Origin of the sequence: Billgrantia gudaonensis (assembly GCF_900100195.1) — a bacterium.
In the GTDB taxonomy this organism is placed as follows: domain Bacteria; phylum Pseudomonadota; class Gammaproteobacteria; order Pseudomonadales; family Halomonadaceae; genus Halomonas; species Halomonas gudaonensis.
In genome coordinates this window covers 1-57498 of the sequence record NZ_FNES01000003.1, presented here as the reverse complement: position 1 = coordinate 57498, position 57498 = coordinate 1, and the positions used below count along the sequence as shown (strand labels likewise).

The 57498-nt window shown below is 57.0% G+C and carries 55 protein-coding genes and 1 pseudogene (1 of these 56 only partly in view); 48 read left to right on the top strand and 8 right to left on the bottom strand.

Annotated features, from left to right (window positions below; all coding sequences use genetic code 11):
* The 42 genes and pseudogenes from nadA to cysN form a co-directional block, all read left to right on the top strand.
* Positions 1-1002: the 3' portion of a quinolinate synthase NadA gene (gene nadA / locus BLP96_RS04235; protein ID WP_089683477.1), read on the top strand. It extends 27 nt beyond the left edge of the window; only the last 1002 of its 1029 coding nucleotides appear in the window; its start codon lies beyond the left edge, outside the window; the stop codon is at positions 1000-1002.
* A 126-nt stretch (positions 1003-1128) separates the two neighbouring features.
* Positions 1129-2397, top strand: coding sequence for a serine hydroxymethyltransferase (gene glyA / locus BLP96_RS04230; protein ID WP_089683475.1), 1269 nt, complete (start codon positions 1129-1131; stop codon positions 2395-2397).
* A 423-nt stretch (positions 2398-2820) separates the two neighbouring features.
* Positions 2821-3639 (top strand): Wzz/FepE/Etk N-terminal domain-containing protein, encoded by an 819-nt coding sequence (locus BLP96_RS04225; protein WP_245682157.1) that lies wholly within the window; start codon positions 2821-2823, stop codon positions 3637-3639.
* A gap of 79 nt (positions 3640-3718) precedes the next feature.
* The gene (locus BLP96_RS04220) at positions 3719-3964 is read left to right on the top strand and encodes a DUF6364 family protein (protein WP_089683471.1); all 246 of its coding nucleotides are present in this window, start codon (positions 3719-3721) and stop codon (positions 3962-3964) included.
* Between the two features lie 2 nt (positions 3965-3966).
* Positions 3967-4362, top strand: coding sequence for a type II toxin-antitoxin system VapC family toxin (locus tag BLP96_RS04215; RefSeq protein ID WP_245682171.1), 396 nt, complete (start codon positions 3967-3969; stop codon positions 4360-4362).
* A gap of 100 nt (positions 4363-4462) precedes the next feature.
* Positions 4463-5785 carry a UDP-glucose dehydrogenase family protein gene (locus tag BLP96_RS04210; protein WP_089683467.1) on the top strand — a complete coding sequence of 441 codons (1323 nt, stop codon included), beginning with the start codon at positions 4463-4465 and terminating at the stop codon, positions 5783-5785.
* A 110-nt stretch (positions 5786-5895) separates the two neighbouring features.
* Entirely contained in the window at positions 5896-6120 is a 225-nt protein-coding gene (locus BLP96_RS04205) for a DUF2281 domain-containing protein (protein ID WP_089683465.1), read from the top strand.
* Between the two features lie 124 nt (positions 6121-6244).
* The gene (locus BLP96_RS04200) at positions 6245-7651 is read left to right on the top strand and encodes an MBL fold metallo-hydrolase RNA specificity domain-containing protein (RefSeq protein WP_089683463.1); all 1407 of its coding nucleotides are present in this window, start codon (positions 6245-6247) and stop codon (positions 7649-7651) included.
* Positions 7648-9030: a hypothetical protein gene (locus tag BLP96_RS04195; RefSeq protein ID WP_089683460.1), complete on the top strand. Its 1383-nt coding sequence runs from the start codon at positions 7648-7650 to the stop codon at positions 9028-9030. Before BLP96_RS04200 ends, BLP96_RS04195 begins: the two co-directional genes overlap by 4 nt.
* Before the next feature lie 3 nt (positions 9031-9033).
* Entirely contained in the window at positions 9034-10347 is a 1314-nt protein-coding gene (gene wbpA / locus BLP96_RS04190) for a UDP-N-acetyl-D-glucosamine 6-dehydrogenase (protein ID WP_089683458.1), read from the top strand.
* Between the two features lie 169 nt (positions 10348-10516).
* Complete coding sequence (locus BLP96_RS04185) at positions 10517-11467, top strand: Gfo/Idh/MocA family oxidoreductase (protein WP_089683457.1); 951 nt, start codon at positions 10517-10519, stop codon at positions 11465-11467.
* A 127-nt stretch (positions 11468-11594) separates the two neighbouring features.
* Positions 11595-12173: a UDP-2-acetamido-3-amino-2,3-dideoxy-D-glucuronate N-acetyltransferase gene (gene wbpD, locus BLP96_RS04180; protein WP_089683455.1), complete on the top strand. Its 579-nt coding sequence runs from the start codon at positions 11595-11597 to the stop codon at positions 12171-12173.
* Entirely contained in the window at positions 12145-12567 is a 423-nt protein-coding gene (locus BLP96_RS04175; RefSeq protein ID WP_340147953.1) for a GxxExxY protein, read from the top strand. The genes wbpD and BLP96_RS04175 overlap by 29 nt, the downstream gene beginning before the upstream one ends.
* Positions 12568-12678: 111 nt before the next feature.
* Entirely contained in the window at positions 12679-13836 is a 1158-nt protein-coding gene (locus tag BLP96_RS04170; RefSeq protein WP_089683451.1) for a DegT/DnrJ/EryC1/StrS family aminotransferase, read from the top strand.
* On the top strand, positions 13833-15293 hold the full coding sequence (locus BLP96_RS04165; protein ID WP_089683449.1) for a lipopolysaccharide biosynthesis protein: 1461 nt from the start codon (positions 13833-13835) through the stop codon (positions 15291-15293). Before BLP96_RS04170 ends, BLP96_RS04165 begins: the two co-directional genes overlap by 4 nt.
* 15 nt (positions 15294-15308) lie before the next feature.
* Positions 15309-17258 (top strand): asparagine synthase (glutamine-hydrolyzing), encoded by a 1950-nt coding sequence (gene asnB, locus BLP96_RS04160; protein WP_176761453.1) that lies wholly within the window; start codon positions 15309-15311, stop codon positions 17256-17258.
* Positions 17259-17313: 55 nt separating this feature from the next.
* A complete protein-coding gene (locus tag BLP96_RS04155; protein ID WP_176761452.1) occupies positions 17314-18237 on the top strand; it encodes a sulfotransferase family protein in 924 nt (307 codons plus the stop codon).
* Positions 18209-19153, top strand: coding sequence for a GNAT family N-acetyltransferase (locus BLP96_RS04150; protein WP_089683443.1), 945 nt, complete (start codon positions 18209-18211; stop codon positions 19151-19153). Before BLP96_RS04155 ends, BLP96_RS04150 begins: the two co-directional genes overlap by 29 nt.
* 51 nt (positions 19154-19204) lie before the next feature.
* The gene (locus tag BLP96_RS04145; RefSeq protein ID WP_218118577.1) at positions 19205-20512 is read left to right on the top strand and encodes a polysaccharide deacetylase family protein; all 1308 of its coding nucleotides are present in this window, start codon (positions 19205-19207) and stop codon (positions 20510-20512) included.
* On the top strand, positions 20506-21642 hold the full coding sequence (locus BLP96_RS19800) for a hypothetical protein (RefSeq protein ID WP_143005069.1): 1137 nt from the start codon (positions 20506-20508) through the stop codon (positions 21640-21642). The genes BLP96_RS04145 and BLP96_RS19800 overlap by 7 nt, the downstream gene beginning before the upstream one ends.
* Before the next feature lie 210 nt (positions 21643-21852).
* Complete coding sequence (gene asnB / locus BLP96_RS04140) at positions 21853-23736, top strand: asparagine synthase (glutamine-hydrolyzing) (protein ID WP_089683439.1); 1884 nt, start codon at positions 21853-21855, stop codon at positions 23734-23736.
* Positions 23733-24854 (top strand): glycosyltransferase, encoded by a 1122-nt coding sequence (locus tag BLP96_RS04135; protein ID WP_176761451.1) that lies wholly within the window; start codon positions 23733-23735, stop codon positions 24852-24854. The genes asnB (BLP96_RS04140) and BLP96_RS04135 overlap by 4 nt, the downstream gene beginning before the upstream one ends.
* On the top strand, positions 24784-25962 hold the full coding sequence (locus BLP96_RS04130; protein ID WP_245682155.1) for a glycosyltransferase family 4 protein: 1179 nt from the start codon (positions 24784-24786) through the stop codon (positions 25960-25962). Before BLP96_RS04135 ends, BLP96_RS04130 begins: the two co-directional genes overlap by 71 nt.
* A gap of 15 nt (positions 25963-25977) precedes the next feature.
* Entirely contained in the window at positions 25978-26196 is a 219-nt protein-coding gene (locus tag BLP96_RS20225) for a UDP-N-acetylglucosamine 2-epimerase (protein ID WP_218118580.1), read from the top strand.
* Between the two features lie 263 nt (positions 26197-26459).
* Positions 26460-26675, top strand: a pseudogene (locus BLP96_RS20565) (UDP-N-acetylglucosamine 2-epimerase); the annotation flags it as partial.
* A gap of 227 nt (positions 26676-26902) precedes the next feature.
* A complete protein-coding gene (locus BLP96_RS19795) occupies positions 26903-27847 on the top strand; it encodes a hypothetical protein (RefSeq protein ID WP_143005068.1) in 945 nt (314 codons plus the stop codon).
* A gap of 5 nt (positions 27848-27852) precedes the next feature.
* The gene (locus BLP96_RS19790) at positions 27853-28683 is read left to right on the top strand and encodes a sulfotransferase family protein (RefSeq protein ID WP_143005067.1); all 831 of its coding nucleotides are present in this window, start codon (positions 27853-27855) and stop codon (positions 28681-28683) included.
* Positions 28684-28690: 7 nt separating this feature from the next.
* On the top strand, positions 28691-29941 hold the full coding sequence (locus BLP96_RS04120) for a glycosyltransferase family 4 protein (protein ID WP_176761450.1): 1251 nt from the start codon (positions 28691-28693) through the stop codon (positions 29939-29941).
* Positions 29925-30518, top strand: a complete 594-nt coding sequence (locus tag BLP96_RS04115; RefSeq protein ID WP_089683434.1) for a sugar transferase — start codon at positions 29925-29927, stop codon at positions 30516-30518. Before BLP96_RS04120 ends, BLP96_RS04115 begins: the two co-directional genes overlap by 17 nt.
* Positions 30515-31129 carry an acetyltransferase gene (locus BLP96_RS04110; RefSeq protein WP_089683432.1) on the top strand — a complete coding sequence of 205 codons (615 nt, stop codon included), beginning with the start codon at positions 30515-30517 and terminating at the stop codon, positions 31127-31129. Before BLP96_RS04115 ends, BLP96_RS04110 begins: the two co-directional genes overlap by 4 nt.
* 51 nt (positions 31130-31180) lie before the next feature.
* Positions 31181-32371 carry a DegT/DnrJ/EryC1/StrS family aminotransferase gene (locus BLP96_RS04105; protein ID WP_089683430.1) on the top strand — a complete coding sequence of 397 codons (1191 nt, stop codon included), beginning with the start codon at positions 31181-31183 and terminating at the stop codon, positions 32369-32371.
* Between the two features lie 76 nt (positions 32372-32447).
* On the top strand, positions 32448-33419 hold the full coding sequence (locus tag BLP96_RS04100) for an Rpn family recombination-promoting nuclease/putative transposase (protein ID WP_089684056.1): 972 nt from the start codon (positions 32448-32450) through the stop codon (positions 33417-33419).
* A gap of 142 nt (positions 33420-33561) precedes the next feature.
* A complete protein-coding gene (locus BLP96_RS04095; RefSeq protein ID WP_089684054.1) occupies positions 33562-33945 on the top strand; it encodes a DUF2384 domain-containing protein in 384 nt (127 codons plus the stop codon).
* Positions 33942-34130, top strand: coding sequence for an RES domain-containing protein (locus BLP96_RS04090; protein ID WP_340147952.1), 189 nt, complete (start codon positions 33942-33944; stop codon positions 34128-34130). The genes BLP96_RS04095 and BLP96_RS04090 overlap by 4 nt, the downstream gene beginning before the upstream one ends.
* Before the next feature lie 422 nt (positions 34131-34552).
* Entirely contained in the window at positions 34553-35977 is a 1425-nt protein-coding gene (locus BLP96_RS04080; protein WP_089683426.1) for an ImmA/IrrE family metallo-endopeptidase, read from the top strand.
* 59 nt (positions 35978-36036) lie between these two features.
* Positions 36037-37803 carry an SLC13 family permease gene (locus BLP96_RS04075; protein WP_089683424.1) on the top strand — a complete coding sequence of 589 codons (1767 nt, stop codon included), beginning with the start codon at positions 36037-36039 and terminating at the stop codon, positions 37801-37803.
* A gap of 158 nt (positions 37804-37961) precedes the next feature.
* The gene (gene cysQ / locus BLP96_RS04070; protein ID WP_089684052.1) at positions 37962-38765 is read left to right on the top strand and encodes a 3'(2'),5'-bisphosphate nucleotidase CysQ; all 804 of its coding nucleotides are present in this window, start codon (positions 37962-37964) and stop codon (positions 38763-38765) included.
* Between the two features lie 94 nt (positions 38766-38859).
* A complete protein-coding gene (locus tag BLP96_RS04065; protein WP_089683422.1) occupies positions 38860-39063 on the top strand; it encodes a DUF2281 domain-containing protein in 204 nt (67 codons plus the stop codon).
* Positions 39047-39373, top strand: coding sequence for a type II toxin-antitoxin system PemK/MazF family toxin (locus tag BLP96_RS04060; protein ID WP_089683420.1), 327 nt, complete (start codon positions 39047-39049; stop codon positions 39371-39373). The genes BLP96_RS04065 and BLP96_RS04060 overlap by 17 nt, the downstream gene beginning before the upstream one ends.
* 81 nt (positions 39374-39454) lie before the next feature.
* Entirely contained in the window at positions 39455-40372 is a 918-nt protein-coding gene (cysD, locus tag BLP96_RS04055) for a sulfate adenylyltransferase subunit CysD (RefSeq protein WP_089683418.1), read from the top strand.
* A 69-nt stretch (positions 40373-40441) separates the two neighbouring features.
* The gene (locus tag BLP96_RS04050; protein ID WP_089683417.1) at positions 40442-40786 is read left to right on the top strand and encodes a four helix bundle protein; all 345 of its coding nucleotides are present in this window, start codon (positions 40442-40444) and stop codon (positions 40784-40786) included.
* Between the two features lie 73 nt (positions 40787-40859).
* Entirely contained in the window at positions 40860-42776 is a 1917-nt protein-coding gene (gene cysN, locus BLP96_RS04045; protein WP_089683415.1) for a sulfate adenylyltransferase subunit CysN, read from the top strand.
* 92 nt (positions 42777-42868) lie between these two features.
* Here the strand turns inward: cysN and BLP96_RS04040 are convergent, their stop codons facing one another.
* On the bottom strand, positions 42869-43171 hold the full coding sequence (locus BLP96_RS04040) for a type II toxin-antitoxin system RelE/ParE family toxin (protein ID WP_089684050.1): 303 nt from the start codon (positions 43169-43171) through the stop codon (positions 42869-42871).
* Entirely contained in the window at positions 43159-43416 is a 258-nt protein-coding gene (locus tag BLP96_RS04035) for a type II toxin-antitoxin system Phd/YefM family antitoxin (RefSeq protein WP_089683413.1), read from the bottom strand. Before BLP96_RS04035 ends, BLP96_RS04040 begins: the two co-directional genes overlap by 13 nt.
* A 145-nt stretch (positions 43417-43561) precedes the next feature.
* On the opposite strand from BLP96_RS04035, the gene BLP96_RS04030 reads away from it, so the two are divergent.
* A complete protein-coding gene (locus BLP96_RS04030; protein ID WP_089683411.1) occupies positions 43562-44479 on the top strand; it encodes a LysR family transcriptional regulator in 918 nt (305 codons plus the stop codon).
* A gap of 70 nt (positions 44480-44549) precedes the next feature.
* Here the strand turns inward: BLP96_RS04030 and BLP96_RS04025 are convergent, their stop codons facing one another.
* The 4 genes from BLP96_RS04025 to BLP96_RS04010 are packed head-to-tail and all read right to left on the bottom strand — an operon-like array spanning position 44550 to position 49508.
* Complete coding sequence (locus BLP96_RS04025) at positions 44550-46097, bottom strand: aldehyde dehydrogenase family protein (protein ID WP_089683409.1); 1548 nt, start codon at positions 46095-46097, stop codon at positions 44550-44552.
* Positions 46094-47002 carry an NAD(P)-dependent oxidoreductase gene (locus BLP96_RS04020; RefSeq protein ID WP_089683408.1) on the bottom strand — a complete coding sequence of 303 codons (909 nt, stop codon included), beginning with the start codon at positions 47000-47002 and terminating at the stop codon, positions 46094-46096. The genes BLP96_RS04025 and BLP96_RS04020 overlap by 4 nt, the downstream gene beginning before the upstream one ends.
* Before the next feature lie 12 nt (positions 47003-47014).
* Complete coding sequence (locus BLP96_RS04015) at positions 47015-48196, bottom strand: M20 aminoacylase family protein (RefSeq protein ID WP_089683406.1); 1182 nt, start codon at positions 48194-48196, stop codon at positions 47015-47017.
* 16 nt (positions 48197-48212) lie between these two features.
* Positions 48213-49508, bottom strand: a complete 1296-nt coding sequence (locus BLP96_RS04010) for a DUF3100 domain-containing protein (protein ID WP_089683404.1) — start codon at positions 49506-49508, stop codon at positions 48213-48215.
* Between the two features lie 228 nt (positions 49509-49736).
* Between BLP96_RS04010 and BLP96_RS04005 the strand changes: the two genes are divergently transcribed.
* From BLP96_RS04005 to BLP96_RS03990, 4 genes are all read left to right on the top strand, one after another.
* Positions 49737-51620: an autotransporter outer membrane beta-barrel domain-containing protein gene (locus BLP96_RS04005; protein ID WP_089683401.1), complete on the top strand. Its 1884-nt coding sequence runs from the start codon at positions 49737-49739 to the stop codon at positions 51618-51620.
* 185 nt (positions 51621-51805) lie between these two features.
* A complete protein-coding gene (locus BLP96_RS04000; protein WP_089683399.1) occupies positions 51806-52069 on the top strand; it encodes a BrnT family toxin in 264 nt (87 codons plus the stop codon).
* Positions 52059-52328 (top strand): type II toxin-antitoxin system BrnA family antitoxin, encoded by a 270-nt coding sequence (brnA, locus tag BLP96_RS03995; protein ID WP_089683396.1) that lies wholly within the window; start codon positions 52059-52061, stop codon positions 52326-52328. Before BLP96_RS04000 ends, brnA begins: the two co-directional genes overlap by 11 nt.
* Positions 52329-52444: 116 nt before the next feature.
* Entirely contained in the window at positions 52445-54406 is a 1962-nt protein-coding gene (locus BLP96_RS03990; protein ID WP_245682154.1) for a polysaccharide biosynthesis protein, read from the top strand.
* Positions 54407-54496: 90 nt separating this feature from the next.
* On the opposite strand, the gene BLP96_RS03985 is transcribed toward BLP96_RS03990, so the two are convergent.
* Entirely contained in the window at positions 54497-55756 is a 1260-nt protein-coding gene (locus BLP96_RS03985; protein ID WP_143005066.1) for an O-antigen ligase family protein, read from the bottom strand.
* 27 nt (positions 55757-55783) lie between these two features.
* The gene (locus tag BLP96_RS03980) at positions 55784-56905 is read right to left on the bottom strand and encodes a glycosyltransferase family 4 protein (RefSeq protein ID WP_245682153.1); all 1122 of its coding nucleotides are present in this window, start codon (positions 56903-56905) and stop codon (positions 55784-55786) included.
* 313 nt (positions 56906-57218) lie between these two features.
* Between BLP96_RS03980 and BLP96_RS03975 the strand changes: the two genes are divergently transcribed.
* On the top strand, positions 57219-57498 hold a 280-nt coding region (locus BLP96_RS03975; RefSeq protein ID WP_143005065.1), incomplete at its 3' end, for a transposase.

Here is a 57498-nt window from a genome sequence, read left to right as displayed (position 1 = left end):
CTGCGCGAGCAGCTCGCACGCACCTACTGCCCCACACGCATTCCCGCCGAGGACGAGGCGCGCATCGACGAGATCAAGCGCCTGCTCGAAGCCAACAATGCCGTCCTGGTGGCCCACTACTACACCGACGACGCCATCCAGCAGCTGGCCGAGGAAACCGGTGGCTGCGTGGCCGATTCCCTGGAAATGGCGCGCTTCGGCGCCCGCCACGAGGCCGAGACCCTGGTGGTGGCCGGCGTGCGCTTCATGGGCGAAACGGCCAAGATTCTCTCGCCCGAGAAGCGCGTGCTGATGCCCACCCTGGAGGCCACCTGCTCGCTGGACGTGGGCTGCCCGGCCGACGAGTTCAGCGCCTTCTGCGACGCCCACCCCGAGCGCACCGTGGTGGTCTACGCCAACACCTCCGCCGCCGTGAAGGCGCGCGCCGACTGGGTGGTCACTTCCTCCATCGCCGTGGACGTCATCGAGCATCTCGAAGCGCGCGGCGAGAAGATCCTGTGGGCCCCCGACAAGCACCTGGGCGGCTACATCCAGAAGCGGACCGGCGCCGACATGCTGCTGTGGGACGGCGCCTGCATCGTCCACGAGGAGTTCAAGGCCAAGGGCGTCGAGGATCTCAAGGCCCTCTACCCGGAAGCCGCCGTGCTGGTGCATCCCGAATCGCCGGCCTCGGTGGTGGAGCTCGCCGACGTGGCCGGCTCCACCTCGCAGCTGATCAAGGCCGCCAAGGAGCTGCCCCACGACAAGCTGATCGTGGCCACCGACCGCGGCATCTTCTTCAAGATGCAGCAGGCGGTACCCGAGAAGACCCTGTTCGAAGCGCCCACCGCCGGCAACGGCGCCACCTGCAAGAGCTGCGCCCACTGCCCGTGGATGGCCATGAACGCCCTGGACAACCTGGCCGGCGCCCTGCGCGAAGGCACCGGCGAGATCCACGTCGACGCCGAACTGCGCACCCGCGCGCTCAAGCCCCTGGAGCGGATGCTCAACTTCAAGCGGTGAGGCACCCTCTAAACCTCGCTTGAGAAATCCTCTACCACTCCATGACCGCCTTTCATAGGAAAGGCGGTCGCCGCTGCGGTATCATCTAGGGCTTCGATTCTCCCCGTGATGCGAGGTTTCCCGCCGATGTTCAGCCGTGACATGACGATTGCCGGTTTCGATGACGCCCTGTTCGAAGCGATGCAGAAAGAAGTCGCCCGCCAGGAAGCGCACATCGAGCTGATCGCTTCCGAGAACTACGCCAGCCCGCGCGTGCTGGAGGCCCAGGGCAGCCAGCTCACCAACAAGTACGCGGAAGGTTATCCCGGCAAGCGCTACTACGGCGGCTGCGAGTACGTCGACGTGGTCGAGCAACTGGCCATCGACTACGCCAAGCAGCTGTTCGGCGCCAGCTACGCCAACGTCCAGCCGCACTCCGGCTCCCAGGCCAACGCCGCCGTCTTCCAGGCGTTGATCAAGCCGGGCGACACCGTGCTGGGCATGAGCCTCGACGCCGGCGGCCACCTCACTCACGGCGCCAAGCCCAACTTCTCGGGCAAGCACTACCATGCCGTGCAGTACGGCATCGACGCCGCCGGGCGCATCGACTACGACGAAGTCGCCAAGCTCGCCCACGAGCACAAGCCCAAGATGATCATCGCCGGCTTCTCGGCCTACTCGCAGATCATCGACTGGGCCAAGTTCCGCCAGATCGCCGACGAAGTGGGCGCCTACCTGCTGGTCGACATGGCGCACATCGCCGGCCTGGTCGCCGCCGGGGTCTACCCTACGCCGCTGCCCCACGCCCACGTGGTCACCACCACCACCCACAAGACTCTGCGCGGCCCGCGCGGCGGTCTGATTCTGTCCAGCGAAGGCGACGAGCAGGTCGAGAAGAAGCTGCAGTCCGCCGTCTTTCCCGGCAGCCAGGGCGGCCCGCTGGAGCACGTCATCGCCGCCAAGGCGGTGTGCTTCAAGGAAGCCATGGCCCCCGAGTTCAAGAGCTACCAGCAGCAGGTGGTGAAGAATGCCCAGGCCATGGCCGGCGTGTTCATCGAGCGCGGCTACGACGTGGTTTCCGGCGGCACCGAAGACCACCTCTTCCTGCTCTCGCTGATCAAGCAAGGCCTCACCGGCAAGGACGCCGACGCCGCCCTCGGCCGCGCCCACATCACGGTCAACAAGAACGCCGTGCCCGGCGACCCGCAGAGCCCCTTCGTCACCTCCGGCCTGCGCATCGGCACCCCGGCGGTGACCACCCGCGGCTTCGGCGAGGCCGAGTGTCGCGACCTCACCGGCTGGATCTGCGACATTCTCGACGCCATGGCCAAGGGCGCCGACACCGCCGCCATCGAGGCCGAGGTGAAGGGCAAGGTCGAGGCCGTGTGCGCCCGCTTCCCGGTGTATCGCGGCTGAACCGGCCCGCTCGCGACCGACGAGCAGCCTGCCGAAAACGACCCGCCAGCCGCCGCTGGCGGGTCGTTCGCTTTTATGCCTGCCGTTGCAGCGGGCATCGGTGAGCGGCCGGCAGGGCTGTCGCCATCTGCCAACAAACTAAGTTGGCTTATTACCGATGAATAACAAAGTACCGCCGGCAGGTCGTAGAGCCGTTGGCGCGCATCCAGTAGAATGCGTCTCTCCTGGCCGGGCCGTTCGCAGGGTTTCGGCTAGGCTGACAGTACACAACGACAGCGCCGAACGGCGCGACAACAACGTATCGATGACAGGGCAAGGGAAAGCGCCCGGCTGCAATCCCCGGGCGGTAGCGTGCCCGCACGCTTCTTGCTTTTCGCGCCCCACGGCCCGAAAGCGATTCGAGACCTGACCAAGCGAACCCCCATGAGCCAAACTCCCTCTTCCCCCGGCCCGCAAGGGATGGGCCCGCAGCACTATGCCGACGACGAAATTTCCCTGGTCGATCTTGCCAAGCTGCTGATACGCCGCTGGAAGGCGATGGTCGTCATTTTCCTCGTCGTCGTCTTCGGTGCCCTGGCCTATGCACTGATGCAGACACCGGCCTACACCTACACCTCGATCTACAGCGTGGCCGAAGCCGGCGGCGGTTCAGCGCTGGAAACGCCGGCCTCGCTGGTGGCGCGCACCGAGAACCTCTATCTCGGCCCGGTCACTCGCGAGCTGATCGAAGCGGAAGGCCTGACCTCGCTGCCGTTCTCCACGCGCATTGCCAACCCCGACAATACCCATATCGTCAGGTTTTCCAGTACGGCTCCCGAGGCCCAGGCCGAGCGCGTTCAGGCGCATCACCAGGCACTGCTCGAGCGGCTCAAGGCGGATCAGGACGAAGCGCTGGAACGCCGCCGCAATGCCCTGGAGCGTCAGCTCAGCAGCCTCGAAAAGACCTTCGAGCAGGGCACTGAAACACGCTCCATGGGCGCTGCGGAAATCGTCTCCGGGGCGCTGCAGCGCATGTTCGAGGTCGAAGCCGAGTTGGAAGAGCTGGAACCGGGCGAGGTCGTCCAGGTTGCGGTTCAGAGCCTCCAGCAGCAGGGCACCAACCGCAAGCTCATCCTCGCCCTGGGCGTGGTGCTGGGCGGCATGCTGGCGGTGATGGGCGTTTTCTTCCTGCACTTCGCCAGCCTGGTACGCCAGAGCCTGCGTGAAGAGAGCAACAGCCCGGGTAGCGATGCCGGGCAGTGAGGGCTAGCTGGCCGTTTCCTCGTTTTCGATTTTTGCCGTACAATTCGAAGAAGCAAGCCATACGCACGAGGATCACCGTATGGAACAGGAAACCACTAAAATCACCATCCGCCTTCCCAGGAAGGACGTGGAATTCGCCAAGGCCTATGCCAAGGCGCACGGCATTAGCATGACCGAAGTCATCGACCGCCACTTGCGCCGTCTCAGAGCGCTGGAGCGTCATACCCCAAGTGCGGAGCTGGACGCGATCACTGGCCTGCTGCCGGCCGACCTGGATGCCGAGCAGGCATACCGGGAACACCTGGTCGAGAAACATCGCTCGTGATCATGCTCGACTTGAACGTCCTGTTGGATGTTCTACAGAAGCGGGAACCGCACTACCGTGTGTCGGCCGCTGTTCTTGAGCAAGTCATCCACGGTGATGAGCAAGGTGCGATCAGTGCACATGCCGTTACTACCGTGCATTACCTGGTCGCACGCTATGCCGACCGTATTGCTGCCGATCGTGCGCTTTCCTGGCTGCTTCACCATCTCACGGTCTGTGCGGTAGGGCGAAACGAACTGGAAAGAGCCCGCTCCCTCGGTTGGTCCGATTTCGAAGATGCGGTGGTGGCCGCTGTCGCCGAGCGCGCTGGCTGTACCTGCATCGTGACGCGAAACGTGAAGGATTTTGCTGGGTCGCCCGTCAACGCCGTGACCCCACAAGAATTTCTGCTTCACTGAAACGCCGCGATAGTTTCGACTGCTCTGGACCAAGCGAGTCCATGCCACTTTGACAGACGGCCATGCCGGCACTGATTCGTATCGATAAGTAGGAGACACAATGAACGTCACGGTATTCGGCACCGGCTACGTGGGCCTGGTACAGGGCGCGGTGCTGGCCGACGTGGGCCACCACGTGGTGTGCGTGGACGTGGACGCCGACAAGGTCGCCAAGCTCGAGCAGGGCATCGTCCCCATTTTCGAGCCGGGGCTGGAAACGCTGGTGAAGGAAAACGCCGCCGCCGGTAGGCTGCGCTTCACCACCGATGCCGCCGCGGGCGTGGCCCACGGCACCGTGCAGTTCATCGCTGTGGGAACCCCGCCGGACGAAGACGGCAGCGCCGATCTGCAATACGTGCTGGCCGTGGCCGAAACCGTCGCCCGGCACATGACCGAGCACCGCATCGTCATCGACAAATCCACCGTGCCGGTGGGCACCGCCGACAAGGTGCGCGCCCGCATGAGCGACGTGCTCGCCGAGCGCGGCCGGCAAGCGCTCACCTTCGACGTGGTCTCCAACCCCGAATTCCTCAAGGAAGGCAGCGCCGTTGCCGACTGTCAGAAGCCCGACCGCATCATCATCGGCACCGAGAGCGAAGCCACCGAAGAGCTGATGCGCGAACTCTACGCGCCCTTCAACCGCAACCATGAAAAGATCCTCGTCATGGACGTGAAGAGCGCCGAGCTGACCAAGTACGCCGCCAACTGCATGCTGGCCACCAAGATCAGCTTCATGAACGAGATCGCCAACCTCGCCGAGCGGCTGGGCGCCGACATCGAAATGGTGCGCCACGGCATCGGCAGCGACCCGCGCATCGGCTACCACTTCATCTACCCCGGCGTGGGCTACGGCGGCTCCTGCTTTCCCAAGGACGTGCAAGCGCTGATCCGCACCGCCGAGCAGATCGACTTCGACGCCCGCGTGCTCAAGGCCGTGGAAGCGCGCAACCACGAGCAGAAGACCACGCTGTTCGCCAAGATCCACCGCCACTTCGGCGGCGAGCTGGCAGGCAAGACCGTCGCCCTGTGGGGCCTGGCCTTCAAGCCCAACACCGACGACATGCGCGAAGCGCCCAGCCGCGTGCTGATGGAAGCCCTGTGGGAAGCCGGCGCCCGCGTGCAGGCCTTCGATCCCGAAGCGATGGAAGAGGCGCAGCGAATCTACGGCGCGCGCGACGAGCTCACCCTGTGCGGCACCAAGGAAGCGGCCCTCAAGGGCGCCGACGCCCTGGCCATCGTCACCGACTGGCAATCCTTCAAGGCGCCGGATTTCGAGCTCATCCGGCAGCAGCTCAGCGCCCCGGTCATTTTCGACGGCCGCAACCTCTACGAGCCGAAACGCATGGCTCGCAAGGGCTTTACCTACTACAGCGTTGGGCGTTGAGGTAGCGCTGTAGGAGCTTGGCCGCGCCAGCTTGAGGCGCCCAGCCCTGGAATCACGCTCGCGCTGCGCTAAAATGGCTCAATGACGTGATCGACATCGGAGCACCAGACATGCTCACTACAGAACGGATTGCCCAACAGGTGGGGCGGCTTCCCGAACCATTGCAGAGGGAAGTCCTCGATTTTGTCGAGTTTCTGAGGGAGAAGCATCATGTTGTAGAAGGCAACGAGGAAAGTGACTCCCTGCTGTCTCTGCAAGGTGGGCTAGAGCACTCAGTTACCTTTGCTGCCGATGAAGTGAAAATACAGGAGCAGCTTCGTGACGAGTGGAACTAAGTATCTGCTCGATACTTACCCCACTGACTTTCGATCAGAAGCTTGCCGCAGTCATGTCGGCGATGGGTGAGTAGTGTCGACCAGTGCCCCGGGCGCTGACCGATGGACATCGAGGTTGGCAGTCATGGACGACTACCCGCAATTGCTTCACCACGGCGGTGCAGAGGGCGTTACCGGCAGTTGCCACCGGCTGCAGATCGCCGCGGACCGCGCCCTGCTGGTCGACTGCGGGCTTTTTCAGGGCCAGGATGCCGACCGCCTCGATAGCCTGGAGCAGCACCGCGTTACTTTCCCGGTGGACGACGTGCTGGCGCTGGCGGTTACCCACGTGCACATCGACCACATCGGCCGGCTGCCCTACCTGCTGGCCGCGGGATACAAGGGGCCGATCCTCTGCTCGGTGCCCTCGGCCCGGCTGCTGCCGCTGGTGATCGAAGATGCGCTGAAGATCGGCTTCACCCGCGACCGCACCCTGATCGAGCGTTTCCTCGACGAAGTGGAACACCGCCTGGTCGCGCTGCCCTACAAGCGCTGGCACACCGTGCTCGACGACGAGCGCCACCGCCTGCGGGTCAAGCTGCAGCGTGCCGGCCACATTCTCGGCTCCGCCTACGTGGAAGTGGACAGCCTCGACAAGGCCAGCGGCCGGGCGCAACGCACCGTGTTCTCCGGCGATCTCGGCGCCCCCTACGCGCCGCTGCTGCCGGCGCCGCGCTCGCCGTACCGCGCCGACACCCTGGTGCTGGAAAGCACCTACGGCGACCGCCGCCACGAAGACCGCCGCCACCGCCGGGAACGGCTGAAGGCCGCCATCGACCGCGCCCTGGAAAACGGCGGCACCGTCATCGTGCCGGCCTTCAGCATCGGTCGCACGCAGGAGCTGCTCTACGAGCTGGAAGGGCTGATTCACGGCGCCCGCGACGCCCGCTGGCGCGAGCTGGAAATCGTCGTCGACTCGCCGCTCGCCGCGCGCTTCACCCAGGTGTATCGCGAGCTGAAACCCTGGTGGGACGCCGAAGCCCACCGCCGGTTGCGCAGCGGGCGCCACCCGCTCAGCTTCGACAACCTCTACACCGTAGAGAGCCACGAAGAGCACGAACGCACCGTCGACTACCTGGCGCGCACCCATCGCCCCGCGGTGGTGATCGCCGCCAGCGGCATGGCCACCGGCGGGCGCGTGGTCAACTACCTGAAACGCATGCTGCCGGACGAACGCCACGCCGTGGTGTTCATCGGCTACCAGGGCGCCGGCACCCCCGGCCGCGACATTCAGCGCTACGGCCCGCAGGGCGGCTGGGTGGAACTCGATGGCGAGCGCATCGACATCCGCGCCCGCATCGACACCGTCAGCGGCTACTCGGCCCACGCCGACCAGCGCGACCTGCTGCACTTCATCCAGCGCATGCGCCAACCGCCGCATCATGTGCGGCTGGTGCACGGCGAACCGGCAGCGCAAGCCGCCCTGGCCGCCGAAATCGAAGCCTGGGCCAAAGCGAAAGGGCACGTCATTCGAGTTACCCACGCAACATGACCGTTACCCAATACCTCAGCATTCTCTTCTCGCGCCCGCGCTGGCGGCACGTATTGGGGGCGGCCCTGGTGGCGCATCTGGTCGTGGGCGGCTTCGCCCTGCTCCGGGCGCTGCTGGCCGGCATCGATCTCTCGCTGATCATGGACGGCATCCAGTTCGCGCTCATTCAGGCGGCGCTGTTCCTGTTGTACTTCTCCTCATCGCGGATGGAGAACGTCCGCTACTCGCTGGATACGCAGTTCTACGTCGAGCGCTATTACAAGGAGCACAGCCGCTTCCTGGCCATGAAGCGCGAAGGGAAGGGCGGCTACGGGGCGCAGATCGGCCTGGAAGCGGGCGACACGCGCCGCCTGGCCGGACGGCGCGATCTCATCGTCAGCCAGTCGCTGCTCGAGTACCGGCCGCCGGCGGATGCCACCATCCAGGATCTGGCGTTTCGCCTGGAAGACAACTGGTACGAGCTGCCCTGGGTCGTGGCCGATCAGGCCCTGGAGATCACCCTCAAGCGCTTCAACGCCCTGGAAAAGTACGACTACAACGGCCTGCTGATGGCCGTCACCGGGCTGGAACGAGGCCCCGAAGGCGCCACGCTGGTCTTCGAGAAGGCCACCTACTACAGCTACCTGGTCACCAACATGCTGCCGGAGGTGGAACTGCCCGGCGGGCTGACCTACCGCGACATGCTCGAACCCGGCCCCGCGCTCGCCACGCTGGAAACCAGCCAGCCCGAGAACCACCTGGGGCTCAACTGCCTGTACCGCACCCGCGACGGCGATTTCATCATTCCGCGGCGCAGCCAGAACACCAACGTCTTCAAGGGGCAGCTCTCGGCCAGCGTTTCCGGCGCCTCGAACCTGCACACCTGCCGCCTGGGGCGAACCGGCACCTACGGCCCGCTGGCCTGGCTGATCAACGAAACCCGCGAAGAGCTGCCCTTCCTGTTCACCGAGGAAGGACAGCCAACCGGCGACGAAGCCCTGGAAGACCTGCTGGGCGAGGCGCGCTTTCTCGGCATCACCCGCGAGCTGCGCCGCTGCGGCAAGCCGGAAGCTTTCTTCTTCTGCCCGCTGCCTCTGACCACCGGCGAGGTGCGCCAGCGGCTGGTGGCGCATCGCCGCGCCCGCGGCGAAACGGTCGAGATGAGCGAGATTCGCGCCATCGACTACAACGAAAACGCCGGCTTCCTGCTGGTGAACGAAGCGGCGCTGTTCGAAGGCCTGGGCCAGCACATCGAACCGGGCAAGCGCCGCCCGCCGCTGTTTCGCAAAGCGCGCCCCGAATTCCAGCACCGCCTGCGCCACGAGGGCGAAACCTATGTGGTTTCCGAGGCGCTGTTCGTCAATCTGGTGCTCTATCAACACCACCGTTCGACTGGATGATCGATGACATCACCCCACGCTAACCTCCTGCACAAACTCAACGCCAAGGAAGCCGTGATCGGCATCGTCGGCCTCGGTTACGTCGGCCTGCCGCTGATGCTGCGCTACAACGACATCGGTTTTCGCGTGCTCGGCATCGACATCGACCAGGACAAGGTCGACCGCCTCAACGCCGGCCAGAGCTACATCGAGCACATTCCCTCGGCGAAGGTCGCCCGGGCGACCGGTTCCGGCTTCGAAGCCACCACGGACTTCCGTCGCGTGGCCGAGGCCGATGCGATCATTCTCTGCGTACCCACGCCGCTCAACAAATACCGCGAGCCGGACATGAGTTTCGTGGTGAACACCGTCGATGCGCTGAAACCGCATCTGCGCGAAGGGCAGGTGGTCTCGCTGGAAAGCACCACCTATCCCGGCACCACCGAAGAAGAGCTACTGCCGCGGGTGCAGGAAAATGGCCTCGTCGTGGGCGAGAACGTCTTTCTGGTCTATTCCCCCGAGCGCGAAGACCCCGGCAATCCGGATTTCGAAACCCGCACCATCCCCAAGGTCGTTGGCGGCCATACGCCGGCCTGCCGGCAAGTGGGCGAGGCGCTCTATGCCCCGGCCATCGACCGCGTGGTGCCGGTCAGTTCCACCAAGGCCGCCGAGATGACCAAGCTGCTGGAAAACATCCACCGTGCGGTGAACATCGGCCTGGTCAACGAGATGAAAGTGGTGGCAGACCGCATGGGTATCGACATCTTCGAGGTCGTCGACGCCGCCGCCACCAAGCCCTTCGGCTTCACGCCCTACTACCCGGGCCCGGGCCTGGGCGGCCACTGCATTCCCATCGACCCCTTCTATCTCACCTGGAAGGCGCGCGAGTACGGCCTGCACACCCGTTTCATCGAACTTTCCGGCGAGGTGAATCGGGCCATGCCGGAATACGTGGTCGGCAAGCTGATGGACGGCCTCAACGACCACGGCAAGGCGCTCAAGGGCAGCCGCGTGCTGGTGCTGGGCATCGCCTACAAGAAGAACGTCGACGACATGCGCGAATCGCCCTCCGTGGAAATCATGGAGCTCATCGAAAGCAAGGGCGCCGAGGTGAGCTACAGCGACCCCCACGTGCCGGTGTTTCCCAAGATGCGCGAGCACCATTTCGCGCTGAGCAGCGTCGAGCTGAGTGCCGAAAGCCTGGCCGGCTTCGACGCCGTGGTACTGGCCACCGACCACGACCGCTTCGACTTCGAACTGATCAAGCAGCACGCCAAGCTGATCGTCGACAGCCGCGGCACCTACCGCGAAGCCGCCCCCCACATCGTCAAGGCCTGAATTCACACTCGCCACGGAGCTCATGGTTCGCCACGGAATCCACGAAAAGGCACGGAAAACAGATAATTAAAGTATTTTTTGTTCCGTGTTTTTCTGTGTTGTTCCGTGGCGAACCTTGGTTTCCATGGCAAATGAAATCTCTTACGTGGCAATAACATTCGAGACGTTTATGAAGAACTTCGCCCTGATCGGCGCCGCCGGCTACATCGCCCCGCGCCATATGAAAGCCATCAAGGAAACCGGCAACCATCTGGCCATCGGCTACGACATCAACGACTCGGTCGGCATCATCGACTCCATCTCGCCTCAGAGCGAATTCTTCACCGAGTTCGAGCGCTTTCAGGAGCACGCCTGGCAGCTCAAGCGCGACCCCACCACCGCCCTGAACTACGTGGCCGTGTGCTCGCCCAACTACCTGCACCACGCCCATATTGCCGCCGGGCTGCGCCTGGGCTGCGACGTGATCTGCGAAAAGCCCCTGGTGCCCACGCCCGAACTGCTCGACGAGCTGGCGTTGATCGAGCGCGAAACCGGCCAGCGGGTCTACAACATCCTGCAGCTGCGCCACCACCAGGCGATTCTGGATCTCAAGCGGAAGGTGGAAAGCGAGCGGCGCACCGACAAGCACGAGGTCGAGCTCACCTACATCACCTCTCGCGGCAAGTGGTACATGGAGAGCTGGAAGGGCGACCCGCGTAAATCGTTCGGCGTGGCCACCAACATCGGCGTGCACTTCTTCGACATGCTGCACTTCATCTTCGGCGACCTGCAGAAGAACGTGCTGCACTACGCCACCAACGACAAGGCCGCCGGCTATCTGGAATACGAAAAAGCCCGCGTGCCCTGGTTCCTCTCCATCGATGCCGGCGACCTACCCGAGAGCGTGAAAGGCAAGCAGCCCACCTATCGCTCCATCACCGTGGACGGCAGCGAGATCGAATTCTCCGGCGGCTTCACCGACTTGCACACCGTCAGCTATCAGGAAATTCTCGCCGGCCGCGGCTACGGCATCGAAGATGCCCGCCACTGCATCGAAACCGTGAACACCATCCGCTCCGCCCAGCCCCAGAAGCCGGAAGCGGGCGAAGGGCATCCATTCCTGAAGAAACTCGTCGTTTAGCCTCGGAACCCGCTTTCTGCCACGGAACCCACGGAATAACACAGAAGTTATTAATTAATAATTTTTATTGTTTTATATTTTTCCGTGTACTTCCGTGGCAAAAATTGGCAACCAAAGGAACTTGATCATGTCAGTGTCGATCCATCCTTCCGCCATCGTCGACGAAGGCGCCCAGATCGGCGAAGGCTCCCGCGTATGGCACTTCGTGCACGTGTGCGGCGGCGCCCGCATCGGCAAGAACGTTTCCATGGGCCAGGGCGTGTTCGTCGGCAACAAGGTCACCATCGGCGACAACTGCAAGATCCAGAACAACGTCTCCGTGTACGATAACGTGCACCTGGAAGAAGGCGTGTTCTGCGGCCCCAGCATGGTATTCACCAACGTCTACAACCCTCGCTCGCTGATCGAGCGCAAGGATGAATACCGCGACACCCTCGTTCGCAAGGGAGCCAGCCTGGGCGCCAACTGCACCATCGTGTGCGGGGTGACCATCGGCGAGTACGCCTTCATCGGTGCCGGCGCCGTCGTCAACAAGAACGTACCGGCCTACGCCCTGATGGTAGGCGTACCCGCCAAGCAGATCGGTTGGATGAGCGAGTACGGCGAACAGTTGCAACTGCCGCTGAAAGGGCAGGGCGAAGCCGTGTGCCAGCACACCGGCGACCGCTACGTTCTGGATGGCACGGAAGTCATCAAAAGTCGATAGCCACGGAAAGCACGGAATAACACTGAATACAATGCATGAAGAAGAACTGACATATAAGATTAGAGGCGCCGTGTTTGAAGTTTACCGCCAACTCGGCCATGGCTTTCTGGAAAGCGTGTATCAAAAAGCGTTGATTCACGAACTATCCATGAGCGGAATCAAAGCCGTTGCCGAAGTTCCTCTGTCTGTTGTCTACAAAGATCATGCGGTAGGTGAGTTTCGTGCCGATATCGTCGTGGAAGATAAAATACTGCTAGAGCTAAAGGCCACCAGCACCGTTCATCCATCGGCAGAAGCTCAGGTCATAAACTACCTGAAAGCGACTGGCCTGAAAGTCGGGCTTCTGATAAATTTTGCCTGGCCCAAAGCCACTGTAAAGCGCCTTGTTTTTTAGTTTTTACATGATTTCGCCACGGAATCCTCGGAATAACACAGAAAATTATTTAAATTAGTTATTTATTCTGTGCCTTTCCGTGTTTTTCTGTGGCAATAAAAAGGTGTCATAATGCAATTCATCGATCTCGCCGCCCAGCAAGCGCGCATCAAGGACCAAATCGACGCTGGTATCCAGCGCGTTCTCGCCCACGGTAAATACATCCTGGGCCCCGAAGTGCACGAGCTGGAAGAAAAACTCGCCGACTACACCGGCGCCAAGTACTGCATCACCTGCGCCAACGGCACCGATGCCTTGCAAATCGCCCAGATGGCGCTCGGCATCGGCCCCGGCAACGAAGTGATCACCCCCGGCTTCACCTACATTGCAACCGCTGAAACCGTCGCCCTGCTGGGCGCCAAACCGGTATACGTGGATATCGACCCGCGCACCTACAATCTCGACCCCAGCAAGCTGGAAGCGGCCATCACGGCGAAAACCCGCGCGATCATCCCCGTTTCGCTCTACGGGCAGTGTGCGGATTTCGACGCCATCAACGCCATTGCCGAAAAGCACGGCCTGCCGGTGATAGAAGACGCCGCCCAGAGCTTCGGCGCCACCTACAAGGGGCGCAAGTCCGGCAATCTGAGCACCATCGCCACTACCAGCTTCTTCCCCAGCAAGCCGCTGGGCTGCTACGGCGACGGCGGCGCCATCTTCACCAACGATGAAGAGCTGGCCACCGTCATCCGGCAAATCGCCCGGCACGGGCAAGACAAGCGCTACCACCATATTCGCGTAGGCGTGAACAGCCGGCTGGATACGCTGCAGGCCGCAATCCTGATGCCCAAGCTGGAAATACTGCCCGAGGAAATCGAGCTCAGAAATAAAGTGGCTAAGCGCTACAGCGAGCTGCTGGATGGGAGTGTAATAGGGGAAAAGCAGCCTTTTGGTGACCGAAAAGAATATTCAGTGTCTTTCAGTGGATTCCGTGGCAACGTAACGACGCCCTATGTCGAGCCCCACAATACCAGCGCCTGGGCGCAGTACACCGTTCGCGTGCCCAATCGCGAGCAAGTACAGGCCGCGCTCAAGGAAGCCGGTATACCCACCGCGGTACACTATCCGGTGCCTCTCAATCAACAGCCGGCAGTCGCTGACCGTGAAGCCGACCTGCCTCAGGGAGACCAAGCGGCAAAAGAAGTGATTTCACTGCCGATGCACCCCTATTTGAACGATGAGCCGGTCATGGCAGTGATTGCCTCCTTGAGTGAGGCCGCCAAAGCATGATGAGTCGTGCCAAGCAAAGGGCAGCAAGGCTGCTACCAAAAAACAAATTTGCACGCAGCGTTTCCGTTCTGGCTGGCGGTACGGCAGCGGGGCAGATCATCGTGGTTGCCGCATCGCCTGTACTCACACGATTGTACAGCCCGGAGGACTTCGGGCTTCTGGCTGTATATGCTGGTTTGTTGGGCATTCTGTCCGTGATTGCCAGTTTGCGCTATCAGCTTGCGATCCCTCTGCCTGAAAGCGATGAAGAAGCAGCGACTATTGTGGTATTAAGTCTTATTACGGTTGGTGTCACCACGCTTTGCACTGGGGTTGCTGTCTGGCTGTTTGGTGATTATATTGTCAGTTTGCTGAATACACCAAATTTATTGCCTTATTTGTGGTTGATTCCCACTAGCTTGTTCCTTATGGGTGTCTATCAAGTGTTTCAATACTGGGCGATAAGGACAAAAAATTTTCCCAGTATCGCGAAAACAAAGTTTGCCCAGTCTTTGAGCATGGTTGTTATTCAAGTTGGGGGGTACGCACTCGGTCCCGTCGCACTTTTATTAGGCCGTGTTGTTGGACAAAGTGTAGGTGTCTTAGGGCTTGCCAGATCGGCCTTTAAACAAAGGCCTGGAAATTATAGCTTCTCTCGATTAAGAAGAATTAGGGAAAGCGCAAACGAGTACATGAAATTCCCGTTGGTTTCGACTTGGGCAGGATTATCTAGCTCGGCCGGATCGCAATTACCTCCTTTGTTGCTAGCAGCATCTCTCGGGGTAGGTTCAGTTGGCTTGTTCTCGCTGGCTCAACGTGTCCTTGCTCAACCTATGTCAATCATCGGTAAAGCAATTTCAGATGTGTTTTATCAAAAAGCTGCGCAAGCTCATAGAGAAGGTGGGTTAGCAGAAAATGTACAAAAATTATTTTTTATTCTTTTGCTCATAGGCGCTCCACCTGGTGTGGCAGTTTTTGTTTTTGCACCTGATGTTTTCCTTTTTGTTTTTGGAAGTGAGTGGCATTCAGCAGGTATGATCGCCCGTTGGATGGTACCTTGGATGCTAGCAGATTTTGTTGTTTCACCATGCACAGGGATTTACCCTATAATTAATAAACATGGAGTTGCGTTAAGGTTTCAGATTGCATTGATGATGTCAGGGATAATAGGGGTGGTGGTTGGCGCCTGGTACTTTGAAAGTCTCATGGTTTCTGTTGCCATAATTTCTGCTTTGAAATCCATGGTTTATCTATCTAGGCTTGTGAATATTTTTATAATGCTCGGAATCAGGTTAAGGGCCCCGGCCATTAAGGCTATGAAAAGTGTATTTGTTTGCGGTTTTATCGTTCTTCCGATCATAGCTCTTTGGCTATATGATATTTCCGATACACTTTTAATTTTAGGGTGTGGCTTTGTCTCGACGGTTATGTGGTTGTTGTCCGTTGTCAAATACTCAAAAAGTGTGGCTATTATTTGATATTGGGAGTTGCGTGTGTGTGGAATTGCCGGTTTTTTGAGATTTAATCTATCTGCTCCAAATCCCAATTTGAAAGCGATATCGAAACAGTTACACAACCGTGGACCCGATTGTGAGGGGTATTATATCGAAGGGGGTAATAATGCTAATGAATTTTATTCTGGTGAATGGAGTTCTCCTGAAATAAAGAAAGCCCTTCCACCTATTTCTGGCGAAGAAGTATATTCAGATGTAGCATTTGTGCATCGTAGATTGTCAATTATAGATGTCAGCGATGCAAGCCATCAACCGATGGTAAGTAGCTGTGGCCGATATGTTATTTGTTACAATGGGGAGATTTATAATTATAAAGAGTTGCGGTTAGAGTTAGAAAAAAGGGGGGATTGTTTTTTAACGAATGGGGATACTGAGGTTCTGCTAAAGCTTTATGCAAGATTCAAAGAAAGCTGCCTTGAAATGCTGAATGGAGACTTTGCGTTTTCGGTATGGGATAAGTTAGAAAAACAGCTGTTCTTAGCGAGAGATAGGGTCGGCATAAAGCCAGTTTTTTTTACAAAAAATGATAATTTTATTTTTTTTGCATCTGACATAAAGACTATTATAGCTTCAGGCGTGTATGAGCCCGAAGTGAGCATTAATGGTCTCTATTTGTCGTTCTTTTTTGGTATTGCCCCACGTCCGGAAACGGCTTTCAAGGATGTTTGGGCCTTAGAGCCCGGAACTTGGTTAAAAATTGACAAAAATGGTAAAGAGACAGCGGGTCGGTATTGGGAAATACCCTACGGCAAACCACTTTTAGATCTGAATTATTCTGATGCAGTAGAGCAGTTGAAAGAAAAAATCGCTGAAGCGGTAGAAATAAGGATGAGGGCGGATGTTGAGGTGGGAAGTTTCATGAGTGGAGGAGTGGATTCAACAACGATCACTGCTCATGCATCAAAATTTAACCCATCAATTAAAGCGTTTACGCTAGGTCATCCTAGAGAAAGCGATTTAGATGAAGTGCAGCAAGCAAAATTGGCCGCTCAAAGTTTTGGAGTGACTCACATTATTGAGCGTGTTTCGCAGAAATTCTACCTTGATAATATTCAAAGAATTACTCTAGGCTATGAAGAGCCTTTTTATAGCGTTTCTCCGAATTATGTAATTTCTAATATAGTGAAAAAACATGGCATAAAAGTTGTGCTTAATGGTCTGGGTGGCGATGAATTATTTGGAGGGTATAAGTATTATCAAAGCTATAAAAAATGGCTGATTTTGCGTCCTTTGAAAGGCTTTGTCGGCTTGTTAAAGCCTATAGTGCCAAAAAGGTTAGAGAAGGGTCTTGAGCTGATTCAAGCTAAAACGGTTTCTCAGTATCATACAGCATTTTTCTCGAAGCACAGAGAGTCTGATGTTAGGATGCTGTTCGGAATAAAAAGAAAAGAAAGCGAAAGCATCTTATCCGAAATTGATCGTCGCTATGTTGGTGGAAAAAGATTTCGCGATGGCTTTGATGCACTGATGTACATGGATCTAAAAAACTACATTGGTAATCACCATGTTGAGCGGACTGATCAATTCACGATGATGAACTCGGTTGAAGGAAGGTTTCCGCTCTTGGACCATAATTTAATAGAGTTTGCGGCAAGGCTGCCAGATAAATTTAAAGTCAACAAAGGAGTTTCTAAAAGAATATTGAAAGATGCAGTGAAAGGACTGGTTCCCTTGGATTGCTTATATATGAAAAAAAAGGGGTTCTCGTTTCCATTAGAAAAGTGGATGCGGGATGATTTTAGGGATTTTGTCGAAGATCATATTAGTTGTTTGAAGTCCAGGAATATCTTTTCTTCAGATGTTATCGATACTTGGTATTCTGACTTCTTGGACCACAAAAGGTCCTATGCTGATGTTTGGCATTTAGTTACGATGGAAATGTGGTTTCAAAGTTTCATAGATAAAGGTTTTTTGAAGGATGCGGAATGATCTATTATCCTTGACTCGAATTCGAAGGCTACTCGTTATATGGGTATCCATGTGTATGAAATGGGTGTTCAAGCTACGTACCGTTAGCTCCAATACTGGCCTCCACACTTGTTCTTATCAACCCGTTTTTATTATTGGCGCTCCCCGAACCGGATCAACAATAATTTATCAGGCTCTTACCAATGCCTATCGATTTGCTTACATTGACAACGTGGCTTGTACTTGGTGCCATAATTTAAGTCTTGGTCTTTGGCTTAGCAATAAAAAGTATGGGGACAAACCCCACAATAATTTCAAAGCGGAGCATGGTGACACGCGAAAGTTTGGCGGTCATGCTCCTAGCGAATGTGGACAGTTTTGGTATCGCTGGCTTCCTAAACACCGCCACTTTATTGACCATAATGAAGTCACATCAAAAATGGTTAAAGAAATACGTGAAGAGGTATTTAGGGCGTCTAGTTACTTGAAACGTCCATTGTTATTTAAGAACTTAAACGCTGGACAACGGCTCAGGTTGATACATGAGGTGTTTCCGAAAGCTAAGTTTATCTTTGTTAGGCGTGATCCTAGGTTTGTGACGCGATCAATACTTAAAGCACGGAGAAAGATTGGTACACAAGACGGACAGTGGTGGAGCGTTATGCCCCCAAATGTGGAAGAATTGAGAATGTTGCCTGAGGGTGAGATGTGTGCGGCCCAAGTTTATTTTTTGGAGCAACAGATCGAGAAAGATTTGACCCTCTTCCCGAAAGAAAATATACAGGAAGTTCATTACCAAAATTTGGATGAGAATCTGGTGAACCTACTGGGAGAGTGGTGTGGTGTTACTGCCCGTGGAAAGGGTGAAATACCAAAGTTTCAACATGATGATCTAAGAAGTTTGAAGCCTTCAGAGCTTGAAGAGCTAAACAGTTTGGTAGAGAAATATCCCTTCAAAAAGGAATTGTTTCTTGAAGGAAATATACCGAAAGCTTTGTGAAAGTGAGCCCTCCATTCCCTTGTTCTCCCAAGCTTGGTGGCTAGATGCCGTCGCAGGAGATCAGTGGGACGTTGTGCTTGCGACCAAAAAACAACAGGTAATTGGTGCGCTGCCTTACGTGCTTCGTAAAAGAAGGGGCTTTCGTCTGCTCAGTCAGCCCATTCTCACCCAAACTCTCGGTCCCTGGGTTCGCCCTACACATAAGTCCTACCCTAAACAGTTGGCCTACGAGAAAGACGTGTTGGGCGAGCTGGCAGATCAGCTGCCGAACTACGATCACTATGCGCAAAATTGGCATTGCGACCGACAAAATTGGCTTCCGTTCTATTGGCGGGGCTTCAAACAAACTACCCGCTATACGTATCGACTTGATTTGAAAGCGGATAAAGAACAGTTGTGGAAGGGGATGCAACAGAATATCCGTAGTGATATTCGTAAAGCCAAAGATCGTGTAGGTGTTGATGTAAGAGAGGGAACACTAGAAGAGTTCATGGCACTTAACAGAATGGTGTTTAAGCGTCAAAATCGAACTGTACCTTATACATCGAAGCTTGTTAGTGGCCTCGATACTGCGGTTTCGGCTCGAAACGCCCGGGATTGCCTAGTAGCTGTTGATCGTGAAGGCAATCTTCATGCTGGTGCCTATATCGTTCGTGGTGGTAATACAGCCTATTATCTGATGGGTGGTGGGAATCCTGAACTGCGTAATAGTGGCGCGACGAGTTTAGTGTTGTGGGAAGCAATTTGCCGGCAGCCAGAGACTGTGGAGGTGTTCGATTTTGAGGGATCAATGATTGAACCTATTGAACGCTTTTTTCGAGCCTTCGGCGCAATACAAACCCCTTATTTCCATGTATCGCGCAGCAACTCTAAGCTCTTTAAGCTGCTCATTACGCTTCGCCCACAACGTAGCTGAGTAAATGTAATGTTTTTTTCTGAAGCTACTCTCCGTTGGCTAGAAGTCATCTTGAAAGAACGCTTTGGGTATAACTTCGTACTAAGCCAAAAAGTAGGGGAGCTAACACTACTTTTGCCTGGTAGGCAGGGCAGTATTTCATTTGATAATTTGCAAGAAGTATTCCACCAGTCTAGATCAGACTTCTCTTGTGAACAGTGGAGAGCGTCGGTTGAGGGCTTTAAAGGACCGATTGAAGATACCCTTTTCGCGCCATCTTCTACTGAGCTATCAGCACCGTTGATTGAGTTATGCGATCAGGGTGCGATCATTCACTATGATATTTTGGGCTTGGCGTACTGGATGCTAAGCCGTCTGGAAGAAATTGGTCGTACGGATCTAGACGAACACCAACGCTTCCCCGCCGTGTCATCACACGCTTACAAGCACAACTACCTAGAACGGCCTATTATAGATGAGTGGATGATCATTCTAGGGCAGGTTATTCAGCAGGTTTGGCCGCAGACAGAACTGCGGCGACATGAATTTAGTGTCAAGGTATCGCATGATGTAGACACTCCAAGCCAGTACGCCTTCAAACCTTGGCCGACCATCGGGCGGATGATGGCTGGGTATCTACTCAAGCGGCGTGAGTTTAAGGCTTTTTTCACGGCTCCTCATGTCAAACTGGCAACAGGCGCTCAGCTTCATCCTGCTGACCCCTACAACACGTTTGATTGGCTGATGGATGTGTCAGAAGCCAATAACATCCAAAGTGCCTTCTATTTTCTCTGCGGACGGACGAGCCCAGTTCGAGATAGTGACTACGAATTGGAGTACCCCGCGATTCGCAACCTGATACGCCGAATCCATGACCGAGGTCATGAAATTGGTTTACACCCCAGCTACGGAACTTTCCAGAAACCTGAGTTGATTAAACAGGAAGCAGACCGCCTGAAACGTGTCTGTGCTGAACTTGGTATAGTCCAAACTGAATGGGGAGGGCGTATGCACTATTTGCGTTGGGAGCAGCCCACAACGCTACGCGCCTGGGAGAATTGCGGAATGAGTTATGACTCTACTTTAGGCTATGCTGACAGTCCAGGGTTTCGTTGTGGTACCTGTTATGAATATCCAGCATTTGACCCTGTAGCACAAACGCATCTTAGGTTAAGGATTAGGCCGTTAGTAGTAATGGAGTGTTCGGTTATTTCGTGCATGTACTTGGGACTAAGAAATTCAGATGAAGCGTTGAAGAAAGTCACAGATCTGAAAAAAAAATGCCGAAAAGTTAATGGCTTGTTTACACTTCTTTGGCACAATTCTTATTTCGATAACAAGGAATTATTTGGTGTTTACAAGAAGGCCTTACAGTGTTAGTTCGTACCGTGTTACGTGATAATACCTTTCAAAGAAATATAACCATAAGAGGGTTAGCCTCTTGGATATTTGTTTCCCTTATAATATTAAATAACTTAGTTTACCAAACCAACCTACAGCTAAATCAAGTATTGGTGATAATAAGTGCTGTGTTGTTAGCTTTTCTAGTTGCCCTTTCACGAGGAACAGTCAGCAAGTATGTTGTGACTTTCACGGTAATAGTGTTTTTAATTTATATCCCTCCAGTTTTTTTCAGAGAAACATCGCAAGCGGTTAATCGATCCTTTGCATATTTTTTAATTTTAATGTTGTATATTTTTCTGCTGTTCTATGGCTATAAGGTAGACGTAAGGAAAACACATTTTTTTGTATTTTTTGCATTTTACTTGGCCATATTAAGTTATGTGATTTTGTCAGGCGATAGGCTAATTATTAACCCAAACTGGATATCATTAACACTGTTCTATCTTTTCTTCTTGGCGTGGGGTAAAACCAGTTTTATTTTCCTAATTTTTGGCCTGCTTTCAAGTTTTTTTGTCTTTGAATCTAGGGGGGTAAGCATTGTTTTTTTTGTAGCAATGCTATTGTTTTTGGCACAAAAAACCATTGGTGAGAAATCAACTAAAATAATATACATTTCTATATATTTTTCTTTGGTTGTTTTTATGTTCTATATTATTCACCTGCTTTCAATCGATGACAAATCGCTTCTACAGATTATTATTTCTATTACAGAAAGAGGGTTAGGAGGGCGAGAAACAGCTTTGATTCAGGGGTACCAAGACCTAATTGAGAGTAATCTTTTAGGAATTGGCCCTGCTTCTCCTGGTGGATATGATGATCCGGTTACAGGACAGGGAGTTCACATACATTTCGGATTACTGGAGTTGATGCTAAAGTACACTGGTTTAGTTCTCCTTGGGTTTTGTTATTTAATAATAAGATTAGTAAAGAGTGCTTCGAGCGATCAGTTTCCAATGGTAGGCGGGGCGATGATGGTTGTTTTTTTTTACAATGGCCTGGCCCCCAGTCATTTAGGACTTAATGTTTTGTTACTCATGATTATTTCAAAAGTTATTCTGACTTCGGGAAACCATATTAATGGTTTATTCGCTAATAACAAAAGATAAGATATCGGGAACCTGGTCGCGAAAGCTTAAAATCTCTGGAAAGGGTTTTAGTGGTAACTACTTTGTTGATATCTTAACTGGATCTTACCAGGATGACTCTAACTAACCCTCTGTAATTGGCTTTAACTTTCCCTGGGATACGTCTAGAGTGAATAAGTTGTCTCTTGGCTTATTTTCCTTCTTTATGAATTTATTTAAAGAGTTTGAATAATGTGTGGACTTCTTGGTTGCGTCGTTACAGAAAAAAAACCTAATGAAGTAGTCGATGGCGCTTTAGGAATGATCGCGCATCGTGGCCCTGATCATAGATCTTACCATCATGAAAAAATTAATGGTAAGAATGTTTATCTTGGCCATACGCGACTTTCAGTTATAGATCTTAGTGACCAGGCTTGCCAGCCCTTCAATTCAATTTGTGGTCGTTATTGCCTGGTTTATAATGGAGAAGTATATAATTATAGAGAAATAAGATCTGAGCTTAAAAACCTTGGCTACTCTTTTAGAACGGAATCAGATACTGAAGTTCTTCTCTATTCTATAGTACAGTGGGGGGTGGAAGTTTTGCGCCGCCTTATTGGTATGTTTTCATTTGTGTTCCTTGATCGGGCCGAACAAAAACTAATTTTTATTCGTGATGCATTTGGTATAAAGCCTTTTTTTTATGCTCATCAAGGAAATAATTTATATTTTGCATCTGAAATGCAACCATTAATTCATTTGCGTCAAGAAGCCCCTAAACCTGATCTACAGCGTGCCTACGACTACTTGGTTCATGGCTATTATGACTCATCGGAGTTCAGTTTTGTGGCGGGTGTAAACCAACTTCCTCCTGCGCACTACTTTAATTTTAATCTAAAAACGGGGGAATTGTCAGAACCCAAACGCTGGTGGAAGCCGGAGATAAGTAATAGTTCATCATTGAGTTTTGATCAAGCAGCTGAGAAGTTAAGGAATCTTTTTCTAGATAGTGTAGCGCTACATTTGCGCAGTGACGTGCCTGTTGGTGTTGCATTATCTGGCGGTATTGATTCATCTGCTGTAGTTTCTGCCGTTCGACATCTTGAGCCGGATGTACCACTGAATACGTTTAGTTATGTATCCAATGATCAATCTATCTCAGAAGAGAAGTGGATTGATCTTCTCAACAAAGAGATGGGGACAAGGGAGCATAAAGTCATAGCCGATGAGCAGGAGTTGGAAGCTGACTTAGATGACATGCTGCTGAAGCAAGGTGAACCATTTGGTAGTACTAGTATTTATGCACAGTACCGTGTATATAGGCTAGCTAAGGAGAGCGGTGTTACGGTTACACTAGATGGCCAAGGTGCGGATGAGCTTTTAGCAGGCTATTCAGGTTATCCTGGTCATCGTTTACTTAGTTTGATTGAAACGAAGGGGTGGCGAGCAGCGCATCAATACGCAAAGCGGTGGGCACAATCACCCAGTAGGAATTATTTCTTAGCGTGGCAGTATCTTTTGAAAATTAAACTCCCAAATCGCTTGTATTCACTGGCAAGAAAAAAAATGGGTCGTGATTTTGAGCCTGCTTGGTTAAACACTGAATATATGGCTGAAAATGGAGTTGTTTTTATGGAGGCACGTGCACTATTAAGCCAAAAGAATCAAGGGTTGAGAGTTAAAGAGGCACTAGCACATGCGCTGATGCACCATGGTCTACCTTCGTTGTTGCGCCATGGAGATCGAAACTCAATGGCTTTTTCTATTGAGAGTCGGGTACCATTCCTGACAATCCCTTTGGCCGAATTTCTATTATCATTACCGGAAAGTTATTTAGTCTCAGAAGAGGGGGTCACCAAGCATGTATTTAGAGAGGCGATGAGAGGTATTGTGCCAGATAGTCATTTGGATAGAAAAGATAAAATCGGTTTTGCCACACCTGAATCTACTTGGCTACTTAGCATGGCTGACCTCGTCAAAAGTTGGATTGATCAAGCGCCGGATCTCCCCTTTCTAAATAAAGAAAAACTTGTTGATGAGCTTGAAGAGGTTGTGGATGGGAAGAGAAATTTCGATGGCAGAGTCTGGAGATGGGTTAATTATTTACGATGGTGCAGTTTGATGGGTGTAAAATGAAAATTGTTAACTTGGTCCTTAATAATTTTATTAATGACAGTCGGGTTTTAAAAACATCGAAAACTTTGGCTAGCCACGGCCATGAAGTCCAGGTGGTCGCACTTCATGAAACTGGTCTCCCTGAGAATGAAAAAGACGGCTCTATACGTATCCATAGAATTTCATTAGTAACACGTAACTGGTCGAAGAATAGAGTAGTTCAGGCGATAAAGTTTATTGAATTTTTGATCCGGTTTATTATAAATTATCGCAGAGCAGATGTTTTGCACTGCAATGACTTGAATGCATTGATAATTGGTGCTCTTTGCAAAGCCACAAGGCCAGCGATAAGCATTGTGTATGATTCTCATGAGTACGCAATTAACGACAAGCCTAATCAGTCTTTGTGTTCTAAAAAGTTTAAATATTTTCTTGAGCGATTTTTAATTTTTTACGCTGATCAAGTGATCACGGTAAGCGACTCAATTGCAGAAGAATATGCTCGTATCTATAAAATTACGAAGCCTAGTCTCGTTTTAAATTGCCCAAAGTATAGAGAGCAGCCAAAGTGTAATTTTTTTCGGGAAGAATTAGGTTTGCGGTCAGATCAAACAATATTTCTTTATCAAGGAGGGCTCAGTAAAGGGCGAGGAATTGAGTTGATTTTGGAAGCTTTCACTGGTCTGGGTTCTGACAAAAATGTGCTCGTATGTATGGGGTATGGCCCTCTTGAGATATTAATCCAAAGAAGGGCGAAAGAAAGTAACACAATCTTTTTTTACCCAGCCGTTGCGCCTGATGCTATTTTAAATTTTACTAGTTCTGCAGATTATGGTATTTCATTTATAGAGGATTCTTGTTTAAGCTATCGTTACTGTTTGCCCAATAAGTTGTTTGAATATCTCATGTCCGGGCTACCAGTGCTTACCTCTAACCTTTACGAGATGAAACGGTTGGTTGAGAAAGAAGGGGTGGGAGTTGTTGCTGAATCCAATACTGTGGAAGGCTTTCGTAAAGCGGTGATGGATTCTCTGTCTCAAGATTATTCTTCAGTACAGGAAAATGTTTTTGAAGCTCGAAAGAAGTACTGCTGGGAAGAGCAAGAAAAAATCATTAAAGAGATTTATGATGCCCTCTGATTTGCATGTTGTTCATTTGACTTCTGTCCATGCCCGTTTTGACACTCGTATCTTTATCAAAGAATGCAGATCTCTCGCCGCTCATGGGTATAATGTTAAATTAATCGTAGCTGATGGAAAGGGTGATGAAGAAAAAGACGATGTTACTGTCCTCGATGTTGGTGCTTCTAAAGGGCGTCTTGATCGCATTCAAAACGCTCCAAGGCGTATATTAAATAAAGCATTGGCTCTGGATGCTGACATCTACCACCTGCACGACCCCGAATTGATCCCTGTTGGCTTGAAGCTGAAAAAACGTGGAAAAAAGGTAATTTTCGATGCTCATGAGGATGTGCCGAAACAGCTGTTGGGTAAGCCCTATTTGAATAAGTCGGCCAAGTGGCTGCTATCTAGGTCATTTGCAGTCTATGAGCGCTGGGCCTGCCGTAAGCTGGATGGAGTGATTGCGGCGACTCCTTATATTCGGGATAAGTTCACTGAGCTCGATGTTAGGTCAGTCGATATCAACAACTATCCGTTGCTGGGAGAGCTATCTGTTGTTGAACCAGATTGGTCTAAAAAGAAGAAAAAAGTGTGTTATGTGGGTGGGCTCGATCGTATTCGTGGAACACAAGAGATGATTGAAGCCATGTCTTTGACAAAGACAGGTGTGGAACTTGTTATTGGTGGTCGTTTTAGTCATCAAGCTTTTGAAGACCAAATAAGAACTGATGCGGGATGGAAAAAGGTAGGTTTTCTCGGCTGGCTGAATCGAAAAGGTGTAAAGAAGTTATTGAATGACTCAATTGCAGGGGTGGTTGTTTTGCACCCGATGGTTAATTATCTAGATTCACTGCCGGTTAAGATGTTTGAGTATATGGCTGCTGGTCTTCCTGTCGTCGCCTCGGACTTTTCGCTTTGGAGAAAAATAGTCGAAAGCAATCAGTGCGGTATTTGTGTGGATCCGCTTGACCCCCAAGCAATTGCTGAGGCAATTGATTATTTGGTTTCTAATCCAGAAGAAGCGGAGCGTATGGGAATAAATGGGCAGCGAGCTGTGGAAATGAATTACAATTGGAGTATTGAAGAGAGAAAGCTGCTCGATTTTTATAAATCTCTGGATGCCTGATAGCACTTATGCAATATTTCGGATATCTTCTCCAACCAGTTTGGCATTCCCCGGTGTGACAATATAATTGATATCCATTGCGGTAACCACGGCGAAATGACGGGACGCATGCTGAATGAGGTCGGGCACGTGCTGCTTGAGCACAAGCTTGATCGTGTGCTGGTGTTCAACACTGCTGGTGCATTGGCGGCTGCTGAGCTGTATATTCCCGTTGACCATGTTGAAGTAGGTTAGCGCAGCTTCAATATGCAGATGCGGGAGGAGATCAACTGCGTCCTCACTGACCAGATTAGCGACTTGCTATTATGTCCTACCAACACAACTGTCAAGAATTCGGAAGTGAGGGTTTTTCCAGCAAGCCGGTGAAAGTACTGTAATCCGGCGATGTGATGCAAGACCCTGCGTTGCTATTCGCAGAAAAGGCGGTTTCCCTGGCTGCCGGCTATTTACTAGAGTGGTTTACCCTCGCATCGCTACACTGAGTTGATAATACTGATAGCCCCGAACGTTTGGACAATGTTATCAGCTCGTTCAACCAACTCCACAGCGATCAATCCTCTGTAGTATTATCTTTGCATTCGCCCATATGTAAGCTGATCACTCAACAGTGCCTAGAACTGAATGTTCACCTAATTGAGCCGATGGGGTATTTTGGAATGGTTTGGTCGCTAGATCACTGTGAATATGTACTCACTGACAGTGGTGGTGTATAAAAGGAAGCGTTCTTTTTTGGAGAAGCCTACGTGACCATACGTGATCAGACAGAATGGATGGAGGAGGTGGGCGCCGGGCCCAGTCAGCTAGTTGGGGCGGTTAATGTCAAGATGGTTGAGGTTGCGGGGCGGAATTTTGGTTGTATAGTTGAGGATATCGGGTGGCTGTATGGTAGTGGCGGAGCATCTCAACGAGTTGTGAATAAACTTTTAGAACCGGAGAGTTCATGAACCAAAATGTCCGGTGGCCTGATGGCGCAAAATTTGCCTTCTCAATCTTCGACGATACAGATAACTCAACTGTCAAAAACTGTAAGCCAGTGTATGACTACCTCGTAGAGAAAGGAGTACTAACGACCAAGTCAGTTTGGGTCTACCCGTCTAGAGGAAGTTACTCAGGCGGGTCTTTAAGTGATTCTGACTATTTGGAATGGGTTGAGAGTTTGGATAGTGCGGGCGTAGAGATAGGCCTCCACAATGTTGGAGATGGTCGTTTTCCGCGAGAGGAAATTCTCTTAGGTCTCGAAGAATTTAAAGATAAGCTTAATTATTTCCCTAAAGTTCACTGTAATCATGTGTCCAACCCTGATAATCTTTATTGGTGGGATAAGAGGTTTGTTTGGCCAATTAGTGTTCTCTATAAGATAGCGTACTTCATAAAGCGTCGAAAACCTACGCCTGCGGGAGGGGATGAAAAAACCTCGGAATTTTTTTGGGGTGACGCAGCTAAAAGAAAAATAAAATATGTTAGGAATCTTACTTTTTCGGAGATAAATACTTTAAGTCGCGATCCTGAAATGCCTTGGCATGACCCTAGTAAACCTTATGTGAATTACTGGTTTAGCTCATCGGATGGGCACAATGTTACCGTTTTTAATGACCTTTTATCACCTGATAATTTGGATAAGCTAGAAGCCGAAGGCGGTGCTTGCATTGTTTATACCCATTTTGCTAGTGGTTTTGTAGACGAAAGCGGTAATCTTGATGAAGCTTTCAAAGCTCGTATCGACGACCTTGCATCACGTAACGGTTGGTTTGTTCCGTGTAGCCAGCTTTTAGACTACCTTCTTGAAATAGAAGGTAAAAGTAAAGTGAGTTATTGGTATAGATTTACAAGAAATCTTGCTTGGGGCCTAGAGAGGCTAAATAAAGTTATTAAGTATAGGATGTGATAAGCATGAAAGTTAAACCTAATTTTATTGGAATAGGGGGGCAGAAGTGTGCTAGCACCTGGCTTTCTGAGTGCCTTCGTTCCCATCCTGAAATATTTATGAGTTCGCCGAAAGAGCTTCGGTATTTTGTCGACAATGAAAACAAAGGCCTTGAGTGGTACTTGGCGTTTTTTGAGAATGCCGCTGATTACAAGTATCGCGGAGAGTTTGCATCTAATTATATATATTGGCCGGGTAGTGCTCAAAAGATAAAGGATGCGCTGGGTGACGTTAAAATTATTGCTGTTGTGAGGGAACCTGTTAGTCGTGCATTAAGTCACATAAAGCATTTGATCAGGGATGGAAGCTTGCCAGAAATGTCAGGAGAAATTCCTCAAAACTCCCTTGAGGATATTATAGGTAAACACCCTGAAGTTCTTTCGAACTCCTGCTACCTGCCGGGGCTAAAGAAATATTGTGAGGTCTTCGGAGACGCTTCGGTTTTTATCGTGTGCCAATCAACATGCCTAAATAATGGTAGGCATGTTCTCGGAGAGCTCTGGTCTTTTCTCGGAGTTTGCGAAAGTGCAGATATCACGGAAGCGGATCAAGTCGTTAGCGCTGGAGTGAATCCGAAGTTTTCGTGGTTAGAGAATCTTCGAGCAAAAGTTTTTGTCTTTTCTAAGTATCGAGCCCCTTGGTTGATAAACTGGGTGAAAAGAACTGGTTTTTCATCTTTATACAGAAAAGTTAACCGTGGAGATGAGCTTGTATTTAGTCCGGAAGCTGCCGAGTACTTAAAAGAACTCTGTGCTGATGACTGGCGAGCGACTCAGAAAATGTTGACTGTAAGGTAATCTTGTCGTGGAGCGGCCAAAAATAAATATTTGGATCATCAATCAATATGCCTCGTCGCCCGCAACTGGTTACGCGGGGAGACATTACCAGCTTGCTCGTGAACTGGCGGTTCAAGGATGGCATGTCACTGTGGTGGCAGCCAGCTTTACTCATCTGTTGCGACAGTCTCCTGAGGTACAAGATGATATTACCCTAGAAGAAGCCGAAGGCTTTCAGATGGCGTGGGTAAGGTTACCGCCGTATCCGGATGCCCATTCGAAAAAGCGCGTATTGAACTGGTTTCGTTTCGCCTGGCTATTGCGAAAGCTGCCTGGCGCGATTGCTGAGCGGCCCGACGCGATTCTCTACTCTTCCCCCTCGCTGGTGGGGTTCCTCGGCGCACAGCGGCTCGCCAAACGATTCGAGGTGCCGTTGATCTTCGAGGTGCGCGATATCTGGCCGTTGACTCTGATGCAGGTCGGGGGCTATTCCCTCCGTCATCCTTTAATGCAGTTGCTGCAATGGATAGAGGACAAGGCCTACCGCGACTCCGACCGGGTGATATCCAACCTGCAGAATGCAGTTGAGCATATGCAGACTCGTGGCATGGACCCGGCTAAGTTCAGCTGGGTACCTAATGGTTTTTCGATGGGAGAGGTATCGCAGCCTGAGCCGCTTGATCCGGCAACCGTTGCTCAGCTACCACAAGGCAAGTTCGTCGTTGGCTATACAGGAACTTTGGGCGTTGCCAATGCACTGGGTACCTTGCTGGAAGCCGCTGAGCGACTTAAGGAACGTGATGACACCGCCTTCGTCTTGGTTGGTGGCGGCAAGGAGAGAAACGCCCTTCAGAGGCAGGTTTTTGAATTGGGTTTGGATAACGTCGTGTTTATCGATCCTATTCCCAAGGTCCAGATACAGTCTATGTTAGCACATTTCGATGTATGTTTTATCGGCTGGCGTGATGAGATGATATATCGGTTCGGTATAGGTGCAAATAAGATCCCGGAGTATTTGTATTCCGCAACGCCGATTCTACACTCTTTCTCCGGGAAGTGCGATCCGGTTGAAGAAGCTGGTGCAGGTATCACTACCCCGGCAGAAGATCCCGATTCCATTGCCAGCGCAGTCTTGAAGCTTAAGTCTTTGCCAGACTCTGAGCGGAAAGAGATGGGGCGTAGGGGGCGTGCCTATTCGCTTGAAAAGCATGATTACTCGGTACTGGCCTTGAAATTGAGTGAAGTGTTATTGGGGGCTATCCGTGAAAAGAACAGTTGATATTATAGCCTCAGTTTTCGCCTTGATAGTACTTTCACCTATTATCTTTCTTATTTTTCTATTGGTTTGGTGGCGACTCGGCTCTCCGGTACTTTTCCGGCAAGTGCGCCCAGGTCTGCATGGCAAGCCCTTCAAGATGGTCAAGTTCCGCACTATGCGCGATGCTTTGGGTGACGATGGCAAGCCACTACCCGACGAGGCGCGCATGACCAAGTTAGGCAATTTTCTGCGTGCTACCAGCCTTGATGAGTTGCCTGAACTTTGGAACGTTCTCAAGGGGGATATGAGCCTGGTAGGGCCACGCCCGCTGCTGATGGAGTACTTGCCTCTCTACGGCCCGGAGCAGTACCGTCGCCATGAGGTGAGGCCCGGCGTTACCGGATGGGCTCAGGTCAATGGGCGCAATGCGTTGAGCTGGGAAGAGAAATTCGAGCTCGATGTCTGGTACGTCGATCATCGGTCGTTGATATTGGATATCAAGATATTGTGGCTGACCGTCAAGAAAGTGCTCATGCGTGAAGGGGTCTCGGCTGAGGGGCATGCGACCATGGAGCGGTTCAAGGGAAACGATAAATGAAGCTCGCCATTCTCGGTGCCAGCGGGCACGGCAAGGTCGTTGCCGATACCGCCTTACAGGCCGGGTGGACCGAGGTAGTGTTCTACGACGATGCCTGGCCTGAACTTGAGGAGAATGGTGCCTGGTCCGTAGCCGGCGATACTGCAGCTTTGCTCAGCCAGTTGGCAGAATTCGAGGGGGTTGTGGTCGGTATCGGCAATAATCGCACTCGACTGGCCAAGACTCGCAAGCTGGCCTGCGCGGGGGCCAGGCTTGCAACGATTGTGCATCCCCGGGCAGTGGTGAGCTCTCAAGCGAATATTGGCAGGGGCAGTGTGGTATTCGCCGGGGCTGTGATCCAAGTGGATAGCCAGCTTGGGGAGGCCTGCATTGTGAATACCAATGCCAGTATCGATCACGATTGCCAATTGGCCCCAGGCATTCATGTGTGCCCGGGCGTTAACCTGGCTGGATTGGTCACTGTGGGTGAAGCTTGCTGGATTGGTATCGGGGCCTCAGTGAAGCAGCAGGTGCGTATTGGAGCGGGAGTGACGGTTGGCGCCGGGGCGGCAGTGATTCGGGATATTCCGGATGGCGAGGTCGTGGTAGGCGTGCCGGCAAGGGCCCTGTGATGCCGATGAGTCAAAGCGAGCGGCTGGTGAAAATGAGGATTGGATGTTGAAATGCTGAATGGACCCTTTTCGCCTTGGCCCTCCTTCACCGAGGAGGAGGCCGAGGCGGTTCGGCGCGTATTGCTGTCGAACCGCGTTAACTACTGGACCGGCACCGAAGGCCGCGAATTCGAGAAGGAATTCGCGGCCTTTGCCGGTACTGAGCATGCGGTGGCCGTGGCCAACGGCACCACGGCGCTGGACCTGGCTCTGAAGGGGTTGGGCATCGGCGAAGGCGAGGGCCGGGGGCGCGATGAGGTGATCGTCACCGCGCGTACCTTCCTGGCTTCGGCGTCGAGCATCGTTACGGCGGGGGCTGTGCCGGTGTTCGCCGATGTGAGTCGCGATTCGCAGAACGTTACGGCCGAGACGGTGGCCGAGAAGATCACCCCGAACACGCGGGCGATCATGGCCGTGCACCTGGCCGGCTGGCCCTGCGAGATGGAAGCGCTGATGGCCCTGGCCGAGCGCCACGGACTTTACGTGATCGAGGATTGCGCCCAGGCCCACGGTGCCACGTACCGGGGGCGCAGCGTGGGCAGCATCGGCCACGTGGGCTGCTGGTCGTTCTGCCAGGACAAGATCATGACCACCGGCGGCGAAGGCGGCATGGTCACCACGAACGACGAGGCGCTGTGGCGGCGCATGTGGGCCTACAAGGATCACGGCAAGAGCTGGGCGGCGGTGTACGAGCGCGAGCATCCGCCGGGCTTTCGCTGGCTGCACGAGAGCTTCGGTACCAACTGGCGGCTCACCGAGATGCAGGCGGCCATCGGGCGCATTCAACTGGCCCGCATGCCCGAATGGAAGGCGGCGCGCCAGGCCAATGCCCGGCGCATCTGGCAGGCGGCGGGTGAATGCCCTGCACTGCGCGTGCCGGCCATTCCCGAGCACGTCGAGCATGCCGCCTACAAGTGCTACGTGTTCGTACGGCCCGAAAACCTGAAGCCGGACTGGAACCGCGACCGCATCATGGGTGAGATCGTCGCCCGCGGCGTGCCGTGCTTTTCCGGTTCGTGCTCCGAGGTGTATCGCGAGAAGGCCTTCGAAGGCACCGGTTGGCGGCCGGAACGGCCTCTGCCGGTGGCCCGCGAGCTGGGCGAGACGAGCCTGATGTTTCTTTGCCACCCCACCCTGACGGAAGTCGAAATCGACGAGACCTGCCGCGTGCTGGGCGAGGTGATGGTTGAGGCGGCGCAGTAGAGGGGAGGATGGCCCGCTCATGGAGCGCCTGGTGGGTGTGGTAGGCTATCGCCATACGGTCGGCAGGGAGCGGAGCATGGCCAACTATCATGATACGGGTTACAAGGAGCTGTTCAGCCACCCGGAGTTCGTGCAGCAACTCATCGAGGGCTTCGCGCCGGCCGAGATCTCGGCGCTGATGGATTTCTCGACGCTGACGAATCACAGCGGCAACTACATCACGCCGTTGTTCGAAGAAAAATTCGAAGACGTGGTGTGGTCGGTGGAGATCACTTGGCAGGGCGTAACCCAGCGGGTTTTCTTGTACATCTTGCTGGAGTTCCAGTCCTCGGTGGATCACACCATGCCCATTCGGCTGCTGCACTATGTGGCGTGTTTCTACGATCACCTGCTCAAGAGCCGAGTCACCACGCCGGGTGAGGGGCTGCCACCAGTGCTGCCCATCGTGCTCTACAACGGTTCCCGGCGCTGGTCGGCTGAGCCGGACATCTATTCCATGATCCGCCCGGAACCGCCGAGTTTTCTGCAGGTCTACCAGCCGCACCTGCGCTACTACCTGATCGACGAAGGGCGTTACACTGACGAGGAGCTGGGGCTGCGTCAGAGTCCGCTGAGCGGTGTGTTCGGCGTGGAGAACGCCGGCCAGAGTTGGGAAGCGCTGCAGCAAGCGGTGAACCGGATCGTGGCGATCATCCAGGCCGATCCTAACAAGGAACGTATCGACCGGATCATCACCCGCTGGCTCAAGCGCCATTTGCATCGACTCGAGGCCGGGATCGATCTGGATCGGCTCGCAAGCCTGGTGGAGGACAAAGCGATGTTGGCAGAGAACTTAGAGAATTTGGTGAAGAAAGAGCGCCAGGAAGGTCGCCAGGAAGGGCGCCAGGAAGAAGCCCGGCGCATTCTGCAGCGTTTGCTGACCAAGCGCTTCGGCGAGCTGCCGACGTGGGTTCGCGCGAAGCTGGAAACGGCGGAGGCGGGGCAGTTGGAGGCTTGGACGGATGAGATCCTGGTCGCCGAAAGCCTGGAGGCGCTGTTCGGCGAGTGACCGCCGATACGGCGGCAGCCGAAGGTGTGGTTTCTCTGTCACCCCACCCTGACGGAAGCCGAGATCGACGAGTCCTGCCGCGTGCTGGGCGAGGTGATGGTTGAGGCGGCGATGTAACGTGCTGGCGAGTGGGGCTGTTGTGATGGAGAGAAAGACCTATGAGCGTTTCGTTGAGGATCTCAAGCGATCTGCAACGGCAGCGGGCAAGCCGATCATCGATCCCAAGTTGTTCGCTCGCGCATTGAGCATGGATCTACAAGCCCTGGCTGCGGATGCCCATGTTCACCGGGTTACTCTCTCGCGGGCCCAAGGCACCGAGAAACTGCAAGGCTTTCTTCGTGATGCGTTACAGGTGCTGCGTGTTGCCACGGATATCAACGGGGATTTTCGACATGCCCTGTTCTGGTTTCGTAACGAACCCATCAGCACTTTCGATTACCTGACGCCGGAGCAGTTGGTTAGCGAGGGTAGAACTCAGGATCTGGTGCGTTACCTCCAGTCCTTGAAGGCGGGAGCAGCCGGGTGAAGGTTCGGTTCTCGCTGGAATGTCCCGCCTACCGCGTGCATGTTCCCCGATGGGCCTATGCCCCAACCAGCGGGGCTGGGGCTGCCGAGCATGGCGGCCGCCTGAACAGGCCCGGCTTACCGGCGCTCTATCTCGCTCTTGAGGCGACGGATGGTGTGTATGTCGATTATCATGACAGTAGGTGACCCGTTCATCGCCAGATGAAGCAGGAGAGGGCGACGATGTGCCATGAAGGGACCGAATGGCGCTACGAAAGGGGAGAAGGGCGTTACAAGCATCGCTGGCGCCATGATTACGCCGGATTCGTTCCGGGTGATAGCGGTCCCGTGGGGAAGTGTCCGAAGCATATTGATCAAGAGCTTGCAGAACGAATTCTCAATGAGAGGGGGATACCGGTCTATCAGGCGGAAGACAGCGCCTATCCCGATTTCTTCTATGCTGTTTATCAGGGCGTCGTTTATGCCGCCGCTCCTACGAATCCTGGATATTCCTATCATGCTTACCCATGGCGGGGGGATTTACCTGGTCGTTGCGGCCTTGGTAGAAGGCTGAGAAGGCAGTTGAGGGAGTGCGCAGATCGCCATGGAGAGAGGAAAGAGTTGGAACGATGGCTAAAGCAGTACGATCCGAACCGAGACTGATCGGTGAGCCTGATGGCCTTCAGGTCGAGCTCTGTTTGTCCAATGGCCCGCCTCAGGGGCTGGCCCAGGGGCAGGGGCGCATTCTGCTGGCTGGAGAACCTGTGTGGCATGCTCAGGGTGAAAACGGGGAAGCACCGATCGAGTGGACTTGGGGAGATCTGCTCGAGTTTCTAGGCCGATGGTGGCCATGGCTCGTTCTCGAAGAGACTTATCCGGTACCGGTTGCCCCTCTATACCCTGGCCTTTTCCTTCAGGAAGCCGAGCGCCGCTGGGTCGACATGCCTGCAGAGCAAGTCGAAGCGGAAGAAGAGGCGGCTCATCGTTTCATCGCGCGCCACGATTTGGCTGAGGCATTCAAGGGAATCTTCTTGCCGTCTCTGATAGTGCTCCGTCAAGGCAGGAAGTGTCATGTTTCGGCAGCCAGCCTTCGCAAGACGCTGGTATGTTCATGGGATCGTGTTCAGCGAACGCTAGAAGCCGTTGGGAATTACTTGGCTGAAGCACTGCAGGAGAGCGACAACGAGCGGGCACGACGCGCCGTAGCATGGTGGGAACGGCGCGAGACCCGGCTGGAAGAGCACGAGCTGGATATCACGACGGGGCTTTCCGCTTCATCGCGAAGACACCTGGAAGGTGGTTCGCTGCCTGAGGAAATGTGGCAGTTGCCCGAGATTCGTGCGGTGGCGCGGATGACGACCGGTGTGGTCCTCGAAGCGGATCAGCGGGAGTTATTGGCCAGGGTATTGCAATCGCCACGTCGGGATACTGCAGAGTTGGACCGGCTGTCTGCTTGCATCCTTAGCGAGTTCCGCGAGATAGGCCCTCCCCATGAGCAGGGGTACTGGGCTGCGATGCGCTTGCGTCATGCGCTGGGATTGAGCGGGAAAGACCCCGTAGATCCCGAAGCCTATCTCGAGGCATGGGGTATTGAGGTCGATTCGGTTGCACAAGAAGGCTCCCCCATCGATGCAATGACGGCCTGGGGGGAACGACATGGGCCGATTATCGTAATCAACCGTGCGCCTGGCGCGCGCTCTGCCCACTCGTTCGGGGAGCGAGCGACTTTGGCGCACGAAGTGGCGCACCTGCTGTTGGATCGGGAAGGTGCCTTGCCGGCTGCCGAAGTGCTGGGGGGGAGAACGCCCGAATACCCCGAAAAGCGGGCTCGTGCTTTTGCGGCGGAGTTTTTGCTGCCACGAGAGACTGCTGCCAGTTTCGTACGTGATGGCACTGACCTGCGTGCCGTTGCCATTGAATTGCGTGATGCCTATGGCGTTAGCAGTGAGTTGCTTGCCTGGCAGATTAGTAACTCCAGTGTGCGCTCGACGTTGAGTCAAGAAGAGTTGACGCTACTGGAACAGTGGAAAGTGGGACAGGGTGAGCTGCACTGACCCCTTCACTGCGATACCTGCCCGTATCGCAGTAAAACGCCTTTCTCTAAGATATTTTGATGCCCTTCGAAGCCCTGTTTACGCTGGCTACCGTGCTGGCGGTCCTCGTTACGCTGGTGGTGACCCGCATTGCGCCGGACGTGGTGCTGATGGCCGCCCTGGCGCTGCTGGTGGTCAGCGGAATTCTCGAGCCCGGCGAGGCGCTGGTGGGCTTTTCCAACCCCGGTGTGATGACCATCGCCACGCTCTACGTGGTGGCGGCCGGGCTGAAAGAGACCGGCGCCATCCAGTGGATCGCCCACCGCCTGCTGGGGCGTCCGCGGGGCTTGCGACAGGCGCAGGCGCGCGTGCTGCTGCCGGCTTCCGGCCTGAGCGCGTTCATGAACAACACCACCGTGGTGGCGATGTTCATTCCCGCCGTTCAGGAGTGGGCGGCGCGGCTCAAGCTGCCGCCTTCCAAGCTGCTGCTGCCGCTGAGCTATGCGGCCATTCTCGGCGGTACCTGCACGCTGATCGGCACCAGCACCAACCTGGTGGTGGATGGCCTGCTGCAGACCGAGCGCGGCGTGTCGCTGGCGATGTTCGAGCTGGCCTGGGTGGGCGTGCCCTTGCTGGTGGTGGGCGGCGGCTTTCTGATGCTGTTCGCCGACAAGCTGCTGCCGGATCGCCAGGGCGTGCTGGAACAGCTGGAACAGGCCCGCGAGTACGCGGTGGAAGTGGTGGTGGAAGACAAGGGCCCGCTGGCCGGCAAGACGATTGCCGCTGCCGGGTTGCGCAGCCTGGCCCATGGCTACCTGGCCGATATCGAGCGCCATGGCCGCCTGCTGACGGCGGTGCCGCCGGAAACCGAGCTGCTGGCCGGCGACGTGCTGGTGTTCATCGGTGCGCCGGAGTGCGCCCGTGAGCTGCGCCGCATCCACGGGCTGCGCCCGGCCGGCGGCGACGTGCACAAGCTGGATATCGCCCATCATCGGCGCTGCCTGGTGGAGGCGGTGATCGGCCCGGATTTTGCCGGCCTGCATCAAACGGTGCGCGAGTCGCGCTTTCGGTCGCGCTATCAGGCGGTGATCCTTTCCATTTCGCGCCATGGCAAGCGCCTGCCCGGCAAGCTGGGCGACATACGCCTGCAGGTGGGCGACACCCTGCTGCTGGAAACGGCCCAAGATTTCGTCGACCAGTACCGCTACCGCAAGGATTTTCTGCTGGTCAGCGGCTTGAACGACTCCACGCCGCCCGATTTTCGCAAGGCGCCGGTGGCGCTGGGCATTTTGGGGGGCATGGTGGCGCTCAGCGCCAGCGGGCTGGTGAGCATTCTCGAGGCGGCGCTGCTGGCCGGCGGCGCCATGCTGGTTACGCGCTGCGTGCCGGCCAGCAAGGCGCGGCGCTATCTCGATCTCACCGTGCTGATCGTGATCGCCGCCTCCTTCGCCCTGGGCGCCGCCATGGCCAAGACCGGTGCCGCCGCGCAGATCGCCCAGTGGCTGCTGCTGGTCGATGGCCTGGCCCCCTGGGCCGCGCTGGCACTGGTGTATTTGATGACGGTGATCTTCACCGAGCTGATCACCAACAATGCCGCCGCGGTGCTGATGTTCCCCATCGCCATGGCGGTGGCCGAGCAGTTGGGCGTGGACGTGCTGCCCTTCGCCGTGGCGGTGATGTTCGCCGCCTCGGCCAGTTTCATGACCCCGCTGGGTTACCAGACCAACCTGATGGTGCTCGGACCCGGCGGCTATCGCTTCACCGACTACCTGCGCCTCGGCGCCCCGCTCAGCCTGATCGTCGGCGTCACCGCCGTGGGGTTGATACCGGTGGTCTGGTCGTTCTGACCAGAGCTGTAAGCCGTAAGCTATAAGCTGGAAGTAACCCCAAAAGCAAAACCAAGGGCACAGGACGCCGAGTGGAGTGGCAGTTGGTTTTTCTTACAGCTTAAAGCTTATGGCTTGTTTCTAAAGGAGTTTGTGTGACCGATTTCGTTACCGATGACATGCGCCTGCGCTTGATCGAGGGCGTTCATGCCGCTGGACGTGAGGTGCTGGCGATCTATTCGCGGGATTTTTCGGTGGAGACCAAGGCGGACGAGAGCCCGCTGACCGAGGCGGACATGGCGTCTCACCATGCCCTGGTGGCGCTGCTGGGTGAGGTGACCCCGCAGGTACCGGTGCTTTCCGAGGAGTCGGGCGAGATCCCCTTCGAGACCCGCCGCGGCTGGGAGCGCTACTGGCTGATCGATCCGCTGGACGGCACCAAGGAGTTCATCGGCAAGAACGGCGAGTTCACCCTGAACGTGGCGCTGGTGGAGCGCGGTGTGCCGGTGTTCGGCATCGTGCATGCGCCGGTGCTCGAGACCACCTGGATCGGCCAGGTGGGGCAGGGCGCCAGCAAGTGGCAGGCCGGCGAAACCGTGCCCATCCGCGTGCGTGAACTGCCCGACCCGAGTGAGGCGCCTTGGAAGGTGGTGGGCAGCCGCCGCCACGGCGCCGAAGCGTTCGAGGCCTTCTGCGCCGGGCTGCCTGCCCACGAGTGCGTTTCCATGGGCAGCTCGCTGAAGCTCTGCCTGGTGGCCGAAGGTGCGGCCGATCTCTATCCCCGCCTGGCGCCCACCAGCGAATGGGACACCGCCGCCGCCCAGGCCGTGGTCACCGCCGCGGGTGGCGAAGTGCTCGATGCCACCACCCTCGAACCGCTGCGCTGCAACCGTCAGGAAAGCGTGCTCAACCCCTTCTTCATCGTTTGCGGCCAGCGCGACGAACGCTGGGAAAGCGCGCTTCGCGCAAGCCTGGAGAGGTAAGATATGGCTTCAGGTACGCAATGGCGATGGACTAGGCTATTGAGTCATGAGTCATTGTGTTGCTACCGGGAAATCCTTGTGAGCGAGGTAGACCATGAATACGTCCGAAAAAATCGTTGATAACGTCAACCGGCTTCCCGAGTCACTTCAAGAGGAAGTGCTGGACTTTACCTATTTCTTGATTCAGAAAATCGAGAAAGGTGAGCTGAAGAGTCTTTCCCAGGCTCAGCAGTCTAGCATGGACGTGCTGTGGGACAATGACGAAGATGAGGTGTGGAACGATGTACCAGCCCGGTGACGTTGTCTTGGTGCCATTCCCATTTTCCGATTTGAAAACCAGGAAAAAGCGACCCGTTCTGGTTTTTCAGTCGCCCGATTCTTATGGTGATATGGTGTGCCTGGCTATTACTTCCAGGTCGAACCATCAACAGTCGGTTCCTATTTATGCGGAAAGCTTCGTTGATGGTGTTCTACCAAAGGCAAGTTGGGTTAGATACGGTAAAGTTTACACTGTTAACGATGCGGTCGTGACAGGTCGCTTTGGCGCTCTTAAAGCCGACGTGTTTGATGAAGTAAAAATCTGCTTTTGCCGACATTTCGCTTGTTGATCGTTTTTCATTTTGGCATCTCATCCGATGCCGGGCTTTTCGGCCATTCTAGCTAATGGCTGCTTCTCCAAGGTACTTTCGATGTCTGAACTATCCGCAGAACGCCAAACTCACCTCAAACAGCTCGAGGCCGAGTCGATCCACATCATCCGCGAGGTGGCGGCCGAGTTTCGCAATCCGGTGATGATGTATTCCATCGGCAAGGATTCCTCGGTGATGCTGCACCTGGCGCGCAAGGCTTTCTATCCCGGGCCGCCGCCGTTCCCGTTGCTGCACGTCAACACCACCTGGAAGTTTCGCGAGATGATCGAGTTTCGCGACCGCATGGCGGCGGAATCCGGCATGGAGTTGATCGAACACATCAACGAAGAGGGGCGCGCCGCCGGCATCAACCCCTTCGACCACGGCAGCGCCAAGTACACCGACGTGATGAAGACGGATGCGCTCAAGCAGGCGCTGAGCGAGCATCGCTTCGATGCCGCCTTCGGCGGCGCGCGGCGCGACGAGGAAGCCAGCCGGGCCAAGGAGCGGGTGTTCTCGTTCCGCGACAAGCACCACCGCTGGGACCCCAAGAGCCAGCGCCCCGAGCTGTGGAATACCTACAACGCCAAGGTCAATCAGGGCGAGTCGATTCGTGTCTTCCCGCTCTCCAACTGGACCGAACTGGACATCTGGCAGTACATCTACCTCGAATCGATCCCCATCGTGCCTCTCTACTACGCCGCCCCGCGCCCGGTGGTGGAGCGCGACGGCATGCTGATCATGGTCGACGATGACCGCATGCCGCTGGAGCCCGGCGAAGTGCCCGAGCAGCGCTGGGTACGTTTCCGCACCCTGGGCTGCTACCCGCTCACCGGCGCGGTGGAGTCGAAGGCCGCCACGCTGCCCGAGATCATCCAGGAGATGCTGCTCACCCGCACCTCGGAACGCAGCGGCCGCGCCATCGATCACGACCAGGCGGGAAGCATGGAGCGTAAGAAGCGCGAAGGGTACTTCTGAGGCGCTCCGCGCTTCAGAAGAGCTGTAAGCTGGAAGCTTGAAGCTGGAAGAAAACCAGGAGGGTTTCATATGGACTTTGAGAAGCTTCAAGTATGGAAGCGCTCTGCAAGGCTTTCGGCTGAGCTCTACAAATCCTTGAGGGATCTCCGAGATTTTGGCTTCAAGGATCAGATAACGCGTTCCGGACTTTCTGTGCCCAGTAACATCGCTGAGGGAATGACTCGCGGCACGGTCAAGGACAAACGGCACTTCCTGCTGATTGCCAAGGGCTCATGCGCTGAGCTGAGAACGCAGATCTACATCGGTATCGATATTGGCTATATCGACAAGGCCTGTGGCAACCGGTGGATACAGGAAACACGTGAGATTGCTGCCATGCTTTCCGGGCTGATCAGCAAGTTCACCATCGAATGAATTGGCTGTGTAGCGATGGAGGTTGGGTGTTCTTCCAGCTTCCAGCTTCCAGCTTCGAGCTATGGGAAGGGACATGTCACACCAATCGGCTTTGATCTCAGACGACATCGAATCCTACCTGCGCGAGCACGAGCAAAAAGACCTGCTGCGCTTCATTACCTGCGGTAGCGTCGACGACGGCAAGTCGACGCTGATCGGGCGGTTGCTGCACGATTCCAAGATGATCTACGAGGATCAGCTGGCGGCGATCACCCAGGCGTCGAAGACCAGCGGTACCACCGGCGATGCGGTGGATCTGGCGCTGCTGGTGGATGGGTTGCAGTCGGAGCGCGAGCAGGGCATCACCATCGATGTCGCGTATCGCTATTTTTCCACCGACAAGCGCAAGTTCATCATCGCCGATACCCCGGGGCACGAACAGTACACCCGCAACATGGCCACCGGCGCCTCCACGGCGAGCCTGGCGGTGATTCTGATCGACGCGCGCTACGGCGTGCAGACCCAGACTCGGCGGCACAGCTTTATCTGCGATCTGCTGGGCATCCAGCACCTGGTGGTGGCGATCAACAAGATGGACCTGGTCGACTATTCGCAGGAGCGCTATGAGGAGATCGTCGCCGAGTATCGGGAACTGGCGGAGAAGCTGGAAGCCCGCGACGTTCGCTTCGTGCCGCTCTCGGCGCTGAAGGGCGACAACGTGGTCAACCCGAGCGCGGCCATGAGCTGGTACGAGGGGCCGGCGCTGCTAGAGCTGCTGGAGAGCGTGGAGGTCACCCACGACCGGAACCTGCGCGACCTGCGCCTGCCGGTGCAGTACGTCAATCGCCCCAATCTGGACTTTCGCGGCTACTGCGGCACCCTGGCCGCCGGCATCCTGCAGCCGGGGCAGGCAGTGCGGGCGCTGCCCTCGGGCAAGACCAGCAAGGTCGAGCGCCTGGTCACTTTCGATGGCGATCTCGATGCCGCCTATCCGGGCCAGGCGATCACCGTAACGCTGGAAGACGAGATCGACATCTCGCGGGGCGATTGGCTGGTGGGCGCCGAGGAACAGGTGCCGCTGGCCTCCAGTTTCGAGGCGGACATCGTGTGGATGCACGAGACCCCGATGGAGCCCGGCAAGCTCTACGATCTCAAGCTTGCCACCCGCGACATGGCAGGGAAGGTGGGCGCCATCGATTACCAGATCGACGTCAACACCCTGGAGCAGCGCCACGCCGAGCATCTGGACCTCAACGCCATCGCCCGCTGCCGCGTGGAGCTCACCGCCCCGGTGCCGATAGACGACTACCGTTCCAGCCCCGGCACCGGCAGCTTCATCATCATCGACCGGCTGACCAACATCACCGTGGGCGCGGGCATGATCCATCAGCCGCTGGAAACCGAGCTGCCCTACGAGTTCCGCGAGCACGACAGCAAGGCCAGCGTGGTGTGGAATCGCACCAGCGTGACCCAGGCCATGCGCGAGCAGTTGAACGGCCACCAGGGCAAGTGCATCTGGTTCACGGGGCTGTCGGGTTCCGGCAAGTCGACCCTGGCCAATGCGCTGGAAGTGGAGCTCAACCGCCGCGGCTACCACACCATGCTGCTCGACGGCGACAACGTGCGCCACGGCCTGTGCAAGGATCTCGGCATGAGCGAGCGAGACCGCGCCGAGAACATCCGCCGCGTGGGCGAAGTGGCGCGGTTGTTCGCTGAGGCGGGCATCATCGTCATCACGGCGTTCATCTCGCCGTTCCGTGCCGACCGCGATCAGGCCCGCGAGCTGTTCGACGAAGGCAGCTTCGTCGAGGTGCACGTCGATGCGCCGCTCGACATTTGCGAGGAGCGCGACCCCAAGGGGCTGTATCAGAAGGCCCGCGAAGGCAAGATCAAGGACTTCACCGGCATCAGCAGCCCCTATGAAGTGCCGCTGAAGGCCGAGGTGACGCTGAAGAGCGCCGAGTTCACCCAGCAGGAGCTGGTGTCGCAGCTGGTGAAGCGGGTGCTGTGACGGAGTTCGGGGCGTCGCTGTCATTCCCGCCATCGGGCCAGCGGTAGAGAGGCGGCTCCAGCGGCGTACGCACTTGCGAAGCGAAGGTCCGCTCAGCGGCTTTCGAGCATGTACGCACGCAGTTGCCGCTCCTCTCGAAGAACGTAGAGGATGAGAACCCGCCTCTCATCCTCACGATAAAAAATGCGACAGGGTGGAGTCACGATCTCCCTGTATACCGAATCGGGGAGTTCTGGAGGAATCCGTCCGGAGTGGGGAAAATCTTCCAAACGCTCGGTTGTCTCGAAAACTCTTTCGACCACATGGCGTGCGGCAGCAGGATTGTCCAGAGCGATGTATTCGGCGATGGCATCCAGTTCCTGAAGGGCTGGCTCCGTCCAGATTACTTCAGCCATTTACCCATTTTCTCCCTGGCCTCGCTTTGGCTGTACGTTCTTTCCTCGAGTACGGCACGCTCTCCGCGTGAGAGCCCCTCGAGCAGCTCGAGTCGGCGCTGCATGAACTCGTAATCCTGCACATCGACGAGATAGGCCGATGGCTGACCGTGTTCGGTGATCAGAACTGGCTCCTTCGACACATGCAGGTCGGCCAGGATCTTCGTGGCTTGGCGCTTGAGGTTCGTGACAAGCTCGACTTTCATGGGCTTACCCTGAAGTGGATCGACAGTGATACTATAGTATCACTCGCTGGGCGAGGCAATCGCGGCCGACAGCCGCGCTCGCTGGCAACGCGACCGCCGTTGCGGTTTTCTTTGAGCACGGGCGGCGTCCACGAGGAGTGCGAGGATGGAAATCCCCCATCAGCGGTTGATCTATTTCCAACTGACCGTGGAGACCGGCTCGGTGCGGCGTGCCGCGGCGCGGCTGGACATTGCCGCCTCGGCGGTCAGTCGGCAGATCGGCCTGCTGGAGTCGGCGCTGGACGCCACGCTGCTGGAGCGGCGCCGCGACGGCGTGCGGCCCACGCCGGTGGGAGAGATGCTGCTGGATTACTGCGAGCGGCGTACCGCACTGGATCGCCGCTTCAGCGACGAGCTCGATGCCTATCAGCGGCTCGAGACCGGACAGATCGCGCTGTGCGTGGGCGAGGGGTTCGTGGGCGATTTGATCGACCATCCGCTGCGCGAATTCACCGAGGCGCATCGCGGCATCCGCCTGGAGGTCGATACCGGCAGCACGCGGCAGATCATCGAGGCGGTGGTCAACGACGAGGTGCACATCGGCCTGATGTACCACGAGCAGGTGCATCCGCACCTGCGCTTCTGGCACTCCACCTGCCAGCCGCTGGTGCTGCTGATGGCGCCGGAACATCCGCTGGCCGAGGCGTCCGGGCCGCTCACCCTGGATGCGCTGGCCGAGTATCCGCTGGCGCTCTGGCATCCGGGGCATGGCGTCAGGCAACTGGTGGACATGGCCTTTCAGGAGGCCGGCAAGCGGCCGCTCGTCGGCATTCAGACCGGCTCGCTCGAGGTATTGAAGCATTCGGCGCGGGCCGCGCTGAGCGTGACGCTGCTACCGCGATTCGCGGCCGCCAGGGAGCTGGAAGAGGGCACCCTGGTGGCGCGCGACGTGGTGGGGCGGCACTTCAGCCAGGCCAATGCGCACATGGTCACGCGGGTGGGAAGGCGCATGCCGCGGGCGGCGCTGCAGTTGTTGCGCCACCTGCAGCATTGGATGAGCGCCTTTCGCCACGAGCCTTCCTAGACACAAGGCGCTGCCCGAAAACGGGCTGCGCTCGCCGGCTTTTCGGACACCGCCTGGCTGCTGCTCCTGCCTAGCTGCTGCCGTAACCCGCCGCCACGCTCGCCTGGGGCGCCGTTTCGACCCAGACGCTGCGGGTGGTGGTGTACTCGCGCAGCCCGTCCGGCCCGCTGGAGCGGCCGTAGCCGCTGTCGCCGAAGCCGCCGAACGGCGACATCACGTTGATGCTCTTGTAGCCGTTCACCCAGACGGTGCCCGCCCGCAGCTGATGAGCGACGCGCAGGGCCTTGCCGGTGTCCTGGCTCCACACGGCGCCGGCCAGGCCGAAGCGCGTGCCGTTGGCCAGGGCCACGGCTTCGGCTTCGTCGCGGAAGGTCAGCACCGAGAGCACCGGCCCGAAGATCTCTTCGCTGGCGACGCGCATTTCCGGGGTGACGTCGCCGAGAATCGTCGGCGCCAGGAAGTAGCCCTGGGCCTCGTCGGGTAGCTCTGCGGGGCGTTCGCCGCCCGCCAGCAGGGTGGCGCCTTCGGCGAGGGCCTGCTCGATGAGCTGCTGCACCCGCCGGTATTGCGCGGCGTTCTGCAGCGGCCCCATGCGTGCCGCCGGGTCGTCGGGCAGGCCCACGCGAATGGCTTTCACCGCCTGCGTGAGGCGCGCCAGGAACGCTTCGGCCACGCTCTCCTGCAGCAGCAGGCGCGAGCCGGCCACGCAGCTCTGGCCGGCGGCGGCGAAGATCGCCGCCTGGGCGCCGGCCACGGCATCGTCGAGGGCGGCATCGGCGAACACGATGTTGGCCGACTTGCCGCCCAGCTCGAGCACGCTGGGTACCAGCCGGCTGGCGCCGGCCTCGGCGATGCGCCGGCCGGTTTCGGGCGAGCCGACGAAGACCAGCTTGGCGATGGCCGGGTGCGAGGTCAGCGCCGCGCCGGTCGACGGCCCCAGGCCGTTGACGATGTTGATCAGCCCCGGCGGCAGTTCGCCGGCGCGTTCCAGCAGCCGCGCCAGGATGGCGGAGGTGATCGGGGTTAGCTCCGAAGGCTTGAGGACCACGCCGTTGCCGGCCGCCAGCGCGGGGGCCAGCTGCCAGCCGCAGGTGAACAGCGGCGCATTCCAGGGCGTGATCTGGCCCACCACGCCGTAGGGAACGCGCTGCACGTAGTTGAGATGGGAAGAGGGCACGTCGATGACCTCGCCGTGCTGCTTGTCGCACCAGCCGGCGTAGTACTCGAACATCTCGCGGACCTTGCCGACCTCGCCGAGGCAGTCGCGCTGCGGTTTGCCGGCGATCAGGCTTTCCAGCCCCGCCAGGCGCTCTTCGTGGCCATCCAGCCCGGTGGCGGCCCGGTAGAGGCGCCGGCCCCGCTCGCTGGCGGTGAGCGCCATCCATTCGCGCTGGGCGCGCTCGGCGGCACTGGCGGCGGCTTCCACGCGTGCGGCGCCGGCGTCGCGATAGCTGAGCAGCGGGGCGTCGGTGACCGGATCCATCAGCGTGACGAGTTCGCCCTCGCCTTCGACGAAGCGGCCGTCGATCCAGTTGGCGGCCAGCGCATCGGCCGTCAGGCCGTAGGCGTCGAGCCGCTCGGCCAGCCGCTCGCGGGCTTGCTGATTCAGTGCGTTCATGAGCGGGTCTCCTCTTCGCGGTTTCGGGCACCCAGTTCGTCCGTCGACAGCATGCGCTGGACGATGCGGTTGAAGTCGTCGCTGTCGTCCAGCGCCGGTTCGTCGTCGTGCCAGGCGTCGACCACGGCGCGCATCAGTCCTTCCGGCATGCCCAGCCCTTCGGCCGCCTGGCGCGCCAGGCGCAGATCCTTGCGCATCAGCCCCGTGGTGAAGCCCGAGTCGAAGGCGCCGGAGAGCACCCAGCGGGGGAAGTTGACCTCGCTGACCGCGCTGCGGCCCGAGCCGCTGTTGAGCCCTTGCAGGCAGGCTTCGGGGTCGACCCCGGCGCGGCTGGCCATGGCCACGGCTTCGGCGGTGGTCAGCAGGTGCGCGGCGCACAGGAAGTTGTTGGCGAGCTTGACCACGTGGCCGCTGCCGGCGTCACCCACGTGGGTGATTCGGGCCGCCAGGGCCTCGAGCAGCGGGCGGGCGCGTTCGAGGGTGTCGGGCTGGCCGCCGATCAGCATGCCGAGCTGGCCGCTGTGCGCGCCGCTGGGGCCGCCGCTGACCGGGGCGTCCAGCCACGCCAGGCCGGCGTCGACGACCCTGGCGGCGAGCTCGCGGCTCTCTGCGGGATCGCTGGTCGAGGTGTCGACGATCAGGCTGCCGGCCGGTGCCCGGTTCAGCAGGCCGGGGCGGCTTTCCAGCACCTCGCGAACCTGTGCCGAGGTGGGCAGCGAGAGCAGGTAGGCGTCGGTGGCGGCCAGCGATTCCATGGGCGCCGTGGCGATGCCGTCGGCTTCCAGGCGCTGGCGCGCGGGTTCGGCGATGTCGGTGCCTTGAACCTCGAATCCGGCGCGGTGCAGGGTCAGGGCCATGCCTCGGCCCATGTTGCCAAGGCCGATCACGGTAATGCTCTGGATCATGGGTAACTCCGGTCAGCGGTGGGCGCCGTGGCGGTCGAGCAGGGTGGCGACCAGCTCGACCCAGTACGCCACACCGAGGGGCAGCAGGTCGTCGTTGAAGTCGTAGTGGGGGTTGTGCAGCGCCGCGCTGCGTTCGCCGTTGCCCAGCCAGATGTAGGCGCCGGGGCGCTCGTTGAGCATGAAGGCGAAGTCCTCGGAGGCCATGCTCGGCGGCAGGTCGCGATGCACCCGGGCGATGCCCGGCAGGCCTTCGAGCACTTCGGCACAGCGCTGTGCCTGCTCCGGGGCGTTGAAGGTGGCGGGGTAGCGCGGTTGGTAGTCCAGCTCGGCCTTTAGGCCGTGCAGGCCTGCCACGCTGTCCACCACGTCCGCGAAGCGCTTCTGCAGGCGCTGGCGCAGGGGTTCGTCGAAGCAGCGCAGGGTGCCGCGCAGTTCCACGCGCTCGGGGATCACGTTGAAGGCGTCGCCGGCGTGGAACTGGGTGACGCTGAGCACCGCCGTTTGGTGGGCCGGCGTCTCGCGGCTGATCAGCCCCTGCAACTGGTTGACCAGCTGGCAGCCGGCGAGGATCGAATCGCTGCCGAGGTGGGGCATGGCGGCATGGCAGCCGTTGCCGTGAAGGGTCAGGGTGAACACGTCGAAGGCGGCCATCACCGCGGTGTCGTGCACCGCGGCCTCGCCGACCGGCAGCCCCGGCCAGTTGTGCACGCCGTAGACCGCTTCCATGGGGAAGCGCTCGAACAGCCCCTCCTCGACCATCACGCGGCCGCCGCCTTCGCTCTCCTCGGCGGGTTGGAAGATGAAGTGCACTCGCCCGGCGAAGTCGGGCCGCTGGGCAAGCTGACAGGCGGCGCCGAGCAGCATGGTGGTGTGGCCGTCGTGGCCGCAGGCATGCATCTTGCCGGGCACGCGCGAGGCGTGCCCGACGTCGTTGAGCTCGGTGACGTCCAGGGCATCGATGTCGGCGCGCAGGCCGATGCTCGGCCCGTCGCCCAGTCGCCCCTGAAGCGTGGCGACGATACCGGTGCCGCCGCCCAGCCCGCTCACGAAGGGCAGGCCGGCCTGCTCCAGGATCTCGGCGATCCGCCGTGCGGTGCGATGTTCCTCGAAGGCCGTTTCCGGATGGCGGTGGAAGTCCTGCCGCCACTGGCGAAGCGTGGCGGCATCGGTCGTCGGACAGTCGAAACGGTTCATGGTCGTCCTTTGCGAGTTACAGCAGCAGGTCGGCGATGACGGCCGAGGCCACGAAGGTACCGGTGAACACCAGCAGCGCGATGATCACGAGCTTCCAGCCCGCCTGACGGAACATCGCCAGTTCCCGCTTGGTGAGCGCCAGACCGGCGTAGGCCAGCACGGGCGTGACGATGGCCAGGAAGTTCACCGAACTGAGCTGTTCCACGAGCCAGGCGCTGCCCGGCACCCACGGCAGGGTGGCCACGATGCTGACCAGCGAGACCCAGGCCACGCCCGGCAGGTAGAAGGGCGCGTGACGGGTGATCGCCAGCCCCGCCATGGTCATGACGTAGAGAATCAGCATGCCCGGCAGTGCGGCGATGAGGCCGTCGCCGTTGATGGTGTTGGCGACCCAGGCCACGCCGCAGGCGGCCGCGACGACGATGGCGCTTTTGCCCAGGTTGCGCTCGGGACGCTCTTCCTCGGGGACTTCGGAGGCTGCCGCCGAGTCGGTGACCTGAGCGCCCACCGGCTTGACCTGGCGCTTGCCGGAGAGTGCCGCATAGAGCTTCTCGGCGAGCGGCAGGGCCACGAACAGCGACAGGTAGAGCCCGGTGGCGTAGGTCATCAGGTTGCTGGCGCCGGCGAAGGCCAGCAGCTCTTCCTTCATCTCGGGCAGCGAGCCGGCGATTGCCGCCGAGCAGGCGGCGACCATGCTGCCGCTGCCGACGCCGCAGGCCATGGCCAGGGCGCGCGGATCGAGGAAGTCCAGCGAGGTGAGGTAGCCCGCCATCAGCGCGAACCACAGGGTGCCGAACATGGTGCCCACCACGTAGGTGCCCATCACGCCGATGCCTTCCGGGCCCTTGAGGCCGTACTTGTCGGAGATCACCGCGATGTTGGGTTCGCGGGCGATGGAGTAGGTGGCGCCGATGGCTTCGCGGCCCATCTTGAACACCAGCACGGCGATCGGCAGGGCGATCAGCATGGTGCCCAGGTTGCCCAGCTCCTGAAGGATCAACGCCGGGCCGGCACTGATCAGGTCTTCGATGGCCGGGCCGATGGTGGAGCCGAAGCGGGCGATGAACGGCATGATCGACAGCAGGATCAAGGGCCCCGCTGCGTGGCTCACGTGATCGGGGATGACTCGCCCCGCCATGCGGTTGACGTTGGGATTGACGAGCACACCGATGATGAAAGCGTAGAACAGGGGCAGCAGCAGCAGCGTGCCGGGGCCCATGGGAACGCGAAGAATGCCAATGGCTTCGGAGAGTAGCGAGATCAGAATGACGAGCGCATGAAGGCGCCAGTCCAGTAGCTTGGAAAGGGGCATGGGTCATCCTTCCTGGTCGGGTTTGTGATTGTTGCTATGCCAGCGGCTTGCCCCTCGGAGTATTGTCAGCCCTCGTGTACTAATGAAAGGCGATGGGTGTTCTGATTTTAAGAGCATGCATGGCTTAACGAAAATGTCACGCGAGAGAGGCGATTTTTTTAAAGTCACCCGTTTCCGAGCCGATAGGCCACTAACGTTTCGAAACAAATAATAACGTTGGAGACCCGCATGACGACCCTGACGCCCCGCTTCCGACCCGCTTTGTTGGCCGCTGCCTGCGCCGCGCTTCCGGTCGCCGCCCACGCCGATGTGCTGACCGAGTTCACGCTCGAGGATGACCACACCTTCGAGGGCGGCTTGTCGATCAACTGGGACGAGATTAGCCGCGCCAATCTGGATAATGGCGATATCGCATCGGGAAGCTACGATTTCAACTTCATCGCCCAGGAGCTGGACGTGCAGGCCTCCGGCGAGTACCTGATGGGCCAGAGCCGGGCGCCGGTGGATACCGCCATGATGATCTATCGCGGCGTCTTCGACCCCGAGCGGCCGGGCGACGGCTTCGTCACCGGCAACGACGACTATACGAGCCAGGTCGACGGCAGTGACATCGGCGGCGACCTGCAGGCGCAGGGACTGGAGCCGGAAGAATGTGGACGTTCTGCGAGATTATGCCCGGCTCTGAACCTCGAGCTGGACGGCGGCCAGCGCTATACCGTGGTGATCTCGACCTATTCGCCTGGTAGTGAACTCGGTTATCCGCTGTCGTTCTTCGTGTTCGGGCCGGGTTCCGTGGTGGTGGTCGGCGAGGAGGGCGTTTTCGAGGTGCCGGTGGAAGGCAGCCGCAACCAGTCGGGTGGGGCCTATCTGGATCGCGTGGTGAGCGAGCTGGGCCTGAGCGACCCCGACAGCCCAGTACTCGATGCCTTGGCCGCCCAGGCCGGGCTGAACGAGGTGCAGCGTGCCCGCTTCGTCGAGAGCATGAGTTCCAGCGTGTCGCGCGGCGGTGTGCGCGATGCCAGCGTCAGCGCCAACCGCAGCATGCTCAACACCCTGGGCAAGCGCTTCGCCAGCACCGGCATGGGCGGCCAGATGGGGTCGAACCTCGAGCTCGCCAGCACCCTGGCCGGGCAAACCGCCCAGCAACAGCGGGAAAACTGGGCCTCGCTGGGTGCGGCCGAGCTGGATGCCAGCGTGATGCGCTACGGCGACCACGAGTCCGTCGAGGGCCTGCTGGGCATGGCTTCGCAGCTTTCCTACCAGGGCGAAAGCGCTGCTGGGCGAATGAGCAGCTGGGCCGAGGGGTACGTGAGCAAGGGCTCCGGCGACGACTACGACTTCCGCAGTTACGGCGCCATGCTGGGCATGGATCGCTGGCTGAGCGATAGCACGCTGGCGGGGGTGTTCGTAGGGGTGGGCCGCGGTCGCGTCAAGGGCGACGATGCCGCCAATGCGCGCACCGAGATCGATAGCGTCAACGTTGGCGCCTACACCGCCTGGCGCCGTGATGCGGTGATCCTGGATGCCACTTTGATGGCCGGTTTCGGCGATAACGAGCATCGTCGCGAGATCGCCGGTGCGACCACCGAGGTGGTGGAGGGCAGCAACCGCAGCGAGGACGTGACCCTGGCGCTGGGTGCCAGCTACGTGATCGAGATGGACGAGGGGTGGGAGTTGGTGCCCAATGCGCGATTGATGCATAGCTGGTTGCACCAGACCGACTATGAGGAACGCGGCAACTCGGCATTGACCATGGAGTACGGCTCGCAGCGCCAGGAGGTATGGCGCACCAGCCTGGGCGTGGATGCCGGTTATGTGGTGCGGCGCCGGGACGACAGCGTGATTCACCTCACCGGCGGCCTGGCCTGGGGCATGCGCAATCAGTCCGGTGGCGGCACGCGGGCTGCGCTGAGTGCCGACGCTGGCGCCGGCAGCTTCGTGGTCACCCCGGACGACCGCACCGTGCACAGCGCCGACGTGAGCTCCGGCCTCAGCTGGGAGCGCGAACTGCCCGGCCAGGCCAGCGTGGCGATCAGCGGCCAGTACGAGGGCTCGTTCGCCGACCGTGAAACCGAACACGGTGCGCGGCTTGCCGTGGCGTATCGCTGGTGATCGCTGGAGGCGTAGCTTTTCGCTATGCCGTTTTACGATTCGAGCGTTGCTTCAAGGCAGGACCAACGAGCCCTGACGATGTCGTCGTCAGGATTCGATGAGCCCGCTGGAGTAGGTGTCTATACCTGTGGTCGATTGCATGGCGGCTCTTTGCGGGATGAGTAAAAAGGGAGTAATTTATACTCATGGATGAGTTCGAATACGACGACATCAAGAGTGCTGCCAATCTGGAAAAACACGGGATCGATTTCGAAACGGCGAAGGCGCTTTGGAGAGATCCGCTCCTACTGGAAGTTCGGGCAAAATCCGAGGATGAAGAGAGATTCTTGCTCATCGGCAGGATTGGCGAAAAGCACTGGTCTGCCGTTGTCACATACCGAGGACAGCGCATTCGACTGATATCCGTCAGGCGCTCACGCCGAAAAGAGGTGGAACTGTATGAAAGCTAAAGATTTCGATAAAAAATTCGAGGAGGGTCAGGAAGATATCGTAGAGGATCTGGATCTCTCCACGGCGCGTCGTGTCAACCAGGAGCAAAAGCGTATCAACGTGGACTTTCCTGCTTGGGTCGTGGAGTCCTTGGACCGGGAAGCGGCACGCATTGGCGTCACTCGGCAGTCGATCATCAAGGTCTGGCTGGTGGAGAGGCTGCAAGCGGAAGCTGCCAACAAGTCGAACGATGGCGGCGCTGCAGGTAACGCACATTAGCGGGGCGATAGCCCTTTGGCATCGTGACGGCCGCCGCAAGGCTGGCGTTGTGCACGCTGCCTCGCTTCCCTAAACTTGTCTTCCTTCCATTCCTTTCAACAGTCAGGACCACGACCGTGGCACGTTCCGACCGTCTACATCGCCGGCTGACGACGCTGAGCCGGGCCAAGAAGCGCCTGATCATGGTGGCGGCCGACCTGGTCGCTCTGCCGATGGCGCTATGGTCGGCCTATGCCCTGCGCTTTGCCGAGTGGTGGCCGGGGCGCTACATCGAGCCCTTCTGGTGGCTGTTCCTGGTGACGCCCGTCGTGGGGGTGTGCGTGTTCGCGCGCCTGGGTCTCTACCGTGCGGTGGTGCGTTTCATGGGGCCGCAGGCGTTGTGGGCGGTGGTCAAGGGCTCGGCGCTGCTGGCGGTGCTGATGTGGGCCACGGCGTTCTTCTATCAGTGGCAGGGCTTTCCGCGCTCGGTGCCGGTCAATTTTGCGCTGGTGACGCTGGTTTACGTCGGCGGTACCCGTTTGCTGGTGCGCAGCTACTATCACTGGCTGATTCGTCACTATACCGAGAAGGAGGCCGTGGCCATCTACGGCGCCGGCGGTGCCGGGGCACAGCTGGCCCTGGCGCTGTCCAGCGGCCGCGAGTTCTTCACGGCGGCCTTCCTGGACGACGATCCGGCACTGTGGGGCAGCACCATCAAGGGCGTGAAGGTCTACGATCCGGCGGCTTTCCGCAGCGTGGCTCGTCAGCTCAACATCGGCCGCGTGCTGCTGGCCATGCCGACTGCCACCAAGGCGCAGCGCAAGCAGGCCCTCGACAACCTGGCCGACATGCCGGTGCACGTGCAGACGGTGCCTTCCATGCCGGAGATCGTGTCCGGCGAGGCCAGCGTCGATCAACTGCGCGAGGTGGAGCTGGAAGACCTGCTGGGACGCGATCCGGTGCCGCCGCGAGCCGAACTGATCGATGCCAGCGTGCGCGACAAGGTGGTGATGGTAACCGGCGCCGGCGGCTCCATCGGCAGCGAGATGTGCCGGCAGGTGATGCGTGGCAGCCCGCGCGCGCTGGTGCTGTTCGAGATCAGCGAATACGGCCTCTACTCCATCGGCCAGGAACTGGAAGCGCTGAAAGGCGAGCTGGCCGGCGACTTTCCCATCTATGCGCTGCTCGGCAGCGTGTGCGACCGTGCGCGCGTCGAAGCGGTCATTCGCCATTACGGCGTGCAGACCCTCTATCACGCGGCGGCCTACAAGCATGTGCCCATCGTCGAGAACAACGTGCTGGAAGGCGTGCGCAACAACATCGAGGGCACTCGCGTGGTGGCGGAAAGCGCTGCACGCCTGGAGGTGGAGCGCTGCGTGCTGATCTCCACCGACAAGGCGGTGCGCCCCACCAACGTGATGGGGGCGACCAAGCGCATGGCGGAACTGGTGCTGCAGGATCTGGCCGCGCGGCGCGACGCGGGTAAGGCGCATCGCACCATTTTCTCGATGGTGCGCTTCGGCAACGTGCTGGGTTCCAGCGGCTCCGTGGTGCCGCTGTTCCGCCGACAGATCGAGCAGGGCGGGCCCGTGACGGTCACGCATCCTGACATCACCCGCTTTTTCATGACCATTCCCGAGGCCGCCTTGCTCGTCATCCAGGCGGGCTCCATGGCCGAAGGGGGCGATGTCTTCGTGCTCGACATGGGCGACTCGGTCAAGATCGTCGATCTGGCACGGCGCATGATTCAGCTCACCGGGCTGGAAGTGAAAGACGAAGAGCATCCGGCGGGCGATATCGAAATCGTGTTCACCGGCTTGCGCCCGGGTGAAAAGCTCTACGAGGAGCTGTTGATCGGCGACAACGTGATCGGCACTTCGCATCCCAAGATCCTGCGTGCGCAGGAGGAGCGGCTACCCTCGGAGGCGTTGGAAACCCTGCTGGACGGCTTGCGGGATGCCGAGCAGGGCATGGATTGCAACCTGGCCTGCGAACTGCTCAAGAAAGGGGTGAAGGGATTCGCTCATAGCGGAGAGGTGGTGGACTTGCTACCACCGCACACGGTGGCTTCGTTTTCCAAGGTGCGTACGCTTCAGTAGTGCGTCGACCCTATACGAGGACATGCTAGAATGGCCGGCCTTTGCCGGCCATTTACGTGGATGGTGTTGTGAAGCTTCATGCTCTAACGTTCATGGAGCCCACTTGGGATCATTAGATAGATGTAGATACAAGATAATGGCATACATGAAGCCAAAGAGGTGGATCATGCGCCTTTGATCAAAGAGCGTTATGGTCATTCCAGCGACTGCATAGACAATGAACACCGTTAGTCCGACCATGCCTATGGCCAGGGCGCGATGGTCCCCTCTAGTCAGTTGTCGAAAATTGATGGCTAAAGGGAAGGCTAGTAGCAGTAAGAAACTGCCCAGGCCGAAAACGCCCTTGGCCGCCAACTCGAATAGGTACTGGTTGTGCGGTTCGGTCGTGAACCGGTGCATCGACGGTTTGAGCTCCCCTTCTTCAATCGACTCTTTCAGTCGTTCCCCATGGCCTGAAAACCCAGCGCCAAACAGTGGAGAAGACTCGAAGGTTTGCCATGCATTGTCCCATAGCATGAAGCGTATGCCAATGGATGTATACATATCGCCGTTCTGTTGTTTTTCGATATCTTCTATGGTTGCCCTGACCCGGTTTTCAACGCTATCGATTTGCCATAGAACAGCGAAAATGAGAGCGAGTGCCGAGATGACCGACGCGATAGCCATGCGGTTGTTGATGTGACGTATCGCCAACATAAGCGCTGTCATGACGAGCATCGCGAATGCCGCAATCCAAGCGCCTCGTGAAAGCGACCATAGAACGGCCAGGCAGCCGAGGAAAAGGCCTGATAGGCACCAGGCCCATAGCCAAGGGGTGGTTCTTTTTTCATATACCAATGGTAAAGGAGAAAGTGCTGTCAGTAATACGGATGCATTGGCGAAGTGTATTGCATGTGTGACTCCTTCAACGCGGACGCCTTGGCCGCCCAGTCGATACCATATGCTGTACAGGCCCATCGATATTGCTCCAAAAGCAAAGCTCCTGAATATGAAAGTGGGTGAGGGTCGTAATATGAATAGGTAAAACAGGAAGAAGGGCGTGATCAATAATAATAGATGCCTTTCTAACCGAGAGCCTGCCATGTCGCTATTGTCGATCAGCCAAAAGTTTGCGGCGGAAAGCAGAACGTACAGCAAGAGCACCAGCATGCCTGCCCTGATGGGTATGTCGTCGATCAATGGTAGCGAGTGCCGGTATCGAAGACAAAGTGCTGCGAGTCCGATCAAGCAGAAAATATACCAAAGGCCGCTGCTTGTATGTTCAAATATGAAGCCGAATGCCGGAAATATGGCAATCAGGCCCAATCCTATAGGGCGAAATTTTAGTGTCGTTTGGCTGATCAATTCCAATGTCTCTCGAGTTGTCTCGATGGATGCTCATTTGTTGAATTGCGAAAATTCCGCGGCCAGCTTTTCGCGCTGCTTTTCGTGTGAATATTCTTCGGAAAGCGCTGAAAGAGCTAGGCCAAGCTTGGCGCTATCTCTTTTTATTACGGACAAGAGTCGTTCTGCCCATAAATATTCATTTTCATCTTCGACTATTAGTGATGGAAATTTTTCTCGCAATAGTTCGGAAGCTCCTACCCAGGGTGAAAGTAGAACCGGTATACCGCATGCCATCGCCTCGAGTGCTACGCAGCCAAATTCCTCGATTTTGGCTGGCAGCACGAAGAGGTCAAGGGCACCATAGATTTTTTCGACATCCGGTACCGTTTGCATCCAGACAAACTTGTCCGAAACGCCAGCGGACTCTGCTTGTTGCAGGTATTCGGTTTTCTTTCCCTTGCCTACGACAAGGAAACGGAATTTATCGGGTTCTATCTCATTGAGTGTGGAAGCGAGTTTAATGAAAAACTCAACATTGCGTTTCTTGAAGTTCCCTGATGTGACTAGACCGATAAGGCATTCGTTTCTATTTACCCCCAAGTCCGACCGGGTTGAGTCTCGGTGACGTGATGCTGACTCGAGGTTGAATTTTTTCGGATCATAGCCAGGGTAGTGTATCTTTATCTTTTCATCGGGAATGGCGTAGCGCGACTTGAAGTCATTAGCCATTAATTGAGAGTTGGCAACGACTTTCTGGAATGACTGCCTGGTAAGAATTTCATCATGAATGGTTGCGACGTCACTGGGGCTTTTTCGATTTCCGAAGATTCGTTGCTCCGCCAGGTGAACGCAATTGTGCATGAAGAGAATGTCGTTTGTGTCTACATCGCCATGGCTTATGATGAGATCGGGTCGGTTTTTCCGACACCAGGCTGAGACGCGCATTTGATACCAGCGACGGCGAAATGCCCCTTTGAAAGGCCAGCGTGTGACTTTGGCTAATCTAATGCCATGGTTAGATACCAATTCAGTATCACCTTTTTCACATATGATGGCGACACGAAACCCCATCTCGCTGAGCAGTTGTGCCTGATGGAGTGCGATTCGCGTTGCGCCAGTCATCTTGGCAACTTGGCGGATGGCAACTGCAGCGAGCGGGCGAGTGTCGTTCACGGCAAGCGTTCCAGTCTCGAAAGGTAGGTGAGGCAAACCCGCAATCGTACAGGATGACGCAGAATATGCAATGCCATGATGGAGGCTGGCCGGGCTTTGCGTTTGCCTGCCCACTCATCCATCTACTTGTTATACTTTATCTATCTGATGAATGGTGGAGTGCTGTGGAGCCATCCGTTAGAAGAGACGGATGCCATTCGGGTAGAGATGCATGATCATTGGTTGGATCGACAGGGTGGGCACGGAAGAAAAGTGATCTTGCCCAGCAGCAGTGGACACCTCGTTAAGACAGTACACTGAGACGAGGTGACCCATGGCAAGGCAAGCAGCTTCGATGAAGAAGACCCGTACCCGCTACTCCCAGGACTACAAGGCCGAGGCACTGGCCCTCGCCGACCGTGTCGGCATCAGTGCCGCCGCCCGAGAGCTTGGCCTGCAGCCCAGCCAGCTCTACCAGTGGCGAGCCAAGGCCCAGCAGCAGCAAAGCGCCTCAGAGCGCGAGCAAGCCCTGGCCGACGAGAATGCCCGGCTCAAGCGTCAACTGGCCGAGAAGTCGGAAGAGCTTGAAATCGCAAAAAAAGCCGCGGTGTACT

What these genes read in the sequence shown, in the direction of transcription:
- BLP96_RS04110 (WP_089683432.1), top strand. Translation starts at nt 30,515, where the DNA reads ATGAAGCTCGCCATTCTCGGTGCCAGCGGGCACGGCAAGGTCGTTGCC.
- wbpA (WP_089683458.1), top strand. Translation starts at nt 9,034, where the DNA reads ATGACATCACCCCACGCTAACCTCCTGCACAAACTCAACGCCAAGGAA.
- BLP96_RS04010 (WP_089683404.1), bottom strand. Translation starts at nt 49,508, where the DNA reads ATGCCCCTTTCCAAGCTACTGGACTGGCGCCTTCATGCGCTCGTCATT.
- BLP96_RS04225 (WP_245682157.1), top strand. Translation starts at nt 2,821, where the DNA reads ATGAGCCAAACTCCCTCTTCCCCCGGCCCGCAAGGGATGGGCCCGCAG.
- BLP96_RS04015 (WP_089683406.1), bottom strand. Translation starts at nt 48,196, where the DNA reads ATGAACCGTTTCGACTGTCCGACGACCGATGCCGCCACGCTTCGCCAG.
- asnB (WP_089683439.1), top strand. Translation starts at nt 21,853, where the DNA reads ATGTGTGGACTTCTTGGTTGCGTCGTTACAGAAAAAAAACCTAATGAA.
- cysD (WP_089683418.1), top strand. Translation starts at nt 39,455, where the DNA reads ATGTCTGAACTATCCGCAGAACGCCAAACTCACCTCAAACAGCTCGAG.
- BLP96_RS04000 (WP_089683399.1), top strand. Translation starts at nt 51,806, where the DNA reads ATGGATGAGTTCGAATACGACGACATCAAGAGTGCTGCCAATCTGGAA.
- BLP96_RS04105 (WP_089683430.1), top strand. Translation starts at nt 31,181, where the DNA reads ATGCTGAATGGACCCTTTTCGCCTTGGCCCTCCTTCACCGAGGAGGAG.
- BLP96_RS04080 (WP_089683426.1), top strand. Translation starts at nt 34,553, where the DNA reads ATGGCTAAAGCAGTACGATCCGAACCGAGACTGATCGGTGAGCCTGAT.
- BLP96_RS04200 (WP_089683463.1), top strand. Translation starts at nt 6,245, where the DNA reads ATGGACGACTACCCGCAATTGCTTCACCACGGCGGTGCAGAGGGCGTT.
- BLP96_RS19790 (WP_143005067.1), top strand. Translation starts at nt 27,853, where the DNA reads ATGAAAGTTAAACCTAATTTTATTGGAATAGGGGGGCAGAAGTGTGCT.
- BLP96_RS04195 (WP_089683460.1), top strand. Translation starts at nt 7,648, where the DNA reads ATGACCGTTACCCAATACCTCAGCATTCTCTTCTCGCGCCCGCGCTGG.
- glyA (WP_089683475.1), top strand. Translation starts at nt 1,129, where the DNA reads ATGTTCAGCCGTGACATGACGATTGCCGGTTTCGATGACGCCCTGTTC.
- BLP96_RS04005 (WP_089683401.1), top strand. Translation starts at nt 49,737, where the DNA reads ATGACGACCCTGACGCCCCGCTTCCGACCCGCTTTGTTGGCCGCTGCC.
- BLP96_RS04050 (WP_089683417.1), top strand. Translation starts at nt 40,442, where the DNA reads ATGGACTTTGAGAAGCTTCAAGTATGGAAGCGCTCTGCAAGGCTTTCG.
- cysQ (WP_089684052.1), top strand. Translation starts at nt 37,962, where the DNA reads ATGCGCCTGCGCTTGATCGAGGGCGTTCATGCCGCTGGACGTGAGGTG.
- BLP96_RS04025 (WP_089683409.1), bottom strand. Translation starts at nt 46,097, where the DNA reads ATGAACGCACTGAATCAGCAAGCCCGCGAGCGGCTGGCCGAGCGGCTC.
- BLP96_RS04060 (WP_089683420.1), top strand. Translation starts at nt 39,047, where the DNA reads ATGTACCAGCCCGGTGACGTTGTCTTGGTGCCATTCCCATTTTCCGAT.
- BLP96_RS04030 (WP_089683411.1), top strand. Translation starts at nt 43,562, where the DNA reads ATGGAAATCCCCCATCAGCGGTTGATCTATTTCCAACTGACCGTGGAG.
- BLP96_RS04095 (WP_089684054.1), top strand. Translation starts at nt 33,562, where the DNA reads ATGGAGAGAAAGACCTATGAGCGTTTCGTTGAGGATCTCAAGCGATCT.
- BLP96_RS04135 (WP_176761451.1), top strand. Translation starts at nt 23,733, where the DNA reads ATGAAAATTGTTAACTTGGTCCTTAATAATTTTATTAATGACAGTCGG.
- wbpD (WP_089683455.1), top strand. Translation starts at nt 11,595, where the DNA reads ATGTCAGTGTCGATCCATCCTTCCGCCATCGTCGACGAAGGCGCCCAG.
- BLP96_RS04040 (WP_089684050.1), bottom strand. Translation starts at nt 43,171, where the DNA reads ATGGCTGAAGTAATCTGGACGGAGCCAGCCCTTCAGGAACTGGATGCC.
- BLP96_RS19795 (WP_143005068.1), top strand. Translation starts at nt 26,903, where the DNA reads ATGAACCAAAATGTCCGGTGGCCTGATGGCGCAAAATTTGCCTTCTCA.
- BLP96_RS04165 (WP_089683449.1), top strand. Translation starts at nt 13,833, where the DNA reads ATGATGAGTCGTGCCAAGCAAAGGGCAGCAAGGCTGCTACCAAAAAAC.
- BLP96_RS04075 (WP_089683424.1), top strand. Translation starts at nt 36,037, where the DNA reads ATGCCCTTCGAAGCCCTGTTTACGCTGGCTACCGTGCTGGCGGTCCTC.
- BLP96_RS04035 (WP_089683413.1), bottom strand. Translation starts at nt 43,416, where the DNA reads ATGAAAGTCGAGCTTGTCACGAACCTCAAGCGCCAAGCCACGAAGATC.
- BLP96_RS04210 (WP_089683467.1), top strand. Translation starts at nt 4,463, where the DNA reads ATGAACGTCACGGTATTCGGCACCGGCTACGTGGGCCTGGTACAGGGC.
- BLP96_RS04220 (WP_089683471.1), top strand. Translation starts at nt 3,719, where the DNA reads ATGGAACAGGAAACCACTAAAATCACCATCCGCCTTCCCAGGAAGGAC.
- BLP96_RS04185 (WP_089683457.1), top strand. Translation starts at nt 10,517, where the DNA reads ATGAAGAACTTCGCCCTGATCGGCGCCGCCGGCTACATCGCCCCGCGC.
- cysN (WP_089683415.1), top strand. Translation starts at nt 40,860, where the DNA reads ATGTCACACCAATCGGCTTTGATCTCAGACGACATCGAATCCTACCTG.
- BLP96_RS04155 (WP_176761452.1), top strand. Translation starts at nt 17,314, where the DNA reads ATGAAATGGGTGTTCAAGCTACGTACCGTTAGCTCCAATACTGGCCTC.
- BLP96_RS04175 (WP_340147953.1), top strand. Translation starts at nt 12,145, where the DNA reads ATGGCACGGAAGTCATCAAAAGTCGATAGCCACGGAAAGCACGGAATA.
- BLP96_RS04065 (WP_089683422.1), top strand. Translation starts at nt 38,860, where the DNA reads ATGAATACGTCCGAAAAAATCGTTGATAACGTCAACCGGCTTCCCGAG.
- BLP96_RS04215 (WP_245682171.1), top strand. Translation starts at nt 3,967, where the DNA reads ATGCTCGACTTGAACGTCCTGTTGGATGTTCTACAGAAGCGGGAACCG.
- BLP96_RS04020 (WP_089683408.1), bottom strand. Translation starts at nt 47,002, where the DNA reads ATGATCCAGAGCATTACCGTGATCGGCCTTGGCAACATGGGCCGAGGC.
- brnA (WP_089683396.1), top strand. Translation starts at nt 52,059, where the DNA reads ATGAAAGCTAAAGATTTCGATAAAAAATTCGAGGAGGGTCAGGAAGAT.
- BLP96_RS04205 (WP_089683465.1), top strand. Translation starts at nt 5,896, where the DNA reads ATGCTCACTACAGAACGGATTGCCCAACAGGTGGGGCGGCTTCCCGAA.
- BLP96_RS04170 (WP_089683451.1), top strand. Translation starts at nt 12,679, where the DNA reads ATGCAATTCATCGATCTCGCCGCCCAGCAAGCGCGCATCAAGGACCAA.
- BLP96_RS04100 (WP_089684056.1), top strand. Translation starts at nt 32,448, where the DNA reads ATGGCCAACTATCATGATACGGGTTACAAGGAGCTGTTCAGCCACCCG.